General features: G+C 34.0%; 62 protein-coding genes and 5 pseudogenes (1 of these 67 cut by a window edge). 50 read left to right on the top strand and 17 right to left on the bottom strand.

The window, feature by feature from the left end; genetic code table 11:
• From AZF08_RS20185 to AZF08_RS20165, 5 genes are all read left to right on the top strand, one after another.
• Positions 1-50, top strand: partial view of an ABC transporter ATP-binding protein gene (locus AZF08_RS20185; protein WP_033673647.1) — the 3' end only. It extends 685 nt beyond the left edge of the window; only the last 50 of its 735 coding nucleotides appear in the window; its start codon lies off the left edge, out of view; its stop codon occupies positions 48-50.
• 57 nt (positions 51-107) lie between these two features.
• Complete coding sequence (locus AZF08_RS20180) at positions 108-923, top strand: ABC transporter permease (RefSeq protein ID WP_033673648.1); 816 nt, start codon at positions 108-110, stop codon at positions 921-923.
• Between the two features lie 336 nt (positions 924-1,259).
• Entirely contained in the window at positions 1,260-1,721 is a 462-nt protein-coding gene (locus AZF08_RS31455; RefSeq protein ID WP_235604072.1) for a hypothetical protein, read from the top strand.
• A 332-nt stretch (positions 1,722-2,053) separates the two neighbouring features.
• Positions 2,054-2,791, top strand: a complete 738-nt coding sequence (locus AZF08_RS20170; RefSeq protein WP_033673778.1) for a hypothetical protein — start codon at positions 2,054-2,056, stop codon at positions 2,789-2,791.
• A 62-nt stretch (positions 2,792-2,853) separates the two neighbouring features.
• Positions 2,854-4,047, top strand: a complete 1,194-nt coding sequence (locus AZF08_RS20165) for a hypothetical protein (protein ID WP_033673650.1) — start codon at positions 2,854-2,856, stop codon at positions 4,045-4,047.
• Between the two features lie 335 nt (positions 4,048-4,382).
• Here the strand turns inward: AZF08_RS20165 and AZF08_RS32400 are convergent.
• From AZF08_RS32400 to AZF08_RS20155, 3 genes and pseudogenes are all read right to left on the bottom strand, one after another.
• A pseudogene (locus AZF08_RS32400) lies at positions 4,383-4,466 on the bottom strand (IS6 family transposase); the annotation flags it as partial.
• Between the two features lie 176 nt (positions 4,467-4,642).
• Complete coding sequence (locus tag AZF08_RS20160; RefSeq protein ID WP_082246016.1) at positions 4,643-5,890, bottom strand: multidrug effflux MFS transporter; 1,248 nt, start codon at positions 5,888-5,890, stop codon at positions 4,643-4,645.
• A 15-nt stretch (positions 5,891-5,905) separates the two neighbouring features.
• Positions 5,906-7,435, bottom strand: a complete 1,530-nt coding sequence (locus AZF08_RS20155) for an FAD/NAD(P)-binding protein (RefSeq protein ID WP_033673651.1) — start codon at positions 7,433-7,435, stop codon at positions 5,906-5,908.
• Between the two features lie 191 nt (positions 7,436-7,626).
• On the opposite strand from AZF08_RS20155, the gene AZF08_RS20150 reads away from it, so the two are divergent.
• The 5 genes from AZF08_RS20150 (at position 7,627) to AZF08_RS20130 (ending at position 11,815) form a co-directional block, all read left to right on the top strand.
• On the top strand, positions 7,627-8,274 hold the full coding sequence (locus AZF08_RS20150) for an HXXEE domain-containing protein (protein WP_033673652.1): 648 nt from the start codon (positions 7,627-7,629) through the stop codon (positions 8,272-8,274).
• 159 nt (positions 8,275-8,433) lie between these two features.
• Entirely contained in the window at positions 8,434-9,081 is a 648-nt protein-coding gene (gene cbpA, locus AZF08_RS20145) for a cyclic di-AMP binding protein CbpA (protein ID WP_033673653.1), read from the top strand.
• 465 nt (positions 9,082-9,546) lie between these two features.
• Entirely contained in the window at positions 9,547-10,884 is a 1,338-nt protein-coding gene (gene brnQ4 / locus AZF08_RS20140; protein ID WP_407639495.1) for a branched-chain amino acid transport system II carrier protein BrnQ4, read from the top strand.
• A gap of 67 nt (positions 10,885-10,951) precedes the next feature.
• Complete coding sequence (gene csaA / locus AZF08_RS20135; protein WP_033673654.1) at positions 10,952-11,281, top strand: chaperone CsaA; 330 nt, start codon at positions 10,952-10,954, stop codon at positions 11,279-11,281.
• A gap of 66 nt (positions 11,282-11,347) precedes the next feature.
• Positions 11,348-11,815 carry a DUF1572 family protein gene (locus AZF08_RS20130; protein WP_407639494.1) on the top strand — a complete coding sequence of 156 codons (468 nt, stop codon included), beginning with the start codon at positions 11,348-11,350 and terminating at the stop codon, positions 11,813-11,815.
• On the opposite strand, the gene AZF08_RS20125 is transcribed toward AZF08_RS20130, so the two are convergent.
• Both AZF08_RS20125 and AZF08_RS20120 read right to left on the bottom strand, forming a co-directional pair.
• Positions 11,800-12,102, bottom strand: coding sequence for a hypothetical protein (locus tag AZF08_RS20125; RefSeq protein WP_033673656.1), 303 nt, complete (start codon positions 12,100-12,102; stop codon positions 11,800-11,802). The two genes, AZF08_RS20130 and AZF08_RS20125, sit on opposite strands and share 16 nt — an antisense overlap.
• A 26-nt stretch (positions 12,103-12,128) precedes the next feature.
• Positions 12,129-12,422: a hypothetical protein gene (locus AZF08_RS20120; protein WP_063177351.1), complete on the bottom strand. Its 294-nt coding sequence runs from the start codon at positions 12,420-12,422 to the stop codon at positions 12,129-12,131.
• Between the two features lie 89 nt (positions 12,423-12,511).
• Here AZF08_RS20120 and AZF08_RS20115 point away from each other — a divergent pair, with 89 nt between their 5' ends.
• The 5 genes and pseudogenes from AZF08_RS20115 to AZF08_RS20095 form a co-directional block, all read left to right on the top strand.
• Entirely contained in the window at positions 12,512-13,666 is a 1,155-nt protein-coding gene (locus AZF08_RS20115) for a stage II sporulation protein P (protein WP_033673657.1), read from the top strand.
• Between the two features lie 205 nt (positions 13,667-13,871).
• The gene (locus AZF08_RS20110; protein ID WP_033673658.1) at positions 13,872-14,369 is read left to right on the top strand and encodes a GNAT family N-acetyltransferase; all 498 of its coding nucleotides are present in this window, start codon (positions 13,872-13,874) and stop codon (positions 14,367-14,369) included.
• Positions 14,370-14,380: 11 nt separating this feature from the next.
• Positions 14,381-15,121 carry a M15 family metallopeptidase gene (locus AZF08_RS20105; protein WP_033673659.1) on the top strand — a complete coding sequence of 247 codons (741 nt, stop codon included), beginning with the start codon at positions 14,381-14,383 and terminating at the stop codon, positions 15,119-15,121.
• Between the two features lie 23 nt (positions 15,122-15,144).
• Positions 15,145-15,591 (top strand): NUDIX hydrolase, encoded by a 447-nt coding sequence (locus AZF08_RS20100; RefSeq protein ID WP_033673660.1) that lies wholly within the window; start codon positions 15,145-15,147, stop codon positions 15,589-15,591.
• Positions 15,592-15,682: 91 nt separating this feature from the next.
• Positions 15,683-16,721: pseudogene (locus tag AZF08_RS20095) on the top strand (amidase family protein); the annotation flags it as partial.
• A gap of 83 nt (positions 16,722-16,804) precedes the next feature.
• Here the strand turns inward: AZF08_RS20095 and AZF08_RS20090 are convergent.
• Positions 16,805-17,983 (bottom strand): MFS transporter, encoded by a 1,179-nt coding sequence (locus AZF08_RS20090; protein ID WP_063177355.1) that lies wholly within the window; start codon positions 17,981-17,983, stop codon positions 16,805-16,807.
• 312 nt (positions 17,984-18,295) lie between these two features.
• On the opposite strand from AZF08_RS20090, the gene AZF08_RS20085 reads away from it, so the two are divergent.
• The 18 genes and pseudogenes from AZF08_RS20085 (at position 18,296) to AZF08_RS20000 (ending at position 34,043) form a co-directional block, all read left to right on the top strand.
• Complete coding sequence (locus tag AZF08_RS20085) at positions 18,296-18,724, top strand: NfeD family protein (protein ID WP_033673662.1); 429 nt, start codon at positions 18,296-18,298, stop codon at positions 18,722-18,724.
• A gap of 2 nt (positions 18,725-18,726) precedes the next feature.
• Positions 18,727-19,695 (top strand): SPFH domain-containing protein, encoded by a 969-nt coding sequence (locus AZF08_RS20080; RefSeq protein WP_033673663.1) that lies wholly within the window; start codon positions 18,727-18,729, stop codon positions 19,693-19,695.
• A 56-nt stretch (positions 19,696-19,751) separates the two neighbouring features.
• Positions 19,752-20,003, top strand: coding sequence for a hypothetical protein (locus tag AZF08_RS20075; protein ID WP_033673664.1), 252 nt, complete (start codon positions 19,752-19,754; stop codon positions 20,001-20,003).
• Between the two features lie 15 nt (positions 20,004-20,018).
• Complete coding sequence (spoIIP, locus tag AZF08_RS20070; RefSeq protein WP_063177350.1) at positions 20,019-21,170, top strand: stage II sporulation protein P; 1,152 nt, start codon at positions 20,019-20,021, stop codon at positions 21,168-21,170.
• Between the two features lie 203 nt (positions 21,171-21,373).
• Positions 21,374-22,846 (top strand): 4-hydroxyphenylacetate 3-hydroxylase family protein, encoded by a 1,473-nt coding sequence (locus AZF08_RS20065; protein ID WP_033673781.1) that lies wholly within the window; start codon positions 21,374-21,376, stop codon positions 22,844-22,846.
• A gap of 153 nt (positions 22,847-22,999) precedes the next feature.
• Positions 23,000-23,746, top strand: a complete 747-nt coding sequence (locus AZF08_RS20060) for an IclR family transcriptional regulator (RefSeq protein WP_033673666.1) — start codon at positions 23,000-23,002, stop codon at positions 23,744-23,746.
• Positions 23,747-23,779: 33 nt separating this feature from the next.
• Entirely contained in the window at positions 23,780-24,319 is a 540-nt protein-coding gene (nbaC, locus tag AZF08_RS20055) for a 3-hydroxyanthranilate 3,4-dioxygenase (protein WP_033673667.1), read from the top strand.
• A complete protein-coding gene (locus AZF08_RS20050; RefSeq protein ID WP_033673668.1) occupies positions 24,304-25,347 on the top strand; it encodes an amidohydrolase family protein in 1,044 nt (347 codons plus the stop codon). The genes nbaC and AZF08_RS20050 overlap by 16 nt, the downstream gene beginning before the upstream one ends.
• Positions 25,319-25,777: a RidA family protein gene (locus tag AZF08_RS20045; protein WP_033673669.1), complete on the top strand. Its 459-nt coding sequence runs from the start codon at positions 25,319-25,321 to the stop codon at positions 25,775-25,777. The genes AZF08_RS20050 and AZF08_RS20045 overlap by 29 nt, the downstream gene beginning before the upstream one ends.
• Before the next feature lie 12 nt (positions 25,778-25,789).
• Complete coding sequence (locus AZF08_RS20040) at positions 25,790-27,259, top strand: aldehyde dehydrogenase (protein ID WP_033673670.1); 1,470 nt, start codon at positions 25,790-25,792, stop codon at positions 27,257-27,259.
• Positions 27,260-27,334: 75 nt separating this feature from the next.
• Entirely contained in the window at positions 27,335-28,114 is a 780-nt protein-coding gene (locus AZF08_RS20035) for a 2-keto-4-pentenoate hydratase (RefSeq protein ID WP_033673671.1), read from the top strand.
• A 32-nt stretch (positions 28,115-28,146) separates the two neighbouring features.
• A complete protein-coding gene (locus tag AZF08_RS20030) occupies positions 28,147-29,046 on the top strand; it encodes an acetaldehyde dehydrogenase (acetylating) (protein WP_033673672.1) in 900 nt (299 codons plus the stop codon).
• Positions 29,033-30,058, top strand: a complete 1,026-nt coding sequence (gene dmpG / locus AZF08_RS20025; protein ID WP_033673673.1) for a 4-hydroxy-2-oxovalerate aldolase — start codon at positions 29,033-29,035, stop codon at positions 30,056-30,058. The genes AZF08_RS20030 and dmpG overlap by 14 nt, the downstream gene beginning before the upstream one ends.
• Positions 30,059-30,061: 3 nt before the next feature.
• The gene (locus tag AZF08_RS20020) at positions 30,062-30,850 is read left to right on the top strand and encodes a 2-keto-4-pentenoate hydratase (RefSeq protein WP_033673674.1); all 789 of its coding nucleotides are present in this window, start codon (positions 30,062-30,064) and stop codon (positions 30,848-30,850) included.
• A gap of 15 nt (positions 30,851-30,865) precedes the next feature.
• Positions 30,866-31,066, top strand: a complete 201-nt coding sequence (locus AZF08_RS20015) for a 4-oxalocrotonate tautomerase (protein ID WP_265182895.1) — start codon at positions 30,866-30,868, stop codon at positions 31,064-31,066.
• A gap of 117 nt (positions 31,067-31,183) precedes the next feature.
• Positions 31,184-31,774, top strand: a complete 591-nt coding sequence (locus tag AZF08_RS20010; RefSeq protein WP_033673675.1) for a histidine phosphatase family protein — start codon at positions 31,184-31,186, stop codon at positions 31,772-31,774.
• A 257-nt stretch (positions 31,775-32,031) separates the two neighbouring features.
• Entirely contained in the window at positions 32,032-32,577 is a 546-nt protein-coding gene (locus tag AZF08_RS20005) for a MarR family winged helix-turn-helix transcriptional regulator (RefSeq protein ID WP_033673676.1), read from the top strand.
• 266 nt (positions 32,578-32,843) lie between these two features.
• Positions 32,844-34,043 (top strand): annotated as a pseudogene (locus AZF08_RS20000) (MFS transporter).
• A 283-nt stretch (positions 34,044-34,326) separates the two neighbouring features.
• On the opposite strand, the gene AZF08_RS19995 reads toward AZF08_RS20000, so the two are convergent.
• Both AZF08_RS19995 and AZF08_RS19990 read right to left on the bottom strand, forming a co-directional pair.
• The gene (locus AZF08_RS19995) at positions 34,327-34,926 is read right to left on the bottom strand and encodes a hypothetical protein (protein ID WP_033673783.1); all 600 of its coding nucleotides are present in this window, start codon (positions 34,924-34,926) and stop codon (positions 34,327-34,329) included.
• Between the two features lie 276 nt (positions 34,927-35,202).
• Positions 35,203-35,664, bottom strand: a complete 462-nt coding sequence (locus tag AZF08_RS19990; protein ID WP_033673677.1) for a DinB family protein — start codon at positions 35,662-35,664, stop codon at positions 35,203-35,205.
• A gap of 172 nt (positions 35,665-35,836) precedes the next feature.
• Here AZF08_RS19990 and alr point away from each other — a divergent pair, with 172 nt between their 5' ends.
• The gene (gene alr / locus AZF08_RS19985; protein WP_033673678.1) at positions 35,837-37,012 is read left to right on the top strand and encodes an alanine racemase; all 1,176 of its coding nucleotides are present in this window, start codon (positions 35,837-35,839) and stop codon (positions 37,010-37,012) included.
• 51 nt (positions 37,013-37,063) lie between these two features.
• Here alr and AZF08_RS19980 read toward each other — a convergent pair whose 3' ends face one another.
• On the bottom strand, positions 37,064-37,933 hold the full coding sequence (locus tag AZF08_RS19980) for a GNAT family N-acetyltransferase (RefSeq protein ID WP_033673679.1): 870 nt from the start codon (positions 37,931-37,933) through the stop codon (positions 37,064-37,066).
• A 23-nt stretch (positions 37,934-37,956) separates the two neighbouring features.
• Positions 37,957-38,832 carry a phosphotransferase gene (locus AZF08_RS19975; protein ID WP_033673680.1) on the bottom strand — a complete coding sequence of 292 codons (876 nt, stop codon included), beginning with the start codon at positions 38,830-38,832 and terminating at the stop codon, positions 37,957-37,959.
• Between the two features lie 411 nt (positions 38,833-39,243).
• Here AZF08_RS19975 and AZF08_RS19970 point away from each other — a divergent pair, with 411 nt between their 5' ends.
• The 4 genes from AZF08_RS19970 (at position 39,244) to AZF08_RS19955 (ending at position 43,952) form a co-directional block, all read left to right on the top strand.
• Positions 39,244-40,050 carry an NPP1 family protein gene (locus tag AZF08_RS19970; RefSeq protein WP_033673681.1) on the top strand — a complete coding sequence of 269 codons (807 nt, stop codon included), beginning with the start codon at positions 39,244-39,246 and terminating at the stop codon, positions 40,048-40,050.
• 212 nt (positions 40,051-40,262) lie between these two features.
• A complete protein-coding gene (locus AZF08_RS19965; RefSeq protein WP_033673682.1) occupies positions 40,263-41,465 on the top strand; it encodes a macrolide family glycosyltransferase in 1,203 nt (400 codons plus the stop codon).
• Positions 41,466-41,542: 77 nt separating this feature from the next.
• A complete protein-coding gene (locus AZF08_RS19960; protein WP_033673683.1) occupies positions 41,543-42,757 on the top strand; it encodes a macrolide family glycosyltransferase in 1,215 nt (404 codons plus the stop codon).
• Positions 42,758-43,094: 337 nt separating this feature from the next.
• Entirely contained in the window at positions 43,095-43,952 is an 858-nt protein-coding gene (locus AZF08_RS19955) for a YitT family protein (protein WP_033673684.1), read from the top strand.
• Between the two features lie 49 nt (positions 43,953-44,001).
• Here AZF08_RS19955 and pdxR read toward each other — a convergent pair whose 3' ends face one another.
• The gene (pdxR, locus tag AZF08_RS19950; protein WP_033673685.1) at positions 44,002-45,402 is read right to left on the bottom strand and encodes a MocR-like pyridoxine biosynthesis transcription factor PdxR; all 1,401 of its coding nucleotides are present in this window, start codon (positions 45,400-45,402) and stop codon (positions 44,002-44,004) included.
• 131 nt (positions 45,403-45,533) lie between these two features.
• On the opposite strand from pdxR, the gene AZF08_RS19945 reads away from it, so the two are divergent.
• The gene (locus AZF08_RS19945) at positions 45,534-45,959 is read left to right on the top strand and encodes a GNAT family N-acetyltransferase (protein WP_033673686.1); all 426 of its coding nucleotides are present in this window, start codon (positions 45,534-45,536) and stop codon (positions 45,957-45,959) included.
• Positions 45,960-45,979: 20 nt separating this feature from the next.
• On the opposite strand, the gene AZF08_RS19940 is transcribed toward AZF08_RS19945, so the two are convergent.
• The 3 genes from AZF08_RS19940 to AZF08_RS19930 form a co-directional block, all read right to left on the bottom strand.
• The gene (locus tag AZF08_RS19940) at positions 45,980-46,237 is read right to left on the bottom strand and encodes a MazG nucleotide pyrophosphohydrolase domain-containing protein (RefSeq protein ID WP_235190026.1); all 258 of its coding nucleotides are present in this window, start codon (positions 46,235-46,237) and stop codon (positions 45,980-45,982) included.
• Between the two features lie 187 nt (positions 46,238-46,424).
• Positions 46,425-47,465, bottom strand: a complete 1,041-nt coding sequence (locus AZF08_RS19935) for an ABC transporter permease subunit (RefSeq protein ID WP_033673687.1) — start codon at positions 47,463-47,465, stop codon at positions 46,425-46,427.
• Entirely contained in the window at positions 47,462-48,364 is a 903-nt protein-coding gene (locus AZF08_RS19930; protein WP_033673688.1) for an ABC transporter permease subunit, read from the bottom strand. The genes AZF08_RS19935 and AZF08_RS19930 overlap by 4 nt, the downstream gene beginning before the upstream one ends.
• A gap of 130 nt (positions 48,365-48,494) precedes the next feature.
• Between AZF08_RS19930 and AZF08_RS19925 the strand changes: the two genes are divergently transcribed.
• The 4 genes from AZF08_RS19925 to AZF08_RS19910 are packed head-to-tail and all read left to right on the top strand — an operon-like array spanning position 48,495 to position 50,389.
• The gene (locus AZF08_RS19925) at positions 48,495-49,061 is read left to right on the top strand and encodes a GNAT family N-acetyltransferase (protein WP_033673689.1); all 567 of its coding nucleotides are present in this window, start codon (positions 48,495-48,497) and stop codon (positions 49,059-49,061) included.
• A gap of 6 nt (positions 49,062-49,067) precedes the next feature.
• A complete protein-coding gene (locus AZF08_RS19920) occupies positions 49,068-49,553 on the top strand; it encodes a GNAT family N-acetyltransferase (protein WP_033673690.1) in 486 nt (161 codons plus the stop codon).
• Between the two features lie 25 nt (positions 49,554-49,578).
• Positions 49,579-49,953, top strand: coding sequence for a cupin (locus AZF08_RS19915; RefSeq protein ID WP_033673691.1), 375 nt, complete (start codon positions 49,579-49,581; stop codon positions 49,951-49,953).
• 4 nt (positions 49,954-49,957) lie between these two features.
• On the top strand, positions 49,958-50,389 hold the full coding sequence (locus AZF08_RS19910) for a GNAT family N-acetyltransferase (RefSeq protein ID WP_033673692.1): 432 nt from the start codon (positions 49,958-49,960) through the stop codon (positions 50,387-50,389).
• Between the two features lie 448 nt (positions 50,390-50,837).
• Here the strand turns inward: AZF08_RS19910 and AZF08_RS19905 are convergent.
• Positions 50,838-51,014: pseudogene (locus AZF08_RS19905) on the bottom strand (acetylglutamate kinase); the annotation flags it as partial.
• A gap of 263 nt (positions 51,015-51,277) precedes the next feature.
• Here AZF08_RS19905 and AZF08_RS19900 point away from each other — a divergent pair.
• Complete coding sequence (locus tag AZF08_RS19900) at positions 51,278-51,634, top strand: pyridoxal-phosphate dependent enzyme (RefSeq protein WP_051725664.1); 357 nt, start codon at positions 51,278-51,280, stop codon at positions 51,632-51,634.
• Positions 51,635-53,088: 1,454 nt separating this feature from the next.
• Positions 53,089-53,892 carry a DMT family transporter gene (locus AZF08_RS19895; RefSeq protein ID WP_235190027.1) on the top strand — a complete coding sequence of 268 codons (804 nt, stop codon included), beginning with the start codon at positions 53,089-53,091 and terminating at the stop codon, positions 53,890-53,892.
• A 202-nt stretch (positions 53,893-54,094) separates the two neighbouring features.
• Here the strand turns inward: AZF08_RS19895 and AZF08_RS30860 are convergent.
• Positions 54,095-54,280 (bottom strand): annotated as a pseudogene (locus AZF08_RS30860) (IS3 family transposase); the annotation flags it as partial.
• A gap of 72 nt (positions 54,281-54,352) precedes the next feature.
• Positions 54,353-54,562, bottom strand: coding sequence for a 2-dehydropantoate 2-reductase N-terminal domain-containing protein (locus tag AZF08_RS31450; RefSeq protein ID WP_033673694.1), 210 nt, complete (start codon positions 54,560-54,562; stop codon positions 54,353-54,355).
• A 461-nt stretch (positions 54,563-55,023) separates the two neighbouring features.
• Here AZF08_RS31450 and AZF08_RS31445 point away from each other — a divergent pair, with 461 nt between their 5' ends.
• The 5 genes from AZF08_RS31445 to AZF08_RS32245 all read left to right on the top strand — a co-directional run.
• Positions 55,024-55,386, top strand: a complete 363-nt coding sequence (locus AZF08_RS31445; RefSeq protein ID WP_167332916.1) for a GHMP family kinase ATP-binding protein — start codon at positions 55,024-55,026, stop codon at positions 55,384-55,386.
• Positions 55,387-55,423: 37 nt separating this feature from the next.
• The gene (locus tag AZF08_RS31440; RefSeq protein ID WP_167332917.1) at positions 55,424-55,786 is read left to right on the top strand and encodes a hypothetical protein; all 363 of its coding nucleotides are present in this window, start codon (positions 55,424-55,426) and stop codon (positions 55,784-55,786) included.
• A gap of 62 nt (positions 55,787-55,848) precedes the next feature.
• Positions 55,849-56,535, top strand: a complete 687-nt coding sequence (locus AZF08_RS19875) for an alanyl-tRNA editing protein (protein WP_033673695.1) — start codon at positions 55,849-55,851, stop codon at positions 56,533-56,535.
• Positions 56,536-56,846: 311 nt separating this feature from the next.
• Entirely contained in the window at positions 56,847-57,020 is a 174-nt protein-coding gene (locus tag AZF08_RS32250) for an EamA family transporter (RefSeq protein WP_161486799.1), read from the top strand.
• A 221-nt stretch (positions 57,021-57,241) separates the two neighbouring features.
• Positions 57,242-57,671, top strand: a 430-nt coding sequence (locus AZF08_RS32245; RefSeq protein WP_407639490.1) for an aminotransferase class I/II-fold pyridoxal phosphate-dependent enzyme, incomplete at its 3' end; no start/stop codon positions are given.

Raw genomic sequence — 57,671 nt, 5'->3', positions numbered from 1 at the left:
TGGGAAATGGGAAGAGCTTAGAAACTGTATTTATGGACTTGATGGCATAAAGCAAATTGCATTTATTATTACATAAGCTTAATTTTCTAAATGAATAGGAGGATTTCATGTTTAAATCTCTTTTACTATATGAATTTGAAAAATTTTGGTCGAAGAAAATGAATATAGTCTGTTTTATAGCAATACCATTAATCGTTTTGTTATCACTAAAATTTACTTTGGAATCAAATCAGTTAACAAAAGTAATGAGTCCAGCATTCAGTTCTAATTTAAACTTCCATATCACGAGTTTACAAGAAATGCTGCTCTCTGCATTTAATGCTATTGTTATCATTTTTTGTGCGTTAAGCTTTCATGAAGAGTATCGAAAAGGGAATTTAAGAAGTGTTTTTGTAAGAGGGATTTCTATTGGCGGATTGTACGTAGCAAAGTCTGTAGTTGTTGCAGTAAATATATTTTTGGTGTTGTTATTACAGCTTAATGTCTTTATCTTGGCTGGATTAGTTGTATTGCCAAAAGTACAAGAAGCCGCCTTGTTTTTTAAGGATGGACTGTATGGTATGAATGAAATTAGTTTGTACTCTGTTAAATTTTATTTATTAGCTTACATGAGCTTATTAGCTTTCTCGAGTATTGTTGAGTTTATCTCATTGAAGTGTAAATCTATTACAAGTGTAATTGCGTTAAGTCTAGGTTTTTTAGTTGCTAGCATGCTATATGTAATTGTGTTAGGGGTTTATTTTGGAAAGGGTTCTAGTATATTGGTTTTTCAAGCCTTATCGATACCTTATGTACAGTTTAAAGGAAGTGCTTCATTTGCTGCGGGAATTACCAATATGTTTATTTACAGCTCTGCTATTCTTTTTATGTTTTTTAAATTGTTATCATATAGAACATTTACAAGTAAGGATTATCTTGATTAAAAAGGGGTTTATCAAATGAAAAGGTTGATTTTATGTGAAATGGAAAGGATTTTCGCTAGAAGAAGTACGAAAATAATATTTGGGATTGCGATCATATTTCCTATCTTATTTTATTATTTAGTGCAAATAAGATGGGGGTTTGATACATATGTTGTACATGGAATAAAAATGCCCTTGAATAGTTTGAACTACTCAGTAACACAGATAACTGAGTACAATTTTCTTTTTGTCTTTATTCTGTTGCCTTTATATTATTCTGATTCTCTAAGTTCTGAAATTGATTCAGGTGCATACAAATTCGTCGTAATAAGGCCTTTTAAGAAATGGAAACTTATTATGAGTAAGTGGTTTGCTCTTATAATTATTCATGGACAGATCCTTTTTTGTACATTTACCATGTATACTTTAATTGGGTATGTCTTTATGCCGAGAGTGGAGAGTACAAGTTATTTTCATATAGATGAACCGATAGGAATGTTAGATTCATTTATATATAATATAGAGTTTTATTTCATTGTTCTATTTGTTCATATCGCATGGCTTTCAGTAATCTCACTTTTTAGTGTGATTGTGAAAAAGCCGCTTTTGGTTTCACTTGGAACTGTTGCATTATTAGTAAGTTGTATATATGTATTTAAACCCATACAAAAGATAATTTTTAATACAGATGTTATTGCTTTTTCAATTTTAGGAGGAGTATATGATCTAAATCAAGGATTACTATTCTTACTAATGATATTAGTATTTTTTAGTATGTCTCTTTGGATTTGGAATAAAAGAATAGGAGATATAGTATAAACCGAAACTTTAATCATTAAGGACTTCACCCCGTCGCTATCAAGCTAAGGTTATAGAATGACTGTTTCAGAAGAAATTTTTTCGCTTTTTCTATAAAGGGCTAGTATAAACTATTTAAAAATTCGCACTTAAAAACTTTAAGTTTCTAGTATCACCCATACGTCTATTTTCCTAGAAAAATTCATATTTATTTCTGAATAATAAAAAAATAACAAAAATATATTTACATATACAATATTTGTAAGTTACGATAAGGACGACGTACCAATTATATGGAAAAGGAGGGGAATTCAATTTTTTTGTAGATGATTTCAAAAAGTGGGGGATATAATTTGAAAAAATTACATGCATTCGTATTAACAATGGGTTTAATGACTTCAGCTGTGGTTGTACCTACTGCTACTTTTGCAGGAAGTGATGATTTACCTTATTTGAATGAAATTAAGAAAATGCAACCTGATTTGAGTACATCGGAATTAATTTCAAGTATTAATGAATTGGCAAAAAATACAGGAGATACGAAAGATGCAATTGCTCAACAGATTTATAAAGAACTCAAAGCAGATGAAGCTCAAGGTAAAAAAGAGGCAAGTAAAAAAGTAAATACATTAGGAGCTGGTGGTGGTACAGTTTCTGTAGGTAATAGCAATATGGGTGATTTCTTTTATACTAGTTCATATACTGCATATTTAAATCATGGACATGTTGGTATGTACTATAATTCAAATACAATAGTAGAATCCGTTCCAGGTGATGGAGTACGTACACTTAGTACAACAGCTCGTAAAGTGGATAAAGGTGACGCTGTTGTAAAATCTGTAAACACCTCTTGGCAAAATAAAAATGATGCTGTATGGTGGGCGAAAGATCGTGTAGGTAAAGATTCATATTCTTATAATTTTGCCACTAATAGATCTACTAGTCATTATGGCGATAAAAATTGTTCAAAACTTATCTGGTCAGCTTATCAACTTAATGGTGGTTTAGATTTAGACAAAGATGGTGGCCTTGGCGTATATCCACGAGATGTTCGTGATGCGAAAGAGACTTCAGTAATTCGTAATATTTAATAGAAAGAAGTGCAACGAAACAATTTGTTGCACTTCTTCTTGTAAGAAAGGAATATATCATAATGAAAAAACTATTATTTGTTATTTTAGGTATAATCTTGATTACAGCTTTAGTCTATTTTTTCTTTTTCAGTAACTCAAATGTGGATTTAATATCTGAGGAGGATATTCAAAAAAAAGATTTTTTGAAGGATAAACAAGCTGTGGTATACCTTTCTTCTACTGCTGATCAAGATATGGACGGTCAGGGTATTAGTTTTGCGGTGTTTATCGATGAGAACGGGAAAGCAAGAGGTTATAAAATGAATGGTTTAGAACTTGGTGGTATAGGTGTATCTGAGAATAAAAAAGAACTTTTATTAGAGAGTAAGAATAGGCTTAAGATTGTAGGAGAGAACTTTAGAGATTTTAAGGTGAAATATCAACATACAGGTGATCAGAGGGTCTATTTAAAGAAAAATGACTTGTTTGTAAACATTTATAATTCTGGAAATAATATTGAAACTGGAGGATATAACTCAAACGTTGTATATGGTAATAAAAAAGGTATTCATAAAGGGAATATTCCACATTATCTTATGAGTTCAGGGGTGGATGAAGAGACTGTTTTGATCATAACTGAAGATATAGATAAAAAAGAATACAGTTTAAAAAAGCTCACATTCAATGATTTAAAGATGAAGATTGAAGATGTTAGAGCAATTGATTTAGATAAAAATATGTCATATTCTAGTTATTCTTCTGTGTTAAGTGATTCAAAGTTTTATTATAATGTTTTAGTTGAAAATGATAGTACGGTTAAAGGAAAAGTCTATTTGTTACGTATTGATAAAACAACATTAAAACAAGAATTAATTTTGATGTCTTCCGAAGAAGACTCTACAGCTTCAATACCTTTTACAAAAAATAATTCCGCATATCTATATAACAATGAACTATATTTTATAAATGGCCTAGGTGAAGTTACTACGTTTAATACACAGACAAATTCAGTGAATATTAAATTTAAGATTGACTATCATGTAACTGATGGTGTTAGATACAATGAACAAACATTTTTCAAAGGTGATCAATTATATGTATTACGCTACGATGCAAATCGAAAAAACAAATATTATATGGAAAATTATTCTTTAAAAAACGGTAAGAAAATTAAAGAAACTGAAGTTACAGGGATGGAGGAAATTGTTAATTCTGTCCGGGGAGGAAAGTCAATTTATGCTTATGACTTTAAAGTGTTAGGTTCAAAAAATTAAACAAGTAATCTAATACAAACTCCTTTTCGCTACGTTACATTCAAAATCCCTTAATATAAATCTAAAACTCTCTTATGTGTTAAGCTGGCTAAAGAGGTGCATTTACTTTGCATTCAAAACAGCACTTGACGAAAATAAAATACATTCTATGACCTATTTTTACATGTATCTGGGATGAAAGAATAAAACAATATGGGGTACCGCCCCACATCCATCAACTTAAGGATTTAGACTATGCTCTTATGTTAATGAGAATAGTAACGTGCTTTTATGGTTCTGGTGCAAATAATATGTGGACTAGAAATAGCGGTGTAGATTCCTAACGAAATCTACTACTATGCGGTAAGGCAGAAGAGCTGAGCGATTAACTGTATTTGTTTTTGGACAGACTTCTCCCCTTGGAAAGTCTGTCCTTTTAGAATAATAGTATCAGTATGAAAAAGTTTAAAAGACTCTTTGCAAGAGTTTTCGCTTTTTTGCACCAGAACCCTATTTATTGCATGTTCAACTAGTTTTACTGATTCATAATAATGAATACTTAGTTTAGTTTTGCAACACCCTCAATAAACTAAGGTGTTTTTTTATTTGAATAAATCTAGTTTTTTTCTTTATATTGGCTGTATTCAGTATATTTTTCCGCATTATAAATTGGACTATGTTTAGAATCCTTCCAAACAAGTGAATAAAAAACTAAAACTAATAAACTACAAGAAAAAGTAATCGTAACTACCATTGGTGCTTGAGAATGAACATGAAAACTACCAAGAATTAATCCGCAAATTGCACCAAAAATCATTTGGATAAAGAAAAACAATCCAGATGCAGTTCCAGCAATATGAACAAAAGGCTGCATAACCGCTGCTTGACATGCAGGAAAAATACCACCAACTCCTATCATAAGTATAGCCATAGGCAGTAAAATACCTATCAATGCACTGTTATTAACATACATAACAAATAACATTACTATTGCTGCACCTAGTGCAAGTAAGCTTTCATACATAATTACATTATTGATTCCAATCTTATTAGAATACCTTCTAGTAAATGTAGTACCCAAAATATAACCTAAAATTACTATTGCATACATACCACCATATACAATAGGTGTTACTTTAAAAATATCTTGAAATACAAAAGAAGATGATTGTATAAAAGAATAATAAGCACACCATGCGAGACCAATAGATATGCTATAGGTCAAAAACAGCCTATGAGTTAAAAGATGCTTATAATTTTTTGCTATTGTGAAAAAATTTGTAGCACTTAAATCCTTATGTTCATTTGTTTCTTTCAATCCGAACATACAAAGCAACAAAGCCATGAAAGAGATGAAGCTTAAAATTAAGAAACCAGATTTCCATGTGAAGTAAAATTCTAAATAGCCACCAAGAATTGGAGCAATTGCTGGGGTAATAGCAATTGCAGTCGATAAATAAGTTAATATTCGAATTTGATCTTTATTTTCAAAAGTATCTTTTGCGATTACCCGAGCTAGCACAGTTCCACAACATCCACCAAGAGCCTGCAAAAAGCGCCCAATAATTAACACATATACACTACTTGCTGTTAAACAAAGTAACGTAGCAATTAAATATATACTCAAACCAGCTAGTAACACAGGTTTTCTTCCATACCTATCTGAAAGAATGCCACATACTAACGTTGAAAAAGCATAACCAATCATATATATACTTAACGTAAATTGTAACTCATTACTATTTGTATGTAGTGCCTTAACCATATGCGGTAAAGAAGGAATATACAATCCAATAGATGCTTGCGGGATGCATACAAGTGTGATCAAAATAAAAATAAGCAAAGAGTGATTTTTTTGTTTCATTTTTATAACTCCTGTTTAATTTAAATTTACAGCCTTCTTATCTTCTTGTAGAGATTTATTAACTAGCTTAGAAATATCTTCTGCTATCGCTTTAGCGTGTTTTGCAATCATTTCCATCGAGCTTGTGTAATAATAAGTTCCACAAGTTATATGACCTAAAGCTCTTAATCTTTTATCCAATTCACCATTTTGTCCAATTAAAGCACCTGAGCTAAATTCAGTTTTTAAGCCACCATAAGTATCAGTTACTGCATAACCATTTCTGATCAATGACTCAACTAACTTGCTTCCACATAATTTGTTCAGATTTTTAGTCGGTCCAGTTGCATTAATAATCCAGTCATAATTTACATACTCTCCATTATTGAATTGAGCACAAAACGTGTGATCTTTTTGACAATTAATATGTGTAATCCCTTTCCTTATTAATAGTTGCCCGTCATTCATAAATTTTAGTATTTTAATTGCATTAGTTAAAGGCATTGGATTTCTTCTACTCTGAAAAATACTATCATATTTATCAAGGTAGAGTTTTTTATCTTTCTCATTTAAAAAATGCCAGTATTCTTCAATTATTTCATTCATCGATAACAATATAGACTGCCACGATCCCTGCATTTTACTATTTCTTATCTCTGTTTCTAATCTTTTTTTTATATTTGTATCTTTATAACTAGGTGAAAATATATATTTCCACTCTAAATGTAGTACGTTAAACTCTTCTTTTATGAGTCTAGCAATATCTTTTAATGTAATTTTCCCATTTCCACTCAAAAGTAGCTGAATTAGTGAATCACGAGTTAAATACTTAAGCTTATATGGTTTAATTTCTCCTCTAACAGAAGGAAGCTCTCCCCTTCTAGATAACATATCCAGTTTTCCCACATATTCATTCTCTTTAAGAGCTAAACAGATATCTATAGCTGTTAAACTAGATCCTAAAATAGCAATTTTGGAATTCTTCGGTATGATTGACATAGTTTCTTTAAAAGGATAAGGGTTATAGATAAATTGTGATTTCCCATTCAGATTGTAAAAATCATTTAATCTTGTGCTTCCTATACATAGTAAGACTTGATCAAACTCTTTCGTTTCCTCATCACTTGTCGTAATAATATATTTTTTATCCGTTTTTAATACACTTGCTACCTCATTATATTTAATACTAACTCTAACATTTTTCCTTAAAGCTCTTTGAATACTTTTTTCAAAAACATTCTTTAAGTATTCTCCAAATAAACTTCTAGGCAGAAATTCTTCTTGTTCAAAAACCATTCTGTATTTACTTTTATACCACTCCCAAAAATGATTAGGTTTCTCCACCATAACAGACATCTGCTTAGAATCCCTATTTAGCAATAACGAACTACAATCATCTCGATAAGCGATACCTGGACCAATAGAAGCCTCTCTTTCATATATAGTAATACTTATTGGGGGCTTTGATTCATTACTTTTATTGAGATTTACTGTGAGATAATGTAATAATGAAACACCTGCTGCACCACTACCGATAATAGCTATAGACCTATTAGATTGACTCATAATAACCTCCTAATTTAGCTGAATCCCATTTTGTTTCCTCAGGTAAACTTTTTTGTATGAAACAAATTATATAACCTTAGGGCAAAGTTGTAAATGACTTTCTACTCGTAAAAACTTTCTCAATATAGAAGATTTACAAATAAAATAGTTTTAATGAGGGTGTTGCAAATTTATGAAATTTGAGATGGTGGGTGATAGAAATGATGAATTTTTTTAGAAAGCATTGGTATGATATAGGAGCAGTAGTGGCCGTTGGTGTATGTCTCTACTTATTTGTGAGTTGGGGAGAAGTATCTAAAATACAAGTGTTTTTATTGCTAAGTTTTGTAGCAATTTTGTTGCATCAATTTGAAGAATATCGTTGGCCGGGATATTTTGCCGGTCTTTTCAATGTTGTTATATTTAAGAGTGATATGCCAGATCGCTATCCATTAAATACGCAGTCTGCTATGATTGTAAATATTTTGATTGCGTATTTGTTTTATCTTCTTCCCATCTTTTTTCAAAATGTGATATGGCTGGGTATGGCACCTGTTTTTATGGGTTTTTTTCAATTTATTTGGCACGGTGTTTTTGCTAATAGGAAAGCTAAAACAATATATAATCCTGGTTTAGGAGCAGTTGTATTATTGCATATTCCTGTGGGAGGTGCATATATGAATTATATTATTTCTAATGATTTGGTTACGGTACTGGATTGGATTTTAGGGACAATTTATTTTGTTATTGCTACGTACCTCTTTATCGTTAGAGGGAATATGATGATGAAAAATAAAAAATCTATTTATAACTTTTCTAGTAAGCAATTAGGTCCTTATGATAATACGTTTAAGCAATGAAATAGAAAGTTGTTTCATATCATAAAAGTGAATCATTCATGAATAAATTATGACAAGAATATAGATAATTTTCAGAAAAATAAAATAAATCATTTATTTTTTTCAGAAAATATAATATAGTTATGGCACAGAAAGTATTTTAACATAAGGAGGCTTTTTATGAGGATAAAAGGAAACTATGTGCCAAAAAGAGAAGTATTATTTTGTTCAGCTTCATTTACAATAGGTGAAGCATTGGATCATTTAAATAAAACAGGTTATCGTTGTGTCCCGGTTTTAGATGAAAAGCAGGAGGAATTTTTAGGAAATGTATACAAAGTAGATATTTTAGAATATAAAGGATCATTAGAAGATAATTTATTACAATTGTTAAATGATAAAGAGGGTTATGTGAGAGAAGATTCTTCTTTCTTTAAAGTGTTCTTTACGATTAAGAAGTTACCATATTTGTCTGTAGTCGATGAAAAGGGAATATTCCTTGGGATTTTAACTCATAAAAAGGTGTTTGAGCTATTAGAAGATGCGTGGGGTGTTCATTCTAGTGTTTACTCCGTCATGGTTGGAACGCAAGACTATAATGGGGCCATTCAAAAATTATCTACAGTTTTGAAAAAATATAGTGGTATTCAAAGCTTGATGACATTTGATAATAATGCGTTGTTAGTACGTAGAATTATGTTTACGTTAGGTGAAGAATTTAAATCAGAAGAATTAGATTTCTTGCTAAAAGATTTAGAAGATCATGGATTTCGTGTTGTATATGTAGAAAAAATGAATAATCCGCGAGAAGTGGAAATAATAGAATAAAGTGAAAAGGCCATCTATATAATTTAGATGGTCTTTTTAGCGTATACAAACAAAAGAAGAGTTATCTTAGGATAACAAGTTAGACGTGTAGAAGTTTTCTTTAGAGATACTTTCCTAAAAGAATAAAAATGAACAAAATAAGTATATACTATTTTGTTTTTCAAAAAATTCCATATAAAAAATATGTTTCTATTTTTCAACTAAATGTGTTACTATATGTGTGACAAAAGTAAAGAGGTCTGACAAGTTAACTCCATGGTATAACACTCTAATGATTTAAATATTCAAAAAAATCAAAAATAAAAAATTATTAATTAAAGTAAGAAAAAGGGGAAATGGAGAAATTACAGAGAAAGACATTGCTTTTTGAGGGGTATACATTATCATCATGAGCAGAGAGGAGGATGCATAGCATATTGTGAAAAAGAGATAAACAATAAAGAACGTGCTATGCAAAATAAAGATATGAAGGGACGATTAAGGCCAGGAGATACGGTAGCAATCGGTTTGATGCTATTTGCGCTATTTTTAGGAGCAGGAAATTTAATTTTCCCACCGGTTTTAGGTCAACAAGCAGGAGAGAATGTTTGGATTGCCACAATTGGATTCCTTGTAACAGGAGTCGGACTCCCCCTATTAGCTGTAACTGCTGTAGCTTTTGTAGAAGGGGACCTGAAAGCGTTATCCTCTAGAGTACACCCTATATTTGCATTTGTTTTCCCACTAATTAGTTATTTAGCAATTGGACCATTCTTTGCGATTCCACGTACAGGAGCAGTTTCATTTGAAATGGGAATGAAGCCGTTTTTATCGGAAGCGATGGTTTCAGAGTGGTACATGCTGTTTCTTTACACAGCGGTTTTCTTTGGTATAACTTGGTACTTATCATTAAATCCATCAAAACTAGTTGATTGGTTTGGAAAGTTTCTTACTCCGTTATTAGTATTAATTGTTGCTGTAATTGTTGGAAAAGCAATTATTGATCCAATTGGAGCACCAGCTACGCCGTTAGATGCATATAAAGATAATGCATTCTTCGGTGGGTTTATCCAAGGTTATTTAACAATGGATGCCATTAGTGCACTTGTATTTGGAATAGTTGTTGTACAAGTCATTCGTTCAAAAGGCATAAAAGAGAGCGGGCAAATTGCAAAAACAACAATTGTATCAGGAATTATTGCTGTGTTAGGTTTAACGTTAATTTATTTATCACTTGCGTATCTTGGTTCGACAAGTACATCACTTGGTGTTTCTGATAATGGAGGTCTTATTTTAACGAAAGTTGTAAATGAGTTATATGGAACGAGCGGTAAAGTCTTATTAGGTCTTGTTATTACACTTGCTTGTTTAACAACTTCAGTTGGACTAACTTCTGCATGTGCAGGATTCTTTACAAACCTGGTTCCAAAACTTTCACATAAAACAATTGTAACAATGGTATGTGTGTTTAGTTTAATTGTATCAAATTTAGGTTTAACACAGCTTATTGCGGTAACATTACCCGTGTTAATGATTATTTATCCAGTTGCAATTGTTCTAATTGTACTGTCATATTTCCATAAGTGGATTGGACAACGTAACACAGTGTATATTGGTGCAATTTTAGGTGCATTATTAGTTAGTCTATTTAATGGCTTAGAAAGTGCAAATATAAAGATTGATGTAATCTCAAATGTATTAGAAATGCTTCCATTATATAAAGAAGGAATTGGTTGGTTATTACCATCATGTATTGGTGGAATTCTCGGTTTCTTCTTCTATAAATCAAATGAATCAAGTGAGTTACAAAAGAAAGGTGCTTAAGCATCTTTCTTTTTTTAAAAGGAAATTTGTATGTTTTGTCTAAATGATAGTTGGGAGGCATGATAAAATGGCTAATTTTGAAGATTTTTTACAACTGGATTTACGAATTGGGACGATAAGAAAAGCGGAGGAATTTAAAGAAGCGCGTGTACCAGCGATTAAGCTAGAAGTTGATTTTGGGGAACTTGGTATAAAACAATCAAGTGCTCAAATTACTAAGCGATATACACCAGAGGAGTTAATTGGTAAACAAGTTGTTGCTGTTGTGAACTTCCCGCCAAAGCGTGTTGCAGGGTTTAAATCAGAGGTACTTGTGTTAGGGGGAGTCCCGGAGCAGGGGGATGTAATTTTGCTGCAACCTGATATTGAGGTACCGAATGGAACGCCAATTAGTTAACATGTAGGGGGGGGAAGTGTGGATATTGGAAACGAATATTTACAATGCGTAATTTCAAACTTTAAGATGATTCAGAAGCAAGGAGAGCGGACGCTTTCGCAATTGTCATATGAACAAATATGTTGGGCACCTCATGAAGAGTCGAACAGTATTGCAATTATAATCAAACATTTACACGGTAATATGCGTTCAAGATGGACAGATTTTTTAACGACAGATGGTGAAAAGTTGGACCGGAACCGTGATACCGAGTTTGAAGGAAGATATACTTCAAAAGAAGAAGTGTTAGTAGTATGGCAGGAAGGCTGGGGATATGTTTTTCAAACACTAGCTACCTTGACCTCACAACATCTTTTACAGAAAGTATACATTCGAGGGGAAGCACATAGTGTTATACAAGCAATTGAAAGACAGATTGCTCACTATGCTTTACATATTGGACAAATCATTTATATTGGCAAAATGTTAAAAGAAAAAGATTGGGAATGTTTGAGTATTCCAAAAGGACAGTCTAATCGTTATCTCTCTAAATGACGTTCAATCATATAGTAAGAAATAAAACGATATAGAGATGGGGCTAAAAAGACAATCCAAATAATTGATTGCTCCGTTACAATTAAAATAATTCCTGTAGCGAGAGTGTACCAAATGAAATATACTCCAAATAGCGTATTAATCGGAATAAAGCGAGAAGGAAAGAAGAGCCTACTAAAACAAGATGTGTGAAATAAGTAAATGCGAATGTAAAGTATGGCTGTAATAAGATTTTGCTTTCTTGCAATTCTTTTTTTGCATATATGACATATAAAAGGCGGCTTCATCTCTACACCTCATTTCATAATAATCATCAGGTTCTTCTTATATTTGCTACTAGTTTATATAAAAGAAAGTATAAGGCATATATACCTACATAAGCGCCAGTGATGAGAAACAGTGGGTTTAATAAAATACCATGTATGGTTGTCATATATACTAAACCATGTACCAACACATCATATATGTTTAATGCGATTACAGTACCAAGTATATACAAAGAGCAGTATGCACAAATGTCTAAAAAGACACGGAATTTAGGGTGTGTTGCAAATACTAGAAAAACACATGATAGAACGATGGGAAGTAAACCTATGATAAGCTTCAATTCATTTCACCTCTATGACAATATAGCCGAAAAGTAGGCGGTCTATTCTCTATAGCTTGTACATAAGTTGGAACAGAGAGGGTGATGTTATGAATCGAGGCTTCTTTTATGTGAAACTAACAAGTGTACGTAAGTTGATTTTGTTTATTATTATTACGATGTTAGCGACTTTTTTTCTTATTAGTATGATGGTAACTTCAATGAAAGAAACAAAGTCTGCGTATTTATATAATTGGTTAAATGAGTTATCAATGAATGGATATATGTACGTGATTGGAAAGGAAAATCATTATTTTACACAAGAATATCGGAATTTAAACCAAGACTTTTCGATTTCATCATTTCTATTTTCACTGGCAACGAATATCCGTTTTGATGATGTACGCAGTTTTGTTGGGAAAGAGCTTCCGGGTTTTGGAAAGTATGATACAGAAATCGTCATTGCTGGTGAAGGGACTGACTATTCTAATTTGCCAATAGAATCGAGTGTTCCGCTTGAAGAAGTGGTAAAAGAACGGACAGGAGAAACAGGACAAGTTCCGAAAAATGATACAAATAAAGACACGAAACAACCAGCTAAAACAACAGGAACAAGACAAGTTGCCTTTATTTATCATTCACATAGCTGGGAATCGTATTTGCCACTATTAAATTTAACAAATGATCCAGATCCGAATAAAGCAACAAGTTCTGTAACGAATATTTCTATACTTGGAGAACGTTTCCGTGAACAGTTAGCAAGTGAAGGTATAGGGGCAGTAAATGATAAAACAGATGTCGGGAAAAAGCTAATTAGTAAGGGCTTAAATAGTAATAGTTCTTATAAAATGTCTCGAGAAATTGTGCAGGAAGCAATGGCTAGTGATAAAGAATTACAATATTTTTTTGATTTGCACCGCGATAGTGCTCGTAAAAACATTACAACAAAAACCATTGGAGATAAATCCTATGCAAAGCTTGCCTTTGTAATTGGAAAGGGAAATAAAAATTATGCAAAAAACTTACAATTAGCAACTGCGTTACATGAAACGATTAATAAAAAATATCCTGGAGTAAGCCGAGGGGTTATTCAAAAAGGGTTTCAAACAGGGAATGGTGTTTATAATCAAGATTTATCAGGACAAGCGATTTTAATTGAAGTTGGAGGTGTAGATAATACATCTGAAGAATTAAATCTTTCAATTGATGCACTCGCCAAGGCATTTGGCGAATATTTTTGGCAAGCTGAGAAGGTGAATGGATGAACGTAAGTGAGACACTTACGTTTTTTTTATTTAAAAAAAGAAAAAATGGGAGCCGGCTTTCTATTGCTACAATTTTTCTTCATTATATTAATATCGAAATTTGTCTATTTCTCCTAGGAGAAATAGACAGGGATTTTATAAAAGGATAGAGAAAATCTCTTTATAAAGAAAATTTTTATATTAAGAAATTGATAGGGTGATAGGGATGATTCGAGAAATTCAAGCAGAGGATGCAGCAGCATTTTTGCAATTAGGAAAACAATTAGATGAAGAAACGACTTTTATGCTATTAGAACCAGGTGAAAGAGATACAACGGTAGAGCAACAAGCGAAAATGATTCAACGCTTTATAGAAAATAATAACTCTATCATATTTGTAGCTAGTGATGGAGCAGAATTAGTAGGATTTATTTTAGCTAATGGTGGTAATGTGCAAAGAAATAAGCATACAGCAGCAATTGTGATTGGCATTTTGCAAGAATATAGTGGCAAAGGGATTGGAACGGCGCTGTTTAAAGAAATAGAAAAGTGGGCAAGATTACATGATGTATGGCATTTGGAATTAACTGTAATGGCCCATAATACAAGAGCACAGGCACTATATAAAAAGGAAGGGTTTGCACAAGAAGGTGTCAAAAAAGCTTCTCTTATTTTCGATGGAAAGGATGTCGATGAGTATTATATGGCCAAATTATTAAAATAAGAGGTCGTTTTATGAAAAAAAGATGGGCACTACTGAGTGTCGTAGCATTTGCAATTATTGTTGGAGTAGCAGGGATAAATTATAAACTGTATAAAGATAAGAAGGCGCAAGAAGTAAATGTCAGTGTAGCATTTCCAAAAGAGCAAGAAACCATTGCTAAAACAGAAGGAGATATTGCGGTTGTGAATAATCCTGATTCTATACTTGTACTTGTAAATAAAAGTAGACGGTTACCGGATCGTTATAAGCCACAAGATTTAGTCATTCCGAAAGTGCGTTATTCAAGTGAAGGCGATCAGGAGAAGAAGAAGATGCGGAAAGAAGCAGCACAGGCGCTTGAGAAAATGTTTCAGCAAGGAGATCAGGAGCGTATTTTTCTCTTTGCAGTCTCTGGATTCAGGTCTTTTGATCGACAAAAAGCGTTAAATACAATGTATAAAATCCAAGATGGAGAAGCGAAAACAGCGATGTCTAGTGCGGTTCCAGGAACGAGTGAGCATCAAACAGGACTCGCAATGGATATTACATCGCAATCTGCTAAATTTCAATTAGAGTCTGTTTTTGGAGATACAAAGCAAGGGAAATGGCTTGCTCAAAATGCACATAAGTTTGGTTTTGTTATTCGGTACACAGAAGAGAAAGAGGCCATTACCGGTTATCGGTATGAGCCGTGGCACGTACGATATGTAGGAAATCCGCAAGCGACATATCTATATGAAAATCAACTTACCTTAGAGGAAGCAATGAAGTAATGAATTGAGGGGAGACGGTCCAGATGACGATGTTATATAAGAAAAAGGTATATGCATATATTACAAGGGAAAAAGAGGGAGTTATGCAATTGCTTGTTTTTACACATCGTGATATGCCAGAAGCTGGTATACAAGTTCCGGGCGGCACAGTTGATGAAGGAGAAAAATTAGAAATGGCAGTACTGCGTGAAGTGCTGGAAGAGTCAGGACTGCGTCATTTGTGCATAGAACGTTTCATTGATGACTATATCATCTATGTGAAAGAAAAACAGGAATATCAAAAACGCCACTTCTTCCATATTTCTTTACTAACAGACGTTAAGGATACATGGGAACATACAGTAAGTGCGGGACAGGAAGATCAAGGTTTGGCATTTTGTTATGAATGGATTGATATAGCAAAGTGTCCTGCATTAGCAGGAAAACAGGATGAATTTGTACATTTGCTAGAAGAAATGTATGTGAAATAAAAGCGAGTTTGAAAATATGAAAAATACATGTAATTTCTAAAACGTTTTAGACGGAATCTTATTCGTTTAAGGCGTTTTTTATTTCACTTGAAATGGAAGGTTTTTTGAAATGTGGGCTGGATATAGCTCAAGAGGTGGACAAGTCATTAATCCATACGGCTCAGGTGATGATGATCTCTTTGTTGGGGGCTCGAGTACAGGATCGACAGTAGCAGTTGCTGCAAACTTTACTGTTGTATCTGTTGGCACAGAAACAGATGCACCTATTTTAAGTCCGGCATAAGCCTACTGTTGGTTTAATTAGTCGAAGAGGGATTCTGCCTTTCACATATTCCCAAGATACAGCGGGGCCATTTGCAAGAACAGTAACTGACGCAGCAATTCTATTGGGAAATTTAACTGGGGTAGATCAGCTTGATCCTGCGACTTATAAAAGCGAAGGAAGAGTTCAACAAGATTATACGATGTATTTAGAATCTAATGGCTTAAGAGGTGCAAAGATTGGAGTGTTCAACAAAGCACCTGAAGATTATTACGAATCTGGAGAGTATGATGAAGAATTATTTCAGAATGTTATACAAACACTTCGTAATGAAGGAGTGACAGTAGTAGAAGAGATAGACATCCCATCTTTTCATAGAGAGTGGACCTGGAGAGTCTCGTCGTATGAATTAAAACATAGCTTAGATAATTATCTTTCTAAGTTACCTTCAAATATTCCAGTGCATTCTATCTCTGAATTAATTGCATTTAATAAAAGCATAGAAGAAAAAGCATTAAAATATGGACAAAGCAGGTTGGAATTTGGAAAAGATTTTCCTAATACGTTAAGAAACCCTGAGTATTTGAATGCAAGATTAGAAGATTTATATTTTTCACAGGAGCAAGGAATTGATTTTGCCTTGAAAAAATATGATCTTGACGCCATTTTTTTTCCTTCCTATATAGGATCGACAATCTGTGCGAAAGCTGGATATCCTTCAATAGCGGTACCGGCTGGATATATGAAAAGCGGAAGACCGTTTGGAACCACTTTGGCAAGTAATGCATTTAGCGAAGGGACTTTAATCAAGCTTGCATATGCTTTTGAGCAAGCTACAAAGTATAGAAGAATCCCGAATTTATCGTGAAAATAGTATGAAAAAGATAGAAGGGACTCTATCTTTTTTGTATGTTGTAAAGTTTCATATTCATATGCTTAAAAACAGCAGAATCAAAGAGAAATATCTTTTTCTTGCTGCTTCGTATGTTTTAGTAAAATAAAAGATAAACAAGCAGAACATAAAATAAGAAAAGCAGCGATGATATAAATAGTGCGAACATCGAACGTATCGGCGATGATCCCGACACCTAACATAGAAAGTCCTGAAACTGTTGAAGTAAGTGTACCGTGAGCTGTATACATTTTGGATAATAGAGATGGTGGTACGCTTGATTGTAAAACAGTTGTTTGGGAAATATCCCGGATTTGATAAGCAGGACCCATTAAAACGCAAAGAAACAATGCAATAAATCCGTTGCTTGTTATGCCATATAAGAAAGTGAACACGCTAAATAGGAGAGAGCCTAAAGCCATTGAACGTATTAAGTTATTTTGAATATATGTACTCATTCGCCATGCTAACAAACCGCCAAGTAATGTTCCGATATAATAACTTGTATTAATATAACCCCACCATTCTTCTCCTTTATGGAGAGCGGTTGTTACGTATGCCATCGTAATGCCGCCAATCCATATCGTTCCAGCAAATGTTTCAATTAAGTCCATATATGTAACTGCGCGTAAGGAGGGATGTTGGAATAACAGTTTCCAACCTTCTAGTAATGCAGCTGATTTCTCTGCTGATTTCTCTGCTGCTTGTTCAGTTTGTATAGAACGCAAAGAAACATATAGTGTAATACATCCAAAAATCATTAATATGTTGTTGATCATAAGTGTAGAAGTAGCGCCAATAAGCAGAACAACTATACTTGTAAATGAATAAGCAGCTGCTTGAACAATTTGTGTTGAAAAGGAAAAAACACTATTTACTTTTACTAATTTTTCTTGTGGTGTTAGACGTGGAAGAACAGCGTATAATAAAGGCGAACTCCAGCCCCCACATAATGAAATAAGAATAATGAAAGTTAAAAGGGCTGTAACGCTTGATGATAGAAAAGGAAATAGTACGGTCAAAAGAATGAATAGGAAAGCTTTAACCCACTGTAGTGTGACAAGTAATGAATAAGACGGAAAGCGGTTCATTAGAAGTGGGGCTGATGCACTTGCAATGAGATTTGCAATAACTTGTAATAAAGGAAAAAGGGCAGTAATGGTAGCTGATTTTGTTGTCACATAAATATGAGTAGTAAGGATCATCACGTAAACAACATTGGCGAGAGTAATACACATTTTTGAAAACCAATAAAAGGGCAACGAGTGTTGGCTCAATATGGAGACCTCCTTTCAATAATGATTTTCTCTTTAAAATTATTATAGTTTGAAAGTTTTATTTTTTAAAGATTTTTATTTTTTGTCACTTTTATAAAGGGATTTTCATGTATAATAAAGAATATACAAATATACTATTTTAATAATACTCATTATAACAGTGAATATGTATAGTAGCTTCTGTTGAACCGCCTCGTATTAATCAAGAGGACGTGATAAACAATTCTTTTTTTCATATACATATAGAAAATAAAAAGAAAGTGAGGGTTGCATATGGCTGGATGGGTAATTTGGTTTATCATAGCTGGTATTCTATTTATTGCAGAAATGTTATCAATTACTTTTTACATGTTGTGGCTTGGAATTGGAGCTGTTGTCGGAGGTCTTATTGCACTATTCGCTCCAGAAGCGCTATTTTTACAAGTTGCTGTAGGAGCAATTGTGAGTTTGACATTAACTTTTTTCACGAAAAGAATCTCCAAAAATTTTCGTGAGGCAAAAGGATTTACTGATACTGTAGATAAATTAGTTGGTAAAAAAGGGATCGTCATGCAAGCGATTACATCTGAAGAGAATGGAATTGTGAAAGTGGATGGAGATACTTGGACTGCTAGTTCAGATGTTCCTATTTCAGTTGGAGAAAAGGTCATTGTTATAAAGAGAAGTAGCACTGTTTTACATGTGAAAAGGGAGAGTGAATAAAAATGGTAGCATTGACATTAACGATTATTTTCGCATTAATTGTTGTTGTATTTGTAGCGTTAACAATTAAAATTGTTTCACAACAAAAGGTAGGGGTTGTTGAGAGGTTTGGTAAATTCCAGCGTATCATGCATCCGGGATTGAATATTTTAATCCCAATTGTAGACCGCATTCGTGTATACCATGATTTACGTATTCAACAAACAAATGTACCACCACAAAAAGTAATTACGAAAGATAATGTACAAGTAGAAATTGATACAATTATTTTCTACCAAATTGTTGAACCAGAACTAGCGACATATGGTATTTCTAACTATGAATATGGTGTACGTAATATTACATCTGCAACAATGCGTCAAATTATCGGTAAGATGGAACTGGATGAAACATTATCAGGGCGTGAAAAAATCTCAACAGAAATTCGTTTAGCGCTTGATGAAGCAACAGAAAAATGGGGCGTTCGTATTGAACGTGTTGAAGTTGTTGATATTAATCCGCCAAAAGATGTGCAAGCATCGATGGAAAAACAAATGAAGGCAGAACGTAACAAACGTGCCATCATTCTAGAAGCAGAAGCTGCAAAACAAGATAAAGTCCTTCGTGCTGAAGGGGAAAAACAAAGTAAAATTTTGATGGCTGAAGGGGATAAAGAAGCGCGTATTCGCGAAGCGGAAGGTATACGTGAGGCGAAAGAACTAGAAGCGCAAGGGGAAGCAAGAGCGATTGAAGAAATTGCAAAAGCGGAACAAAATCGAATTGAATTATTACGTGCAGCGGACTTAGATGAACGCGTTCTTGCTTATAAATCATTCGAGTCATTAGCTGAAGTAGCAAAAGGACCAGCAAATAAAGTCTTCATTCCATCTAATGCAATCGAAACACTTGGTACACTTGGTGCAATTGGTGAAATTTTCAAAGAAAAACAAGCGAAGAAATTGCCTTCTTCTGATACACCAAAAGAACAATAACAACGAGAAAGAGAAATGGGCTGCCATTTCTCTTTTTGTGGTTTAGGGGGGATTATATGAAGCAGGCTTTAAAAATAATGAAAATTTGTATGGCGGTAGTATTTGTTTTGATTTGGTACTGGATGATGAAAGATATCATTTTCAATACATATTTAAATTATTCTGTTTGGTTACATTGGTTATATATCATTTGTTTTTCGCTAAGCTCTATCCATGCATATAAATCAAATAAAAAAGTATTTGCACTACTATTTTGTTTAGCTGTTGTATTAAATGGAACAAGCTTATTAAAAATGTATATTGCATAGAGCCTGTACATACCCATGTATAAAGAGGGTGATACATTGAAAAAGTATGCAACTCGTATATATGGAAAGAAATTGCTGTTTTTAATCTTCTCCTATGCATTTGTAATAGTAGTAACGGCGTCTATTGTGACCTCGCTTTTACATACAATGAAATCTTATTATGCGAATCAGTGGTTTGGGAAAGTTTCGATGCAAGGTTTTGTTCAAATGTTGGAGAGTGAAAATCGCTACTTTGCATCTGATTACTTTAAAACAAATAAAAGAGAATCAGTTGGGAATTTATTGTTTTCTATCGCCACGGATCTTAAAATACAAGATTTAAGAACGTTTGTTGGAAAAGAAGTACCGGGAATGTCAAAGTACTATTCTAATATTATCGTAGCTGGAGAAGGTACTGATTACACGAATATTCCGAACGAATCAAGTGTACCAATTGAAGAGGTAACGAAAGAACGGGAAGTAGCGAAGGATAAAGTCACAGAAGCTGAGAAAAAGAATCCAGTACAAAAGAATAACGGAAATGTAAAAGGTGAAAGTGCGGTATATATTTATCACACACATAGCTGGGAATCTTTCTATCCGTTGTTACCTGGAGCGGAAAATCCATCAAGTCCTGATGTAAATGTCTCGCTGTTAGGGGAGCGTTTAAAAGAGCAATTGGAAGGTCAGGGAATACCAGTTCTACATGACAAAACAAATATGGGGGATTTATTAGCGAATAAGAAATGGAAATGGTATCAAGCTTATACAGCATCTCATGGGTATGTGAAAGAAGCGTTATCACAAAATAAAAACGTTATGTTTCCGATCGATATTCACAGAGATGATCAGCCGAAGAATGTGACGACAAAAGTGATTAATGGTAAATCTTATGCTCGGCTATACTTTATAATAGGGATGGAAAATGCAGGGCGTTCTAATAATGAGAAGATTGCAAGAGCGATAAATTCCTATTTAGATGAAAACTATTATGGATTAAGTAGAGGGATTTTCCCGAAATATAAAAAGGATGGAAATGGAGTTTATAATCAAGATTTATCAAAAAATGCAATGCTCATTGAGGTTGGTGGTGTTGATAATACGTTGGAGGAGTTATATAACACAATTGATGTGTTGACGGAGGCTTTTAGTAAATATTATTGGGATGCAGAGAAAGTAAATGGGTGATGCGAAAGGGACAGGGAACTGTTCCTTTTTTACGTCCCTTAAAAAATTACCTAGGATTTCATAATGTGAAATAAGTACATTATGAAATCCTAGTAAATGCTTTATACTGATTTAAAATTCAGTTAATTGTAAAGGGGGATAACAAGAGTTTTTAAACTTATATGTATAGTAATATTAAAAACGTGTATATTGGAGGGGGAAAAATGGCAATTCGAACAGGGGCTCAGTATATTGAAGGGTTAAAAGAAAGAAATCCTGAAATTTGGATTGGCGGGAGAAGAGTAACGGATGTTGTAAATGAAGATGTTTTTCGGGAACCGATTTTACAAATTGCAAAATTATATGATATGCAGCACGACCCTAAGTATCAGGACAAGATTACCCACATATGTGAAGAGACAGGGGAACGTGTTTCGAATGCATTTTTAGTGCCGAAAAATTATGAGGATTTAAAAGCGCGCCGTGAATTGTTTGAAATATGGGCAAAAGCTACATTTGGTTTAATGGGGAGAACACCAGACTTTTTAAATGTTACAGTCACTTCAATGGCGAGCAATGCTTGGTTTTTTGAAAAGTTTGATTCCTCATGGGGAACGAATATAAAAAATTATTATAAACATATACGTGATCAAGATTTATTTTTAACACATGCAATTATTAATCCGCAAAATGACCGAAGTAAAGCCTCCCATCAGCAAGAAGATGAAACAATGCATTTAGGCGTGGTGAACGAAACAGAAGAAGGAATGTATGTGAGCGGGGCGAAGATGCTAGCGACACTTGCACCAATTACAGATGAGGTAATCATTTATTCTTATCCGAGCTTTAAACCAGGTGATGAGCGTCATGCAATCTCATTTGCAGTTCCAATTGATGCGCCAGGATTAAGAATTCTTTGTCGTGAGCCAATGCAAGATGGAAAACGCTCCTTGTTTGATCATCCACTTGCATCAAGGTTTGAAGAAATGGATGCATTACTTGTTTTTCATAATGTGTTCATCCCATGGAATAAAGTGTTTATTTATCAAAGTGTAGAGGCAGGGAATCAGCTATATCCTAAAACAGGAATTGGTCATCAGCCAGCACATCAATCTGGAGTAAGAGGACTAGTGAAACTTTCTTTTGCAGCTGAAGTGGCTATAAAGTTAGCAGATTCAATTGGAGTAGATGGCTTTTTAAATGTACAAAATCAGTTAGCAGAATTAATGCAAGATGTAGAAACGATTCGTGCACTCTTGCAAGTAGCTGAATATGAACATGAAATGAATGCATATGGTGAAGCTGTACCAGCAAGATTACCGCTTGATACAATACGTAGCTTATTACCTAAAATGTATCCACGAGCTATTGAAATTATTCAAACAATTGGTGCTGGTGGACTTCTTATGTCACCGACAGGTGCTGATTTTATGAATCCGGAGATTCAAGATGATATGCATAAATATTATATTGGTCGTGAAGGAGTATCTTCTGAAGAGCGTGTTCGCTTGTTTAAATTAGCCTGGGATTTATGTGGTGAAGCATTTGGACAACGTTTATTACAATATGAGCGCTATTACTCTGGAGATCCAGTTCGGAAAATGGGGATGTTTTATAATGCGTATAAAAAGCAACAATCTCTATCGCTTGTGAACAATGCTTTACGAACAAGTTCGTCTGAAAGTGCATTAAGTTAACAACGAAAATGGTTGCGCTTACATTTTTGTTAGAAGAGGAAGGAGAGGTAAATAGATAACAAGAATTTTACTGTTAGGATGTAAATCTTCTTATATGTTTTAGCTATATATGAATCTGAAAATATGTAACTGGAATAGGGGAGGTAAGTTATTTTGATCGCATCTATCAGTAAGATTTGTAAAATTCTAAATTGTTTTACGAGTGGTGAGCCGGTCCTAGGAAATTCTGAAATTGCAGCAAAATTAAATATGAATCCGAGTACAGTTCACCATCTTGTTCGTACATTATGTGAAGAAGGAATGTTAATTCGTGATGAACAGAGAAAATATCGTCTAGGTTGGAAATTGCTAGAGTGGGGCAATCAAGTGATGTTTCAACAAGAGATTTATAGCGGAGCGATTCCGATCGTTGAAGAACTGGTAAGAAAATTTAATGGGACAGTGCACATTGGTATGTTTGATCGTGGAGACGTTGTATTTATTTTGAAAATTTCATCAAAAGATTCAGTGCAAATTTCAACTCATGTTGGATCAAGAAAGCCAGCATATTGTACAAGTACAGGGAAAGTCCTTCTTTCGTTTAACCCTTCTTCTTTAGAATATACTTCAGAAAATCGGCTTTTGCCCAGGGCACCAAATACGATTACCTGTATGAAACGATTTCAGAAAGAATTACAGACAATTCGTAAGCAAGGTTATTCTATCAGTGATAACGAAAATGAGCATGGATTATATGGAATTGCGGCTCCTATTCGCTCTTATACTGGGAGAACGATTGCTGCTCTTAATATTGTTGGTCCGATATCGTATATGCAAGGAAGCAATCGTCAAGTGATGATTCGAAGTGTGATGAATACGGCAAATTTAATTTCAAAGGAATTTGGCTATTTAGATATTTGATTACGATGGAATGAAATATGAGGAGGAAAAAACATGTCAAAAACATTACAATCTTTTAATTTACTAAAATGGATTGATGAAAATAAAGAGTTATTAAAACCACCAGTGAATAATAAGGTGATTTGGCAAGATTCAGAGTTTATTGCAATGATTTTAGGAGGTCCAAATAGAAGACGTGATTTTCATGTGGATCCTTCAGATGAATTCTTTTATCAAATAAAAGGCGAATGTTATGTGGAATGTATCACGGAAGAAGGAAAACGTGAAGTCGTTACAGTGAAAGAAGGCGATGTGTTTATGTTACCAGCTATGGTGCCACATTCACCCCATCGCGTTGCAAACACATATGGATTAGTAATTGAAAGGAAGCGTAACCAAGGAGAACTTGAGGATTTTGTTTGGTTCTGCGATGAGTGTAATCATGAAATGCATCGCGTACGGGTCCAATTAAACGATATTGAAAAACAAGTGAAGGAAGCAATTCATAGTTTTAATTCAAATAAGGAAATTCGTGCGTGTAAAAACTGCGGACATATTATGCCGGAAGAAGTGGAGGAATGGAAGTGCGAATAGATTTTCATACACATATTATTCCTGAAACATTTCCGGATTTTGAAGAGAAGTTTGGTGGGGGACGTTGGCCAATATTAAATCGAACTTGTACATGTGGCGCTGCTATTATGGTTGGAGGGAAAAACTTTCGCGATGTGACAGATCAAGTATGGTGTCCAGAGAAAAGAATTGAAGATATGGATCGAGAAGGTGTTGATATACAGGTATTATCACCAATTCCTGTTACATTTTCCTATTGGGCAAAACCAGAAGAAGCGGAAAGTATGGCACGTATTCAAAATGATTTTATTGCGGAAACAGTCCTGGCATATCCAGATCGTTTTGTTGGATTAGGAACAGTACCGATGCAAGATGGAGAAACTGCAGTTCGTGAGATGGAGCGATGCATAACTGAATTAAAGCTACATGGAATTGAAATTGGAACGAATGTAAATGGAAAAAATTTAGATGATCCTTCATTTATTGAATTTTTCCGAATGGCTGAAAAGTGGCAAGTTCCGATCTTTATTCATCCGTGGGAAACACTAGGGCGTGATAGAATGCAGCATCATAATTTGATGTACACTGTCGGAATGCCGAGTGAAACGGCTCTTGCAGCAGCTACACTCATATGGAGTGGAATGATGGAAAAGTTCCAGGGGCTAAAGATTTGTTTTGCGCATGGTGGTGGTTCTTTCCCATATATTTTGCCGCGATTAGATCAAGGATGGCAAGTATGGCCACATCTGAGACTGACTACATATCCTCCTAGTTATTATGCAAAGAAATTTTATTTTGATTCTTTAAACTATGATCCAATCAATCTTAAATATATGATAGAGCGTTTTGGTTATGAAAAGATTTTCATGGGATCGGATTATCCATTTTTACTACGGGAAATTCATCCAGGTAAAGTGATTGACGAGACACTTGAGTTATCAGAGGAACAAAAGGAAGCTATGCTCGGTGAAAATGCGGCCAATTTTTTAAATATTGATATGAAAAAAAGAGGTGTAGTATATGCAGAAAGTACAAACACCGGAGAGTAAATTAAACGAAATGGGATTCATGCTACCAGAAATTCGCCCGGCGGTTGGTAATTATGTTGGGTGCGTAAGAGTGGGGAATTTATTGTTTACTGCTGGACAAGGTGTTGATGAGTACCACGGAAAATTAGGTAAGGATGTATCAATAGAAAATGGATATAAGGCAGCGAGACAATCTATGTTGAACTTATTAAGTGTTGTAAAGCAGGAACTTGGTGATTTAAATAAGGTGAAACGAGTTGTGAAGTTGCTTGGCTTTGTAAATAGTACGGAGGATTTTATAGATCAGCCAAAAGTGATGAACGGTGCATCTGACTTATTAGTAGATGTTTTTGGTGAAAAGGGAAAACATGCTCGTTCTGCCGTTGGAATGGCTCAACTACCGAATAACACAACAATTGAAATTGAGATGATTTTAGAAATTGAAGAGTAGGAGGCAAAGAGTATGAATAAAGAACTATTAGCTGAAAAAATGAAAGTGAAAGACGCAAAGTTATTTATTGATGGTCAATATGTTGATGCGATGTCCAGCGAAACGTTTGATACGTTCAATCCATCGACAAATAGGAAACTCGCCTCTGTTGCACAAGCAAATGAAGAGGATGTTAAGAGAGCAATAGACGTGGCACAAAGAACGTTTACAAGCGGCATCTGGAGTAAAATGCCTGTGGAAGAACGCTCAGAAATTTTATGTAAAATGTCCGATTTGATTATGGAAAAAGTGAATGAGTTAGCATATATTGAAACACTTGATGTTGGGAAGCCGATAAAAGAGAGCCAGGGCTTTGATATTCCGCGTTCCGCACATAATTTTCGTTTCTTTGCTGAGATGGCAAAGTATATGGTGCATGAACATTATGATAAGCATAACTTTATGTCGTATGTAAAATATGCACCGGCGGGTGTAACAAGTTTAATTATTCCTTGGAATTTACCATTTATGCAGATGACATGGAAGGCATCGGCTGCACTTGCTGCTGGAAATACAGTGGTTGTGAAACCTGCTTCTTATACACCGCTCAGCGCTGTTATGCTCGGTGAAATTGCGAATGAAGCTGGATTACCTCCAGGTGTACTGAATATTATTACAGGACCAGGAAGTACGGTGGGAACGAAAATGACAACACATCCTTCTGTAAGGCGTATTTCATTTGTAGGGGAAAGCAATACAGGGAAAACAATTATGCGAAATGCTTCTGAAAACTTAATACCAGTTTCGTTAGAATTAGGCGGGAAATCCGCGAATATTGTATTTGAAGATGCCGATTTAGATGAAGCGGTACAAGGATCGATTGAAGCGATTTATCGGAATCAAGGAGAAATTTGTTTAGCGGGTTCAAGATTACTCATACAAGAAAGCGTATATGACCAGTTTTTAGAGAAATTCGTTACAGTTGTGAAAAAGATAAAAGTGGGAAATCCTCTTGATGAAGAGACAGATATGGGGGCACTTGTGTCAGCATCGCATTTAGAAATAGTTGATAATTATGTGAAAATAGGTCTTTCCGAGGGGGCGAAATTAGCTCACGGTGGAAAAAGAATCGAGAGCTTAGCACAAGGGAATTTCTATGAACCGACTGTATTATATGATGTTGATAACCGTATGCGCGTAGCTCAAGAAGAGATTTTCGGTCCAGTTTTAGTTGTTATTCCATTTAAAACAGAAGAAGATGCAATTCGTATTGCAAATGATTCTATTTATGGTTTAGCGGGAGTTGTTTGGACAAATGATCTTAGAAGAGCACAACGAGTAGTTTCGCAAATTGATTCAGGATTATTATGGATTAATTGTTGGTATGTTCGGGATTTACGTACCCCGTTCGGTGGTTCTAAGGCAAGTGGTATTGGCAGGGAAGGTGGACGCCATAGTTTTGAATTTTATACGGAAGCTAAGACAGTTACGATGAAATTATAAATTGAATTTCCATCAGTAGAATGGTATTTCCACTGATGGGTTATAAATATAGATTTTAAAAATGAGGTGAGATAAATGCAAGTGTTAATAAAAGAATTAGCCGACGAACTATTGCAGGCTGAACAATCGTGTAAAGCGATTTCTCCTTTTACGGAAAGGTATCCAAATTTATCTGTTTCAGATTCATATAACATTCAGCTCGAAGTAGTAGGGCGGAAGCTAAAACAAGGACGTAAAGTGATTGGGAAAAAAGTTGGGCTTACGAGCACTGCAATGCAACAAATGCTTGGAGTAGATGAACCTGATTACGGACATTTACTAGATGATATGAAAGTAGAAAGTGGAAGTACAATTTCGGTAGATTCATTTGTATCTCCAAAAGTAGAAGCAGAAATCGGATTTGTTTTAGCAGAGGATTTAAGTGGTCCTAATATTACATATGTAGACGTGTTAATGGCAACGAAATATATTGTACCAACACTTGAAATTATTGATAGTCGTATTGCGGATTGGAAGATTAAGCTTGCTGATACAGTGGCAGATAACGGTTCATCTGCGAAAGTAGTCGTTGGCAATACGTTTTCTAACGTCAATGAAGTAGATTTACGTACGGCAGGAATGACGCTTTATAAAAATAATCGTTTACTTGCTACTGGAGCGGGAGCGGCGGCATTAGGACATCCTGCACAAGCTGTTGCTTGGTTAGCAAATAAACTTAGTGAATTTCATATTTCGTTGAAGGCTGGGGAGTTAATTTTACCGGGTGCGTTATCTGGCGCTGTTTCAGTTCAAGGCAATGATATAATTCGAGCTGATTTCGGTTCCCTTGGTTCGGTTTCTATTAAATTTGTATAGTCCTATGATCGTGTGAAAAGGAGGGGATATATGTGGGGAAAGTGAAAGCCGCTATTATCGGTTCTGGAAATATTGGTACGGATTTAATGTATAAATTAAGAAAAAGTGAAGTAATTGAAATGACAGCCATGATTGGAATAGATTCTGAATCAGATGGATTAAAGCGGGCTAAGAGCGAAGGATATGAGACTTTTGATAACGGTATACAAGCAATCATTGAGAATCCTAACATAGCAGATGTTGTATTTGATGCAACGTCTGCCAAAGCTCATATTCGTCATGCAGAAGTCTTAAGAGGGCTAGGGAAACTAGTAATTGACTTGACACCAGCAGCATGTGGTCCGTTTGTTTGCCCAGCAGTACAAGATGATAATCATGTAGAAGCGCGGAATGTCAATATGATTACATGCGGTGGGCAAGCAACAATTCCAATTGTCCATGCTATTAATGAAGTAGCGGATGTTGCGTATGCAGAAATAGTTGCTACAATTTCTAGTTTAAGTGCAGGTCCAGGTACACGGGCAAATATTGATGAATTTACGATTACAACAAGGCGTGGGATTGAAGAAGTTGGAGGAGCAGATTGTGGAAAAGCGCTTATTATATTAAATCCTGCCGATCCTCCTATCCTAATGAGAGATACAGTATATTGCGAAGTCAAACATATGGATGAATTATCTATTAGGCAAGCGATTTATAAGATGGTTGAAGTAGTTAGGTCATACGTTCCAGGATATGCTTTAAAACAAGAGCCAATGTTTGATGAGAACCGTGTCACTGTATTTTTAGAGGTAGAAGGAGCGGGAGATTACTTTCCTCCTTACGCTGGTAATTTAGATATTATGACAGCAGCGGCATTAAAAGTTGGTGAAGGATATGCGTGCCGAATAATTGTAGATCAGAAGCGAGGTGTGATGAATGAAACGAAATAGTGATATGCCGATTAAAATAACTGAAGTTTGTTTACGTGATGGAAGTCATGTGATGAGGCATCAATTTACAGAGGAGCAAGTTCGTTCCGTAACTAGGTCGCTGGATGAGGCGGGTATGCATTATATTGAAGTTAGTCATGGGGATGGATTAGGCGGTTCTACTTTACAATATGGAAAATCGTTAGTAGATGAAATGAAGCTCATTGAAGCGGCAGTAGAAGAATGTAGACAGGCAAAGGTAGCTGTTTTACTTATTCCCGGCATTGGCACTGTCCATGAATTAAAACAAGCAGAAAGCATTGGAGCAAGACTTGTTCGTGTAGCAACTCATGTAACGGAAGCAGATGTTTCTGCACAACATATTCATTTGGCGCGGGAGTTAGGTATGGAAGTGTGCGGGTTTTTAATGATGGCACATTCGGCACCGGTTGAGAAATTAGTAGAACAAGCAAAGCTTATGGAAAACTATGGAGCGCAAGCTGTTTATGTAACAGATTCAGCTGGGGCTTTATTACCACATGAAGTACGGGAGCGAATTCAGGCATTACGTCAATCTTTAAATATTGAAATTGGCTTTCATGGCCATAATAATCTTTCTGTTGCAGTAGCAAATACAGTTGCGGCAATTGAAGGAGGTGCAACTCGTATTGATGGAAGTGTTCGTTGCCTTGGAGCCGGAGCTGGGAATGCGCAAACTGAGGTATTGTTAGCTGTATTAGATCGCATGGGATATAAGGTAGATATAGATTTGTATAAAATGATGGACTTAGCAGAAGATATTGTCGCTCCTCTATTACCAGGACCACAAGAAATTCAAAAAGGTAGTCTTGTAATGGGTTACGCCGGTGTATATTCAAGCTTTTTACTACATGCTGAGAGAGCAGCTCATAGATTTGGCGTAGATGCTCGTGATATTTTAATTGAACTTGGTAAACGAAAAATAGTTGGCGGACAAGAAGATATGATTTTAGATGTCGCAGTTGAATTAGCGAAGATAAAAACGGGGGTGTAAAATATGGCTTTAGTTAAAGGTGCAGATTCAGAGATTATTGAATATTTACTTCAAGCAGAGAGAGAAAGAAAAGAAGTGGTGAAAGTAACGGATCAGCATCCGGATCTAACAGTGGAAGATGCTTACATATTGCAAAAACAATTAGTAGAACAAAAGATGAAGGAAGGATCCAAACGAGTTGGTGTAAAGCTTGGGTTAACGAGTAAAGCGAAGCAACAAATGATGGGGATTGATGAAGCGATTTACGGTTATTTATTATGTGATATGTTAGCGTTTGAATGGGAACCCGTGCAGTATGAAACGTTAATCCATCCAAAAGTAGAACCAGAGATTGCTTTTTTAATGGGAGAGGATTTACAAGGTACTAGCGTTACAGCGGATGAGGTATTAAAAGCAACGAAATATATTACGCCAGCTTTGGAGATTATTGATAGTCGTTATTTAAATTTTAAATTTACACTGCCTGATGTAATCTCGGATAATTGTTCATCTTCAAAGTTTGTATTAGGAAGTAAATGGATTCATACTGAGGAAATGGATTTAGCGAATGTCGGGATGGTTATGTCGAAAAATGGTAAAGTGGCTACAACTGGAACAGGAGCAGCTGTACTTGGACATCCAGCAACTGCAATTGCCTGGGCAGTAAATAAGCTTGGATTACAAAATGAAGGGTTGAAAAAAGGTGATATTGTATTAAGTGGTGCACTATCTGAAGCGATTGCGTTCAAAGCAGGTGACGCTATTATTGCACAGTTTGAAGGTTTGGGTAGTGTATCAATGTTTTGTGAATAAAGAGTAAAGCGAGAGATGGATATGCCGATTGTACAAATTCAAGTAATTGAGGGTAGAAAACAGGAGCAAATTCAAAATCTCATTTCGAATGTTACAGATGCGGTTGCAAAAAGTTTGGATGTGGATGCTGAACGTGTACGCGTACTAGTAAATGAGATTCCAGGTTCGCATTGGGGTGTTGGGGGAAAGGTGAAGGGTAGTGTGGAAGGGAAATAGGTTTTCTGAAGTAAAAGCAATTCTTATTAAAACTAAGAATTGCTTTTTTATTTGAAAATATCAGGAAATTATGATAATATATCTTTCTGATTTAAAAGATATAAGGGGGAGAAAGGTATGCAAATACTATTAATTCGGCACGGAGAGTCAGAAGCAGATATTTTAAACGTACATGAAGGAAGAGCGGATTTTGAATTAACGGAAATGGGCAGAAGGCAAGTGGGAAGTTTAGTGCAAAAAGTGAAAAACGACTTTCCGCCAGATTTTATATGGGCAAGTACATTAAAAAGGGCGCGAGAAACTGCTGAAATATTAGCGAAAACCGTTGGGTGCTCAGTGAAATTGGAAGAAGAATTAATGGAATTTAATAATGGTGTACAGGCTGGATTGTCCTTTGAAGAAGCAAAAAAGTATCCAGAGCCAAAATTTCTTCATGATCGTTTTGAAAATGGGGAATCATTCATAGAATTTCGAATGAGGATTGAAACGATATTTTCCAAGATTGTGACAGAAAATAAGTATGAACGAATTGCGATTGTTGCTCATGGTGGGGTAATTAATAGTTTATTACGCGCTTTTTTTCAAATGCCAATCAACATGGATTATTATTTTAAAATGGGAGATACGGGAATTAGCTTAATTGAACTTACGGATAAAGGAAAGGTAATTCACTTTATCAACGATACGAGTCATTTAGAAAATATATAGGGGAAATCCTGTTATACAAAATAGGATTTTTTTGTTTGTAGAGTTGTACTTATCTAGAGTAAGAGAATAGTTTAGATGAAAATGTATTACATCTAAACTGGATAAATGTTCTAAAAAATCGAATATTTTTATTGAAATGCTCTTGCAATAAAATAGAGAAAATGAGTATAATGAAAAAATAATTAGTTAAGCTAATTACTTTGAAGAGAGATATGGAATCAAAGAGAAAAACAATAGGAAAGGAGGAACTAGGATCGATGAGTTCAAAAAATGATTCGCTTCCCTTAGGGATAGAGCCCTATGCAAAGTTGATAAAAAAGACAGCATTAGAGGACACCGATCCGATAGCGGCAAAACTTGGTTTATTGATGTTATGGACATCTGATAATGTTTTAGATGCAGTTGATATGGATTTAGCGCCACTTGGAATTTCTGAAAGTAAATTAGATTTTCTATTGCTATTTATTTTACGCGAAATTGAAATGAATGAGGAAGAAGGTAGTATGAGTCCTTCATCTATTGCAAATCGCCTAGGAATTACGCGCGCTTCGGTCACTGGATTATTAGATTGGATGGAAAAACGAGCATTCGTTGAAAGATACCATCATTCTGAAGATCGCAGAAGGTTAAAGGTGAAAATTACTCCAAAAGGAAGAGAGTTTACTTTTCTTTCTTTACCGGTTTTTTGGTCTTCGTGTGCATCACTAGTTGATGAATTTAATCAAGAAGAACGTCAAATATTAGAAAAATTATTAAATAAAATGCAAAAAAGTATGCAATCAAAACTAGGAGAAGGTAGATAAATGAGTTGATTATAATAGTCAACTTATTTTATTTAACTATATAATTAGGTTGGCTTATTATATGTATAACTAACGAAATGTGAGGCGGTGATGAAATAAGCAAACAAACATTTTGTTTCTAAAAAGAGAGTTGAAAAGTACTAAGTTAAGTGGTGAACGTAAAAAGCGATAAATTTTTATGATTTCATCTTAGGAATTTTTGAGGGGTGGAGTGTAAAAAAATTATTAATCTAAATGACAATCTTATTAAAGAGAGGGATTTTATAATGCAAATATCAAAAGAACTGAATGTTGTAAGGAATTATGCGTTGATGACAGCTGTTCTATGCTGGTCGGGTATGGCAGTTATGTCAAGTCTTTATGTTACAATCCCTTTGATTCAGTTATTTACAGAATTTTACAATGTTTCATTAACGCAATCTGCAGTTACTGGTAGTATATTTTCGCTTGGTTTTGCTATCGGCTGTTTGCTATTTGGTGCGATATCTGATAAATATGGTCGAAAGAAAGTCATTCTAATTGGGCTAATTGGATTAGCGAGTATTTCCTTTTTATTGGGGTTAGTCAATAGTCTATCTTGGCTTATTGTCCTTCGCGGATTACAAGGTATAGCGGCAGCTACTTTTTCTCCAGTAGCGCTACCTTACATTGTAGAATCGTTTCCAGTAGAAAAGAAGGTTACAAGCATAGGATTTGTTAGTACTGGCTTTCTAGTAGCTGGAATTGTAGGTCAAGTTATGAGTACTGTAATTAGTCAATATTTTGGATGACATATGGTGTTCTTTCTTCTTAGTAGCGTATATATAGTTACTGCCTTAGGGATTCATTATTCTCTTCCGAAAGGAGAGTCTTCTCAATCATACACGGATATATTAGGACCACTGAAACAAATGGGGAAGGTCTTTACGCATAAAAATTTAGTATTAAACTATGTGATCGCATTTGTCTTATTAATGGCGTTTGTAAATATGTATACTGTTTTAGGAAACTATTTAAGCTCTTCTAACTTTCATTTAAATACAGAACAAATTCTTTACATTCGCTTAGCGGGATTATTTGGAATGTTGTTTTCACCAATTGCAGGACGTTTAACAAAGCGATTCGGAGTTCAGCAGGTTCTTCGAGGAGGATTATTAATCGCCATACTTAGTCTAGGGTCATTAGGGTTTATTTCTAGTCTTCCTATTCTTATCATTATGAGTGTATGTTTTGTTATTGGGATTGCCTTATCTGTTCCAGCTTTGGTTACTCTTGTTGGTCAATTAGGTGGAAAATCAAGAGGAATAGCAGTTTCTATTTATACTTTCATTTTATTTTTAGGAACAAGCATAGGGCCTGTCATCTCTATTTACCTTATGAAAGTAGGCGGATATTCTTAAACTTTTGTGTTATTAGGATTAATACTCTGTGTCGGTTTGCTTTCTTCTTTTTTCATTAACGAAGAATCTACGTTTGATGGGGTTTAAAATCAATTCATATAGAAATGAGTTAGATGTTGATGTTAAGTGACAATAAAGTTATTTAATCTTAATGCTCTAAACACATATAACATTGTCCGAAAATGGAATGCTGTTCAAGAAATAGTCGTATAGTTTTCTTCATTCAGTATTCATTTTGCTCAAAATCAACAACAATAAAGTCATTTCTGTAATGCTTAAAGAAAAGAATGCACTATTCTCCCATTTCTTCTAAATCGATGAGAGAATAGTGAATTTGAAACTTCTTCACCTGGTCGATTGAAATCTCCTATTACTTCTTAATTTCAATTGCTGAAGCTTTATCGTTCCAATCTGCAGCCATATTAGCAGTTTTACCATACCAATCGGAGTGTCTAAATAAGACTCCTTTGCCATATCCTTGAGTTGAAGTATGTTCCCACAGCGTCGTCGAATAACTTGCAGAAGGAGACGCTGTACTTACGGAAGAAATTCTGTCATTCCAGCTAGAAGGCAAGTTTTTAAACCCACTGCTCCAATAAATATACTGTCCACCTTTATTTTTATGCTCATAGAAATCGGTACTACCAGCTCCGCTACCTAGGGGCTTTACTGGGCTTTGAAGTCTTTGTTTATCTTTTTCAATAAAAGCCTCCAAGGTTTCTCTGCTCGTAAAACCATACGCCAACCAATCTCCATTTGTATTTTGTTTAGGCAGAACCATAGTTATTTTTACGTCTTCGTTGGATTTGTTATTCAATTTGGCAAACGAATCCACATTCTTTCCATCTACAGTTAAATAGTCGAATGATTTAATCGTATAATCTTTTTCTGCATTTGCTGATACTGTTCCAAGCCCTCCAGTTAATGCAAAACCAGCCGCTAATGCTCCTACTACTAACTTCTTAAACATACAAACATCCCCTTTTTGCTTAGATTTTTTCGTAAAACCAGAATGTAAGTTAGTTTCGTGATTTTGTGAATCTTCAGAAAATTTATAAATAAAAAGCGGAATATTCGTTGTTTTTTGGTTAATTTTTAGAAAAAAATACATTACTGACTTTTTTAATAAAAGATATTAGTGCAGTGTTCTTGAGGAGTTATAAAGCTGGTTGTTAATAAGTGGTGTACTCAAAAAGAATCTAATATAATAGGAATTCATTTTGAATAATGAATGAGTAATAAAAACTTATTCGAATAAAGAAATACAAGGGTCCTTAATATGTTCAACTAATAAAATATGAATTTGTCCACGATGGTGATAGAAGTGTGCAACAATTTCAAGTAACCACTCAAAACGAGAATAGGAAACACCCCAATACACAGTCATAATTTCAGCTAGTTCATCATTTGAATAGGATAGAAATGTTTTAGAAAGAAGTTCATATCCTTGGAGCATCGTTTTCTGCATTTGAGCAATTGTTTTTGGAGCATGTTCTAGATGAAAGGTATGTAATTCTTCTTGTGTAGCACCATTTAGAATGAGTAAATCTGCATGACAAATGAGTGAAAGATGAGTACATATTTCAAATAACGATCGTTTAGTTTGAATTGGTTTACTTTGCAAATCTAATTCGGTGAGTTGATTAAGCATTTTTATATAGGTATCAATAGCAACTTCAAGTTGGTGTAATGCAGCTTGAACAAACATTGTAATTCTCCCCATCTCCGTATATAATAGTGTCTTAAGAGAATTATATCATATTAAAAATTCCGAAAATTCTAGTAGTTTGACTAGAAAAATGAAAAGTATTATATTGTAAAAGGTCATATTAAACGAGAAATAGAATGGCAAGCAATTATTGAGTTAGGAGTTTAGACCGATGAGTTCGAGATATGGAAGAGATACAATTGTTGAAGTGAATTTAGATACTGTAAAACATAACGTGAGAGAATTTAAAAAACGTGTAAACGATGAAAATATTATAATGATGGCAGCTGTAAAAGCCAATGGGTATGGCCATGGATCAGTTGAAGTTGCAAAAGCAGCAATTGAAGCTGGAATTAATCAACTTGCTGTTGCATTTGTGGATGAAGGTATCGAACTGCGCGAGGCAGGAGTTACAGTGCCAATTTTAGTTTTAGGCTATACACCAGTGGAAGCAGCTGAAGATGCTATTAGGTATGATATTATGATGACGGTATATAGAATAGAAGATTTAAAAGGTATCAATGAAATCGCTAAGCGATTTGAAAAGAAAGCACGTATTCAAGTGAAAATCGATACAGGAATGAGCCGTATTGGTTTACAAGAAGAGGAAGTCGTGCCGTTTTTAGAAGAACTAAAAAACATGAAGTGTATAGAAGTAGAAGGTATGTTTACCCATTACTCTACAGCTGATGAAATTGATAAAACATATACAAATATGCAAACGAGTTTATTTGAGAAAGCTGTAAATACAGCGAAAGACATGGGAGTTCATCTTCCGTACATCCATAGTTCAAATAGTGCTGGATCAATGGAACTTAGCAATACATTTCAAAATATGGTTCGTGTTGGGATTGGGATTTACGGCATGTACCCTTCAAGAGAAGTAGATCATACAGTTGTATCTTTGCAGCCAATATTGTCATTAAAGTCGAAAGTGGCTCATATTAAGCACTCGAAACAAGATCGTGGTGTAAGTTATGGAAATACGTATGTAACAACTGGTGAGGAATGGATTGCGACTGTTCCGATTGGCTATGCAGATGGTTATAATCGTCAATTATCTAATAAAGGGCATGCGTTAGTGAATGGAATTCGTGTACCAGTTCTTGGCCGCGTTTGTATGGATCAATTAATGTTAGATGTTACGAAAGCGATGCCTGTACATGTAGGAGATGAAGTAGTTTTCTACGGTAAACAAGGTGAGGAAGAAATTCCTGTAGAGGAAATTGCAGATTTACTTGGTACAATTAACTATGAAGTGACTTGTATGCTAGATCGAAGAATTCCGCGCGTTTATAAAGAAAATGGTGAAACGACTGCTGTTGTAAATATATTAAGAAAAAAGTAAATGAAAAAAGGGCTGAATCATGATGTGATGATTCAGCCCTTTTTGTTTTACTTATTTTAATAAATTATAATAATCATATTTTGTAGTAACTTCAAATCCGCATTGTGTATAAAGCTTAAGAGCATTAGTGTTTTTTGTTTCAACTTCTAATTCAATCTTCTTATGTCCTTCAGCTAATAACTGATGTACGATGGATTGTAACATGCTTTTTCCATACCCTTTTCCTTGATGAGAAGGATGTACAGCAAATCCGGATAAGGAAGTAAATTCTTTTTGCTTGTTCACTGTAATGGTCCCTACTGGCTGTTTATTAATGAGAGAAATATAGACTAAGCGAGTAGGTGATGAAATCATTTTTTGTAACCATGCGGATGTGTTTGTGAATGAGTCTCCAAAAGCTTTACTAGAGATTTCTAATAAAGTAGGGAATGTTTCTGTAGATGCAGGAATAAGCTCAAGCGTATTTTTTTGTCCTGTCGTTTGTTCTGTATCTAACTGAAATTCCATACTGTACTCACTATACAAGTATGGTAATTTGGCTTTTTCAGCAAATTCTCTTCCTGATGTTGATGACCCGTTTATGATAAGTAAGACTTCATCAACATCTCGTTTTTGAATTTCTTCCATCGCTGTCTGTAAAAGAGTACTTCCTACTTTTTGTTTTCTGAAATGAGGGTGTACGAAGCCTGTTAACTCAAGTTTCGTTGGTCTTTCAAATTCATACATACTTAACAAGCCGATTAATTGTTCATTGTTATAAAAAAGAAAATCGTTTAGCTGATTTTTTTTCCGGTGTGTAAGAATATTGACATGTAAATCTGTTGGATAGTCGATGCCATCACTTAACTTACAAACATCGGCTAAATCTATGATCTGCTGGATTTCAGCCGTTGTTAATGTTTTCTTCTTTTGAATCAGCATATTGTAATCTCCTTAAGAGTATTTTAAAAGTAAATTGGGTGTTGTAACCATTCCTCTAAATCAACACTTCCTTGAACGGATAGTAATCGATATAAATAGCGGTAAGGCGCTCTACATTGCTGTAAATTTGGAATAGGTATAATGGTTTCGTAACCTTTTCGGAAAGCATGGGCTTCTTTCTTTGTAAATACGTATTCTAGGCCGATGAAATCAAGTTCTCTTGGTGCAATGGCATAGGCTTCTGTATCAACTAGTCCAGTAATTACTAGGCCATCTGTTAGAAATTGAGTTGGATCCATATCAATTAAAACGAGTGTTGTTTCCTGCGGTGTAGGTAGTGATTGGATCTGTGCTTGGAACACTTCAAATGCTGTGCGTATTTTTGAATTATTAAAATGAAACTTCTCTACAAGTTGTCTACTTACTTCGGTTATATGGTGCTGAAATTGATGAAGGGGAACTTGAGTAGTTTTAGCTGGATTTCCTACAAAATTTGCTTTAAAAGTATGAATTTGTGCTAACCCTTTCCCAAAGCTATGTAAAACAGAATCCGGTTGTCCGATAAATGATTTGAGTACTTGGCCCTTTAACTTCTCAACGACAACATATTCGCGGTCTAGTATATGTTTCTGTAAGATAGTTGGGATAGGAAGTGCTGTATGTTCTTGCAATAGTTTGTGTATTGTTTCTAAATTATGCACATTTCTTGGATCAATCCCAAATAGTTGTTTACATCCCCACCAAAAATCATTGTTAGGTTCTTCTTTCATCTTAGAAGATCGAACGACGACTTCTTCATTTTCTATTTTTACGAGCCAGACGTCACTTGCATGATCTTCGTAACCTGGATGTAAGGTGTCTATAGATAGAATAGGAGAGGTGAATAGTTGTTGGAACATGAAGATTCTCCTTTTTCTGTGAATTTAATAAATTCATTATATAACATAGTAAGAAATAAATAGCGAATAATTTCTAAATTAGATAAATATGGATATTGTAATGAGGGGGATCAATAATATAAAAATTGCTAAAAGTTGAGTGTTTATTTGAAAAAAGTGAGGAAACAACTGGGGGTTGGGACTATATAAAAATTGGATTTCTCTATTTTTATAAGAATAATCCAAAAAGTTTTTTTCAATCTTTTTAATAGATTATTAAATCTGATTCAGTAGGAACTTAGCTAGAGATCTTGAATTTGTTTTTATGAAGAAAAATATGATTTTAGTAAAAAGGATGCGAAAACTGAAACTATATAATGAAAATAAGAGGAGGAAAGACCTACTTTCATGCATCTAAAGTAGTAATAGATTATGCTCAAAAAACTAGAGACATGTATTTGCTTAAGTGCTATTTGTTGCTTTCTATTCGTAGCTCCCGCAGAAGCGAGTCACCAACCAGCAGATTATTTAGCGACGCTGCAATTTGATGGGATAGACTGGTTTGATTCAGGAGAACAGAATTTTCCACAAGCCTTTGAATTTCAATCTTACGATAAGGACATTGAACATAATAAAGAAAACCTTATTCGGTTTAAAATTGGAAACTCGATATCAGGAACAGGATCAACAGGTTGGGTTAATAGAGGACCCAATGATCAAAGACCTGCTGTTTATTTTCATATGATTAAAAAGGGAGAATATGATGTATATCAGTATTGGCTATATTATGCTGATAATGATTGGATAAATAATCATGAACATGATTGGGAGAAATATTTTGTATACTTGAAAAATGATAAACCAACACATGTATTAATTTCTAATCATAACGGCTATAAAATAAAGACTTGGTCAGAGATACCTAAAGATAATGGACATCTACTGATTGGAGTAGATGGAGGGTCCCACGCCATGAAATGGCAATCAGAAGATGGTGTACAAATTTGTTATAATGGGGAAATATCGAAAAATAATGGTAGACTAGATGCAGGAGAGGACTCTGTACAAAAATGGGTTATTTATAATAATGATAGTTTGAATGGAGTACAGCCGTATTCTACTATACCGGATATTTTTTACTATGGGGACCCTGCATATGGTTTGAATTCTAATGAATACGTTGACTCGCGTGATGCACCTTGGAAAAGACAGGAATGGAATAACCCTCCACTTCCGTAATAACTTTTATAATTAAAATCCTACTTGTATACAAGTAGGATTTTAATTATAAAAGTATAGGGATGAGGGAATGAAGAAAAATATTTCTCAATAATAAAATTAAGCTGAATATATAAAAAGTTAATAGATTTTCATATATAATGAATGTCAAATCATTAATAAAATTAATTATTAAGTTAACTATGTTAATGGTTAGGAAAGGAGAGATTATTATGGCGAAAGTTCTTGTAATTCATTTTCCTGGAGAAGGGCATATCAATCCAACATTAGCAGTTATAAGTGAATTAATACAAAGAGGAGAAAAAGTTGTTTCGTATTGTATTGAGGATTATAGAAATAAAATTGAAGCAGCGGGTGCTGAATTTCGGGTATATGAAAACTTTCTTCCACAAATAAATATAATGAGTCGAATCAACCAAGGAAACAGTCCTTTGGAGATGTTGTCAAAAATGATTGAAGCTACAGATCGTATTGTGAGTGATATTCTAGAGGAAATAAAAAAAGAACAATATGATTATATGATTTATGATAATCATTTTGCGGTAGGATACATTCTTGCTAATGTCTTACAGTTACCGAAAATCTCTTCGTGTACGACTTTTGCTTTTAATAATGATATATCTTTTCATGATAACACCGAGCCTAGAAAAATAGATGAAAGTTCCCCATTGTATCAGTCTTGTGTAGTAGGAATGAAAAAATGGGAAGAGAAATATGGAATTAGATGTAATAGTTTATTTGATATTATGAATCATCCAGGAGATATTACCATTGTATATACATCAAAACAATACCAACCTTATTCACATATATTTGATGAATCTTTTAAATTTGTTGGTCCTTCAATTGCGACGCGTAACGATGTAGGAAGTTTTCCAATGGAAGATCTAAAAAAGAAGCAAGTTATTCTCATTTCAATGGGGACAATCTTTAATCAACAACCAGAACTATATGAAAAATGTTTTGAAGCATTTCAAGATATAGATGCAACAGTCGTGTTAGTAGTTGGTAAAAAAATAAATATAAGTCAATTTGAAGAAACTCCAGCGAATTTTAAGATATATAATTATGTACCACAATTAGAAATACTCCAACATACAGACGTATTTATTACACACGGGGGAATGAATAGTTCTAGTGAAGCGTTATATTATGGGGTCCCCTTAGTTGTAATTCCAGTTACGGGGGATCAGCCATTCGTAGCAAAACGAGTCGAGGAATTAAGGGCAGGGATTCAGTTGAATCGTACAAAGTTGACTGCTGAAATGTTGCGTGAAGCAGTAGAAAAAGTACTGGAGGATAAGAGCTTTAAGGAAAGTAGTCGTGAAATAGGGGAATCTTTACAAGCGGCGGGTGGATATAAAAGAGCAGTTGATGAAATTGTAACATTCACTTCAACTTTCACACATAAATAGTACTTTCAATTAGAAAATATAAAGTGACAACTAGAAATCTACTCTAATGAAAATATATAGAAAATGGAGTGATTTTTATGTCAAAAGCACTTGTAATTAATTTTCCAGCAGAGGGTCATATTAATCCTACAGTGGGTCTTGTGAAAGAATTAGTTAATAGAGGAGAAGAAGTTATTTACTATTGTGAAGAAGAATATCGTTCAAAGTTACTAAATACAGGTGTTCGATTTCGAAACTATAGGAATCATTTGAACGAGATTCGTTTAAATAGCAGAATGAAGGATATGTTTGATCCGTTACAAATGATATATAGATTTCTAAATGCAACTGAAAAGGCACTTCCCTTTCTTTTAGAAGAAATTAACCGTGAAAAGTTTGATTATATCATTTATGATCAACATTTTTTGTTAGGAAGATTTTTAACTGAAATATTACAATTACCAACAATAGCTTCTTGTACAACATTTGCAATGAATAAGGGGATATGGGAAAGTTTACCCGTGCAAAAAAGAAATTTGGATACCACTTCACCTGTATATAAGAAATGTCTGGGGGTTTTATGTAGAATATGTGATCGCCATGAATTAGATATGGATTCTCTTGAACAGCTTTTTCATTATGAAAGTGACATGACATTAGTTTTTACTTCGAAATATTTTCAGCCATATGCAGATCAGTTTAACCACAATTTTAAATTTGTAGGTCCCTCCATCATTACACGTCAGGAGGCAATAGATTTTCCATTTCATAAGTTAGAAGGAAAAGATGTTATTTATCTTTCAATGGGAACAGAGTTGAATCAACAACCAGAACTATATAACACATGTTTTCATGCGCTAGAAGAATTTGATGGGGTTGTTGTAATTTCTGTTGGTAAGGAAACAAATGTAAGGAAACTTACGAATATTCCATCTAATTTTATTGTTCGTCCCTATGTTCCTCAACTAGAAGTTTTAAAATATACGAATTTGTTTATAACACATGGTGGCATGAATAGCGTAAGTGAAGGACTTTATTATGATACACCTCTTATTGTGTTACCAATTACAAATGATCAACCTTTTGTAGCAAAACGTGTCCAAGAATTAAATGCTGGTGTGATTTTAGATTATGAAAATGTCACATCGAATGTATTGCGAGAAACAGTAAGCCATATACTTAATAATCAAGTTTATAAAGAGGGAAGTAAAACAATTGGTCTGAGTCTACGTAAAGCGGGAGGTTATAAGAAAGCAGTAGATGAAATATTTAATTTTAAAAGAGAAGTTTTATCTAGTGCTCTTCAAAAATAAAGTGAAACTTCCATCAGTGGGGGCTTCAGCTCTTACTGATGGAAAGTCCTCACGAATCGGGCTTTTACGGGCAGTACCCCCACATATTTTCCTCACTTCTCTCTGAGTCTTGAGGTGAAAGGAATTACTGTCCATTAATGTGGGATAAATAGAAAATGAATACAACAAAAACACACTTCAACAAAAAGTGTGTTTTTGTTGTATTAAAATTTAGAAAGGTTACATAAAAATTCCTAAAATAATGTCTAATTTGTGTAAATAAAGTAAGTTCTTTGCAAAAATAAAGAATTTTCGGTATGATAATACTAAGAAAATATATCTGTTTTGGGGGTAATCAATGAAAAGGATATTTGAATATGTTTTACTAACAATTGGATCAATTATTGTAGCTGGTTCACTGGAGCTTATTTTAGCACCAAACGGACTAGTAGACGGTGGAGTTACAGCCATTGCAATCATGGCGAATAAAGTCGCTGGATTGCCGCTTTATGGTGTGTTCTTAGGGATTAATATTCCCATACTATTGTTCACAGCAAAAGTCATGGGGAAAAAGTTCTTTATCCGTACGTCATATGCAAATATTGTAACAACGCTCGGTTTAATTTACTTAAAGCCATTTCCAGCTATTACAACGTCTGAATTACTAATTGTGCTGTATGGCGGAGTATTATTCGGAGTTGGTGTTGGAATTGTTGTAAAAATGGGCGGTGCAATTGATGGATCGGAAATGTTAGCGGTCTGGATGAACAAACATTTTAAAGTACCGATTAGTACATTTTTACTTGCTGTAAATGCGGTTATTTTCATATTTGTCGCTATTTTGTTTTCAATCGAGCAAGCGATGTTCTCGTTAGCAATTTTCTATATTGTTACGAAGATGATTGACTTTATTCTAGATGGCATTAATCAAGGAAAGAGTGTCATGATTATTTCTGGTAAGAATAAAGAAATTGGTGAACTTCTTATGAAGGAATTGCAACTTTCAGTTACGTATCTACATGGAGAAGGTGGTTTTTTGGGAGAGCATCAGAGAATCATATATTGTATTACAAACCGATTTATTTATCCGAAGATGAAAGATCTCGTTCTCTCTGTAGATTCAAGTGCCATAATTGAAGCTTCATACTCAACGGAAACAACTGGTGTGAAACGTCCAGGAATCTCATCACGTTCAGGGCAAACATCAAACGAATAGGCATGTAAATAAAACTGCTCCCTGTAAATAGATTTACGGGGAGCAGTTTTCATTTAGAAAACCAAGCTTCTTTTAATAAATATACAACCGTTTCGATTGAGTCTTCTGGTATCCCTCCGAATCCTAATAGTATATAAGATTCTTTTTGTAAGTCATTTACTGAATCGTAAATGGATAGGGGATAAAGCTTTACATGTTTATTGGCAGCTGATTGAATGAGTTCTTGTTCGTTCATGCCGTTATGAACATGTAATACAATGTGAAGTCCAGATTGATCTCCGAGTATATCAACTTTGGCCCCCATTTGACTTAAAAGTGATTTCACTAATTTGTAATGCTTTTTCTTATATAATGTACGAACACGGTTTAAGTGTCGATCCCAATCTCCTTTTTGAATAAAGTTAGCAAAGGCTAGCTGTTGCATTTTGGAAACGGTTTGTTTAAAAATGCCGCCAAGTTCTGTATAAGTATCTAAAAGGTGATTAGGAAGAACGATATAACCCATTCTTAACGAGGGTAAAAATGATTTTGAAAAAGTCCCCATGTAAATAACACGTTCATTTGTATCAAGCCCCTGTAAGGAGGGAATAGGTTTTCCGACGTAGCGAAATTCCCCGTCGTAATCATCTTCAATAATATAGCTAGAGCGATCATTTGCCCATTTTAATAATTCTAGCCTACGTGATAATGGCATAATCATACCGTATGGAAATTGATGCGAAGGCGTAACATATGCAACGCTGGCATCGCTATTGTATAGAGCTGAAATGTTAATTCCTTTTTCATCTAATGGAATAGGTTGAATAGGACGCCCAGAGCTTTGAATAATAGCTTTTATACGATGAAATCCAGGGTTCTCTATTGCATATGACTTTTGCTGTCCAAGTAATTGAAGTAGTAACCAAAGAAGCGGCTGTGTACCAGCGCCGATAATGATTTGATCAGGCGAAGAGTGGACGCCGCGAGCATGATACAAATATTTCGCAATGTGAGTGCGAAGTACATATTCTCCTTGAGGATCTTCTTTTGTAAATAAATCATTTTCATATTGTAGTAAACATTCTTGTAAGGATCTTTTCCAATTTGAGAGCGGAAAGACTGCTTGATCGATGTTTCCTTGACTACAATCAAAATGAATTAGTTCTTTTTGTGTTTTATCAAATGGATAAGATAGTGCTTGTTGTTTGCTTGGTATAACATCTATATCTACTTCAGTAACAAATATACCGCGTTTTGGTTTACTCTCCACATATCCTTCGGCAGATAATTGTTGATAAGCCGATTCGACTGTAATGCGACTAACTCCAAGTTGTAATGCTAAATTTCGGTGAGAAGGAAGACGTGTCTTAGCAGGAAGAGTTCCCTTTAAGATTTCTTGTTTCATGTGGTCATAAATTTGTATATAAATAGGTGTTTGACTTTCTAATTGTAACGGAATAATGAAATCCATTCGCTATGCTCTCCTTAAAAACTGGCCTTATAAAAAAGAGGTGAACTGTCACTTAAGGAAAGGGCAGTTTGTTTTTATACTAATGATATAACATTTAGAAAATTATATAAATAGTCAAGGAGAGATTAGTGATGGATGTTAGAGAAATAAAAACAGAAGAGGAATTAAATGCAGTATTACCCGTTTTACAAGAATTACGCACTGCACTTACAAAAGGAGAAACACAATCTTTATTTCATCAAATGAAAGAAGAGAGTTACCAACTGTTTTCATTATTTAATAATGAAGGTGAAGCTGTTAGTCTTGCTGGTGTAACAGTGTGTACGAATTTTTATAATAAGAAACACGTTTTTGTATATGACCTTGTAACAGCAGAAGCTCATCGATCAAAGGGATATGGTGAAGCGTTATTATCATATATAGAAAGATGGGGAGAAGAACAAGGTTGTACGTGTATCGCTCTGACATCAGCTTTTCCGCGTGTAGATGCTCATCGTTTTTATGAAAGAGAAGGATATGATAAAGTGAGTTATTCATTTTATAAGAAACTGAAATAAAGAAGAGGGAGACCTCTTCTTTATTTTTGGTTTCGAGTTTGTACTTCCTCTAATTTTTTACTAAGTTCATCCTCTAAGTTAAATTCGAAAAAATTTGCTAGTTTACACAAATAAGCTAAGCAATCTGCAAGTTCTTTCCCAAGGTTTTCACGGATTGCTGTTTTCGCTTGAACATATGCTTCCTGTTCGGGAACACCTTCTTTTTTTAGTTGCTCTGTTTTGTAAAAGAGTGTCCGGAACTCCTCAGCAACTTCTGCAATCTCGGTTGTCAGTAACATGTGAGTGTATAAGAGAAATTCTTTGCTTATTTGAAATTCGTCTCTCTGATCGTTATGATTTCAGCCCATGTCCTCTTGAAACCGTTGATATACTTCTTGAACTTTTTTTAAATAAATTCCTCCCAGAATGATATAAAAAGCATAGAATAGTAGATTGTTTTCATTTTGTATAAGTACAATGACATGTTTACAAATGTAGCGAAGGAGGTTTTCTTTCTTCTGAAGAAGCAAATGAAAAAGAATCTTTATTTTTTACAAATGTTTTTTGATCCTGAACTGGTCGCACTGCTAGAGATTGCGAACTTCTTGTTTTGAGTGCACCCTGAATCCCAGTTGTCATGAGTTTGATGAAAAGAATAGTAACAAAGAATGCGACGAGTGTATAAAAAATAATCCACAATGAAAGATTCATTTCATAACGGTTTAGCCCAATAAGGCCTGCCCAATCATTCGAAAGCGAAACAGGTTTGTATTCATCAGCATCCATTTCTTTCAGCTGTATCCCGCCAATAACAATGTGAAGTAATGACAAGTGGATCATAAGTATAAGAGTCTGAACAACATGCTCCATAAATAAAACAAATAATCGGTCGAGTAATAAGACACGTAAGTGTTTCTGTATAATATGAAAACGGCTTGCACCCATTAATTGTGAGCTCAATATATAATCCCTATGCATAAATTGGTCAATTTCGGAGGAAATATATAAAGAAATTGTAGGTAGGGCAACAAAAATGAGTATGATTGCTTGGTAAAGTGCGAATGGAGTATTTGGACTTAGCCTGTCAGCATTTGATGTGATTGCAACATTAACCGGTATTATGAGTATGAATGCGATAAATACAGTTGGGATATAATAAAATATTTCTGAGCATGCTTGGAAATATTTTTTGAACTTTGCAGCATATAAACTTAATAGGATACCTATACATGTTCCGCATAAAATACGAAATAAACTAATTGTAACAGCAAATAAAATTGTGAATTTCGCACCTTCTAAAATTTGTAAGGAAATAGATTCTCCAAAACGATCGGAACCAAATGGAGGCATTAGAGATGGCGAAAATGGTGCTTTTCCAATCAGTTCATTATTGTCATTGTAAAGTAACAGAGGGGCTTTTGGAATATCATCTTTAAAGAACCAACTATAAATAAAACTGGCTGAAACAAGTACTGTAAGATAAATGAATCCAATTAAAAAGCGTTTTGATTTCCAAATCGATTTCATAGAGCTTCTCCTTTTATTTGTTTTTGCCATTTATTCATCATAAGAGAGGTCATTTGGAAGATGATATAAAACGGCAATACAATCATGATAAGTAAGATAAATGTACCGGAAGTAGAAAATTTTCCTATCCAAAATAAAAATTGAATAATCCCCTGCATATTAAAAACAAATTCCAAAACGAATAAATTAGAAAGTAGGAAAACAAAAATTGTTTTTAAATGGTGGAAGAAATGAATAGATATATTTTTAAATAAATGAATACACAGTATGTAACTTGATGAAAGTCCTTTGCCATAAGCAACTTCTACATAATGTTTTTCATGTTCTTCTTTTATGTATAAAACCATCATCCTAAACATTTGTAATGTAGGTAAAACAGCTAAAGACAAAATAGGGAGTAAATAAGCACGATTCTCATTAAAAGACATAATTTTGACAGGAGATTCTCCGAAGTGATTAAGGATCCAAATGAACAGTATTTGTAAACAAATCATTATCATCATATCAGGGATAGCTTCTAATATGAAAACGAATCTAGCAATCCATTTTTTTATAGAATTCTTTGCTAAAAAATAGAAAAATGCCATGCTGGATGAGGCAAAGAGAGCAAGACAAAAAGCAGCAAATAAAATAGTAAAAGAATATATATAAGGATCAAAAACTGTTGGGAATAAAGGCGTTTTTTTAAAGCTTCCGAAACCTGATCCCGGTGTAAGAATCATAAGAGATTGAAGCGAGAAAACTTCTTTTAGCATGGTAAAAACCTGTTTGAAAAATTGAATAGGTTGAAAGGTAAATCCCCCTTGACTAACAAATAAATAAGGTAGATTCAATAATAGTAAGAGTGATAGAACGATAGATGAAAGTTTTATCACAAATTGAGATATTTTGTTTAACATTAAACCCCTCCGTTATCTTTTTACATTATTATACAATAAAACGCGGGGTGTTGTTTGATTTTTCAGAAAAGCATATAATGTTTGAAGTGTATAAAATTCTAATATTCGATTTAATAGTATAGGAGGAAGTATGGAACATATATATTTACAAGGCAAAAAAGTGATAGTAAGAGAGATAGAAGAGAAAGATATAAATTCTTTATATTCACAAATATATAAAGAGGAAAATCCTGAATGGAAAAAGTGGGATGCACCATATTTTCCATTTTCTATTCAAGAATATCCGGTGTATAAGGAGAGTTTACAATATAAGTTAGGAGAGGAACCCTTATCTCAACTTATTATTGAAACGGACGGCGAAATAATTGGAACGGTTGGTTTCTATTGGGAATATAAGGCGTCACGTTGGCTAGAAATAGGGGTTACGATTTATGACCCGACATATTGGAATGGTGGTTACGGAACAGAAGCTTTGCGATTATATAAAGATTTATTATTTGAAAAACTAGAGATTGGTAGAGTTGGATTAACGACGTGGTCCGGAAATGAAAGAATGATAAAAGTCGCTGAAAAAATTGGTATGCAGTTAGAAGGTAGAATGCGAAAATGTCGGTACTATAATGGGACATATTATGATTCTATCCGAATGGGAATGACTCGTGAAGAATGGGAAGCACTAAGAGAATTCAAGGAGTGAAGTGAGATGACATATATAATTAGAGAAATGAAAGAAGCAGACATTAACGATGTACAAGAAGTGGCGAAAGTAGCTTGGCATGATACATATGAGGGGATCATCCCAAAAACAATACAGGATAAATTTTTGGAGCAAGCGTATTCAGGTGTAAAGATGAAGTATCGACTAGAAAATTCGCATTTATTTGTAGCAGAAATAGATGAGAAAATAATTGGTTTTGCAAATTTTTCACCTGTAAAGCATCAAAATGAAGCAGAATTAGGAGCAATTTACTTATTGCCAGAGCATCAAGAAAAAGGGATAGGTACAGCTTTATTACAAAGAGGTATTACTCTCTTAGAAGATGTTCAAAAAATCTATATTTACGTAGAGGCAGAAAATGAAAAAGGAAAACGATTTTATGAAGCGAAAGGTTTTGCAGCTTTAGAGCAATTTGAAGAGGACTTTGAAGGACATAAGTTGCAAACAATAAGAATGGTTTTACATATATAAAGCAAATGAACGAGGAGGACAAAAGATAAAGATATTTGATTTTAGTGAAAAGGTAGGGAATTACATATCAGCGTTCCAATCCAGTTTTACAATGTCTAAAATAGTAAAACATCAAGGGAATATACATATTGGATGTATGCATTTACAGCCAAAAGGAATGATTGGATATCATGAAGCTGTTGTTCCACAGTTGCTTCTTATTGTAGAGGGAGAAGGATATGTTTGCGGTGCGGATAAGAAGAAAGTGAAAGTACAATCGGGACATGCTGTGTTTTGGGATAAAGGGGAATTTCATGAGACAAGTACGGAAACAGGACTTATGGTGATTGTAATTGAATCAGAGAACCTAGAAAGTAATATTCGAATGCCGATTGTGGAAATAGAAGGAATAGGAGGATAATGGGATGATTCAAAAAGCAAATAAAGGCGAAGTACAACAAATATTGTCATTTACAGCACAGTCACTCTTTGAAGGAACGAGAGAAACGTGTCAATTAAGCCAAGAAAAAGCTATTGAAATTACACAGCCTTTATTAGAAAAAGGAGCATACTACTTAGTTGTAAAACAAGAAAATGACATAGCGGGATGGATTCTACTTGGAGAGAATACAGACTATTTTTCCGGGGAAGAAATAGGATTTATTTATGAGTTATATATTTTTCCTGAGCATCGAGGAAAAGGATTATCACGAAAACTAATGAAAGCAGGGATTGATAAATTGCAAGAAAAGTATAAAGAAATACGTTTAAACGTATTTGCTGGAAATTTCGCAAAAGAGATGTATAGAGAATTTGGGTTTGTTGAGAGGCAAGTAGTTATGACCTTAAAGCAATAAAAGTAGCTTGAAGGAGGAGAGGAAAGATGAAGAGGGGAAATGATTATGTTGTTTATTTACAAGAAGTATATCTTGAGTTACAAGTGCAATCGGCTTATTATTTGGTGTTCTAAATCGTGATAAACGAGCTTTTGAACAAGGGATTAAAGAATATGTGTAGGGAAGGGAAGTGTAATTGAGAGGGAATTTAACTTTTCCTTGACTTCTTTTTGATATTTGGTATTTGTTATTTTCACCATATTATAAGATATAACTGCTAACTCGGAATACGCTTTAGCAAGCAAAGTATTGGTGAGTATACGGTGACGAAAGCTAAACCGATTCTTTGATAGAATCGGTTCTTTTTTATCCCTGATATTCGTGGACAATAAGAATCTTATCTCAAAATGTAGAGAAAGAAAAAAGTTAGGTGAGGGAAGAAGCAATTCCTACTGATTAAACCTTTACTTTATTGAAATAGTTGAGGAAATTGCTTTATTATTCCTTCAGTAAGTGTATCCGCCATTTCTAAAGCTTCCTTCTCAATTTTGTCATACAATTGAACACCTGCTTGATAATCTTTACTTAGAATGGCTACTGCTTCAGATTTAGTCAATGCTAGGTGTTCATAAAACATTTTCCTAAACACCGAGTTTGAACCTCAGGGGAAAGAACCTACCTCTTAAGGATAAAGGGTTTGTCTTTGTTTATGAAGATAATGATTCAAATTATATTAAAATATTTTAAATTTTATCAAGTTTTCATACATTGAAAAAAATGTAATTATATATATAATTCAAGAAGGATTTGTAATTTTTGAAATTAAATTCATATTTTTTATAGGATGGTGATTATTTAATGCTGACATGTGGCTACTTATAAAGCTAGATAATATTTATGGAGAAGAGTATGGAGCAATATATGCTAAATTGGAAGAATTTAATATGTTTAGATCAATTTTCTAATCCATCAAATCCTAAAGCGCATTATATAAGAACTAGGAGAAAGATTTTTAATCAATTGCAGGGGAATGTTGATATATTTGTAGCGTCAATCGGCAGCGGCGGAACAATTATGGGATGCGGAAAACTTTTAAAAGAACTAAATCGTAACACGAAGAGTATTTGGATCCAGCCAGAGGAGGATGATATATTAAATGAAAAATTTGTCCTACATAAGATTCAAGCTAATGCAGTAGGGAGAATATCAGATTTTTTCGATAAAAAGATTATTGATTCAATGATAAGTATTACGAATAAGCAATGATCTTTAAAGATTATCTAGCAAGTAGACAAGGAATATTTGTTGGTATTTCTTCTTGCGATAACATCTAAGTTTTGTTGGAATATCTAAAAATTCAGATATTGATAAAAGTATAGTTACTAGTGCACCGGACAGTGGACGGTGTTATTTAAAGTACTACCAAAAGTAACTAATAATTATTAAAAAGGAAGTTTATGTTGATAAATTATATCAAAAAAGGAGATTAAGTTAAATGAAAGAATAACGGATGTATTAGCTAAGTTTAAAATTAATATGAGAGCAGAGGATGAGTTAATAGTTGTTATAAAGTGTATGGAGATTTAATTACATTTTCTCAAAAAGATCTCCTAGCTCCTATAGTAATACTTATGTATATAATGGAATCTTATTTCTCCTATCAAACTGTAATGATGTATTGATTATCAAATATTCTTGTCAAAAATTATGACATACTTTTGGCTAAAAAATATTGGGAATAACTAAATCGAATACAGGAATTGAAATTCATCCATCAGCAGATATTGGTAACACCTTTGTTCCTAGATCATGGTATTGGTACTGTGATTGGAGAAACAGTATCGATAGCAGATAATTACTATTTCCTGCAAAATATAATAATAGGCTCGAGAAATATAGCTAATAATAAAAATGGAACAAGGTATCCCCGAATTGGGAATAAAGTGGGGATTGGTAGGTTTGTTAGAATTTATGGGGATGTAATGCAGAGAGAGTAATAGTAACATTCACCTTAGAAGAACTACCTTTTGATATGTATTATGAGTGAACTACCTACGACTTATATCTCGCCTAAAGGTGAGAGCTTCTCAGTTCTATCACGAAAGTAATCTTTCATCCTGCAGAGCGTTACTTCGGAAAGTTCCTTTCTTAGATGTCCAACGAATGGAAGCTTTTTTGTTACCTTAGTTACTTTATGAGCGGAAGGATAAGCTTGGTTTTCGCATTTTGGTTTGTCCATTCAACCCTATATAACCACTGATTAAAGTAATCTTTCATAAGTAGATTATAGGATAAAAGTGCATGCTTTACTATACAAAAAGCCAATTCATCTCCACTTTTCATTGGGCTACGTCCTGCACATTTAGAAGATGGAGATTTCTTGAATAAAAATGCTAAAAAATAACTTAATAGAAAATAGGCGTAACCCCTTAATAACTTTGAACACTTTTTGTTAATCAATAATGGAAATCTTATTGTAAGTAAGTTCAAGCATTTTGTTACCTAACTTAAAAATTTAAAGAGCGAGATTATGATCCATGAAGCTAGATGTACTGTGGAATCTTGCTTAGTTAAAGTTGGCTATTATGCTTGCCACTCCCCAAAATGCACTTTCTATTGGAAAAAGTGCTCATTTTTATTTAGCGGTTACAGTAGGAGAAAAAAATGATAAGAAATAATGAAACGAAATATATATTATTAGTATTTGTATCAGTTTGTTTTTGGCTACAGGTGGTATTTTTGTTAAAATAAGTGAATTACCACCGATTAATACAGGTTTTTATCGCGTATTGATTTCTATCCCTCTTTTATTACCGTTTGTATGGAAGGAAATTAGAAAAGTTTCAAAAAAAGATATCTCATTAATGCTTTTAGCAGGTGTGTTTTTAGCAGGTGATTTAATTTTATGGAATATATCTTTTTATTATACTAGTGTTGCAAATGCTAATTTATTAGCTAATTTAGTACCCTTAGTAATTATTCCATTTTCATTTTTTATTTTTAAAGAAAAAATAACACTTAAATTTTTTATAGGAGCGATAATTACATTATCTGGGGTATTTATTTTAGTTAGCGGTAAAGCAGTAATAACAATGGACAATTTATTTGGAGACATGTTAGCTTTTTTAACTTCTTTTTTCTATGCATTATTTTTATTGACAGTATATAAAGTGCGAGAAAGAGTAACCGCTAGTACTATTATGTTTGTGAGTGCTTTTGGAAGTTCAATAACAATTTTTATTTCTATGATTTTTACTGAAGGAATTTATTTCCCAAGCAGTTCTTCAGAATGGCTACCTTTAATAGGTTTAGCTATTTTTTCGCAAATTTTAGGACAAGGGTTACTTAGTTTTTGTTTGGGTAAAGTTAATGTTGTACTATCCTCAATATTAGTTTTACTACAACCAATCGTAGCTGCAATATATGCATGGTTTATTTTCGCTCAGAAGCTTACAATAGTGGAGGGAATAGGAATGCTAATTTCTCTAATTGGAGTTTATGTAGTGAAAATGCAAAAGAAATAATATATTTATCAGGTTAAATAAAATTCATAATTTTGAACCTTTTGGTCTCAAGGTTTTTAAAGATTAAAAAAGGAGTATCTCAGTTCTTATTCTGATACTAGCATAAATAAGCAAATTAAAAAAATAGAACACTAAATTGATAAGAAAGAACCATTTTGATCAATCTATTTTGAAGTGACCCTAAAAAGTTAGACAGGTCATTTCATAAGGCAACTTCTTGGGCATGGGCTTGGTATTGTACCGAACGCATGCCTTTTAGTTTTGTCTTAATTCTTTTATGATTATAGTATTCTATATATTTTTCTAGTTCTTGCTTAAAATGTTCCGTACTTTCAAATTCTTTTCGATACAGAAATTCGGATACCATGATACCGAAAAAATTTTCAATATTGTATATACCCTTCTCTAGCAAGTTATGAAAGTGCTTTTTTTGTTTTTGTAAGTCGTTAAGTTGTTTTTCTTACTTTTCTAGAGCTTTCTGTTGAAGCAGAATGTTATTTTTTATTTTCTTTTTGTGTACCATGTTCTCTTGTATTTCAAAACTTTCAATGGTTTGTTTTAATCTACCAAGTATACGCTGTTCAACAAGTACTAAAGAAACTCCTTTTTGAATTAGACGTCCGCCAAAGTATCCACCAATTACTCCTGCTCCTACTATTAAAAATCGCATATTAATACCTTCTTTTTATTTTTCAAAAAGTATATTGTAAAAAAAGTCAAGTTTTTATTTTGTCATATAATTAGTTATTTATATATTTATTCTGAATATAAAGCATAGAAGTTATATTGTATACAACACAAATATTATTTAAACGGTTAGATCCATTAGTATTATAATTCTATATAATCTAAGAGGTGGTGTTTATAGGAGGTGGAATATTCTGAAATATATATCGATTTTTATTATTGGTAAATAATTGACATAAAACTAATCGTAAATATAAAATTATAATACGAAAATGAATAAATTTCCAATAAATCTGACTCAAAAAATGAGAGGAGGAGATATAAATGATTATAAGTAGGGAAAAGAATTTGACTGTAAATAAAAATAACTTTGCAACAGGTATCGGAAGCGCTTTCGGAACGTGTGGAGAGCTTGTTTAAGGTTGCGTTAATAACCAAAATTTTATGATTACATTTCCTATACCTCTATACGCTCACGCTGAAGCGAAATTTGTAAGTGGGGGAAAGATAATTATAACCCCTAGTTATAAAACTAAAGCTGCAAAAGCTGCAGAAATACTATTAAACTCATTGAAAGTTTTGGGAATAATTGATAAGAATTTAGGAATTACAATTAAAGTTGAATCAGAATTAATTGAAGGGAAAGGGATGGCTAGTAGTACAGCTGACATTGTAGCAGTTTGTCGAGCTATTTCAAATTTGTGTAACTATCCTATTGCATGTTGGGAAATATCAAATATTTGTACCGCTATTGAACCATCTGATGGTGTAATGTATCAATCATCGGTAGTATATGATTTTTTTTAAAGGTAGGTTGCTTGAAGATATAGGACCTTTGATGTCGATGCGTTTGATCATTATTGATAATGGTGATGCTGTAGATACAGTTAGTTTTAAGAGGGTACCTTATACGTCTAATGAGATGAAACAAATTTTGGAAGCTTATGATTTAGCAACTCGTGGAATTAAAAGCCAAGATATTGAACTATTGGGGCGTGCTACTACAATAAGTGCTCAGGTAAATCAACGTAGGCATTATAAAAGAGAGTTGAATGATATTATTGATATTTTACCTGAATTGGGTGCTTATGGAATATCGGTAGCCCATAGTGGTTCAATTCTTTCTTTATTATTTGATGCCGATGGTTGTTTGAAAATTGAAAATACAAAAACGTATCAAGATGTTGTTTCCAGAAGCAACTCTTAAAGAAGTTAATATCTTGAAAGAAGAATTTGAGAAAAATATATAAGCAAAATGAGGTGTATAACATGGTTCGAAAATTGTATCTAGAAGATCCTTACCTTCAAGAATGTAATGCTACAATAACAAGAATAGATGGAAATAAAATTTTTTTAGATCAAACTGTTTTTTACCCAGAAGGTGGAGGACAGCTTGGCGATCAAGGGTGGATTGCAGGGAATGAAGTAATTGATACACAAAAGACTGGAGGAAACCTGTTTTATCATTCTGATTTCCCAATAATTAAGGTTGGTTCAGAAGTAGCACATATCTTAAAAGATCCGGTAAAAGAGTTACATGTTGGAATGAAAGTTCAAGCGAAAATTAACTGGGAAAGGCGACACATATTGATGAGAATGCACTCTGCTGCACATCTTGTTTACTATTATACATTTAAAGTGTTTGGAGAGATGTATGTTAAAGGGTGTCATATTGCAGAAGACAGAGCTCGATTTGACTTCTATAGTCCTGATAAACGTCTTGATCGTGAAGGACTAGATGAAGTAGAGAAGCTTGCAAATTTAATAATTAAAAGGAATCTTCCAATCCCAAACATCCCTCTAGATGAGGAACCAGAGGCAATAAATTGGATTTGTGGCGATATGCATATCCCTTGTGGTGGTACGCATGTAAGACAAACCGGGGATATTGGAGAAATCTCTGTAATAAGGAACTCGAGAGGGAAAAGTTTGGAGCGTATATATTTAAAAATTTGAGAGAGAGATTAATTTGAATAATCTAGGGAAAGCTTCAGCATTGCCTTTTAGGAAGATAGTGAAAGGGATAGGTACGATGAGTGTCGCCCTCTCGGCAATTATTAGGGGTTCATTGGTTTATTCGTACAAAGTATCGCTTTACCATCTATAACAATTACTTTTTGTCGAGTTTTCTTTGCAGCTTTATCTATATTAGTACTATTACTGTTTACTTCTTCGATTAGGAATTTAAAACTTAACTCAGTAAAACAATATGCTCTTGTTGGCCTTATGTCTCTGTTTTATATCATAAATTGGGTGATTTTTTTGAAGTGTTGAAATTAACTACTGTTACAAATGTAATTTTGGCATATTATACAGCTCCAGCTTTTATGGTGATATTAGGCTTTTTCTTTTTAAAGGAAGGTTTGAATTTACGAACTATACATTTTATTGTGCTAGTCTTCCTAGGGCTGTATTTACTATTTTCTTCAGATTCTGCCTGAACGACCTAAAAAAGTTCCTTATGGAACGACAGTTACTTCTTGGTCTTATGCTAGTTTACAAGAGAATAAGGTATCTAATTTAGAATTACTCAAAAGCTAGATGACTTGAAAGGAAAAATTTTATGAAACTTGATTTTGACCAATAAATCAATAGATTTTATACAGCATCATATAAATGGGATCAGTCTAAAAGTCTTTTTGGAACGGAAGATATTTTACCGATGTGGGTAGCTGATATGGATTTTATGTCACCACCGGCAGTGATTACTGCACTTGTCAATAGAGCAGCATCTGGAGTTTACGGATATACAATAATACCAGATTCTTATTATATGGCCATAATCGATTGGTTGAAAAAGAGACATAAATGGGTAGTAAAAAAAGAATGGATAACATATTCTCCAGGAATAGTAACAGCGTTAAGTATTCTGATTTCTTGCTTAACTAAACCAGGGGATAAAGTAATTATTCAATCCCCTGTATATCACCCGTTCTATGATGTAGTGATTCAACAAAATAGAAAATTAGTAACGAATAATCTCATTTTAGAAAATGGCATTACCACAAGCATGTCCCGTAAAGGAAACTGCCATGATAATGCCGTAATAGAATCTTTTCATTCCTCATTGAAATCTGAATTATTTTATTCAC

It is taken from the genome of Bacillus gaemokensis, from assembly GCF_001590835.1.
Lineage (GTDB): Bacteria > Bacillota > Bacilli > Bacillales > Bacillaceae_G > Bacillus_A > Bacillus_A gaemokensis.
The sequence above is the reverse complement of the archived record's forward strand: the minus strand, read 5'-3'. Positions and strand labels throughout refer to the sequence as shown.

Coding starts and splice junctions, on each gene's coding strand:
- AZF08_RS20155 (WP_033673651.1), bottom strand. CDS start 7,435: ATGAGTCAATCTAATAGGTCTATAGCTATTATCGGTAGTGGTGCAGCA.
- AZF08_RS31440 (WP_167332917.1), top strand. CDS start 55,424: ATGCGTTTGATCATTATTGATAATGGTGATGCTGTAGATACAGTTAGT.
- AZF08_RS19900 (WP_051725664.1), top strand. CDS start 51,278: ATGGAGCAATATATGCTAAATTGGAAGAATTTAATATGTTTAGATCAA.
- AZF08_RS20045 (WP_033673669.1), top strand. CDS start 25,319: ATGCAGAAAGTACAAACACCGGAGAGTAAATTAAACGAAATGGGATTC.
- AZF08_RS20080 (WP_033673663.1), top strand. CDS start 18,727: ATGGTAGCATTGACATTAACGATTATTTTCGCATTAATTGTTGTTGTA.
- AZF08_RS19970 (WP_033673681.1), top strand. CDS start 39,244: ATGCTCAAAAAACTAGAGACATGTATTTGCTTAAGTGCTATTTGTTGC.
- AZF08_RS31455 (WP_235604072.1), top strand. CDS start 1,260: ATGAGTAAGTGGTTTGCTCTTATAATTATTCATGGACAGATCCTTTTT.
- AZF08_RS19945 (WP_033673686.1), top strand. CDS start 45,534: ATGGATGTTAGAGAAATAAAAACAGAAGAGGAATTAAATGCAGTATTA.
- AZF08_RS20065 (WP_033673781.1), top strand. CDS start 21,374: ATGGCAATTCGAACAGGGGCTCAGTATATTGAAGGGTTAAAAGAAAGA.
- AZF08_RS20085 (WP_033673662.1), top strand. CDS start 18,296: ATGGCTGGATGGGTAATTTGGTTTATCATAGCTGGTATTCTATTTATT.
- AZF08_RS20050 (WP_033673668.1), top strand. CDS start 24,304: ATGGAAGTGCGAATAGATTTTCATACACATATTATTCCTGAAACATTT.
- AZF08_RS20075 (WP_033673664.1), top strand. CDS start 19,752: ATGAAGCAGGCTTTAAAAATAATGAAAATTTGTATGGCGGTAGTATTT.
- AZF08_RS19975 (WP_033673680.1), bottom strand. CDS start 38,832: ATGTTCCAACAACTATTCACCTCTCCTATTCTATCTATAGACACCTTA.
- AZF08_RS20180 (WP_033673648.1), top strand. CDS start 108: ATGTTTAAATCTCTTTTACTATATGAATTTGAAAAATTTTGGTCGAAG.
- cbpA (WP_033673653.1), top strand. CDS start 8,434: ATGAGGATAAAAGGAAACTATGTGCCAAAAAGAGAAGTATTATTTTGT.
- AZF08_RS19935 (WP_033673687.1), bottom strand. CDS start 47,465: ATGAAATCGATTTGGAAATCAAAACGCTTTTTAATTGGATTCATTTAT.
- nbaC (WP_033673667.1), top strand. CDS start 23,780: ATGTCAAAAACATTACAATCTTTTAATTTACTAAAATGGATTGATGAA.
- AZF08_RS19980 (WP_033673679.1), bottom strand. CDS start 37,933: ATGCTGATTCAAAAGAAGAAAACATTAACAACGGCTGAAATCCAGCAG.
- AZF08_RS20015 (WP_265182895.1), top strand. CDS start 30,866: ATGGATATGCCGATTGTACAAATTCAAGTAATTGAGGGTAGAAAACAG.
- pdxR (WP_033673685.1), bottom strand. CDS start 45,402: ATGGATTTCATTATTCCGTTACAATTAGAAAGTCAAACACCTATTTAT.
- AZF08_RS19965 (WP_033673682.1), top strand. CDS start 40,263: ATGGCGAAAGTTCTTGTAATTCATTTTCCTGGAGAAGGGCATATCAAT.
- AZF08_RS20010 (WP_033673675.1), top strand. CDS start 31,184: ATGCAAATACTATTAATTCGGCACGGAGAGTCAGAAGCAGATATTTTA.
- AZF08_RS20115 (WP_033673657.1), top strand. CDS start 12,512: ATGAATCGAGGCTTCTTTTATGTGAAACTAACAAGTGTACGTAAGTTG.
- AZF08_RS31445 (WP_167332916.1), top strand. CDS start 55,024: ATGATTACATTTCCTATACCTCTATACGCTCACGCTGAAGCGAAATTT.
- AZF08_RS20005 (WP_033673676.1), top strand. CDS start 32,032: ATGAGTTCAAAAAATGATTCGCTTCCCTTAGGGATAGAGCCCTATGCA.
- AZF08_RS20130 (WP_407639494.1), top strand. CDS start 11,348: ATGATTCAGAAGCAAGGAGAGCGGACGCTTTCGCAATTGTCATATGAA.
- AZF08_RS20165 (WP_033673650.1), top strand. CDS start 2,854: ATGAAAAAACTATTATTTGTTATTTTAGGTATAATCTTGATTACAGCT.
- AZF08_RS19920 (WP_033673690.1), top strand. CDS start 49,068: ATGACATATATAATTAGAGAAATGAAAGAAGCAGACATTAACGATGTA.
- AZF08_RS19955 (WP_033673684.1), top strand. CDS start 43,095: ATGAAAAGGATATTTGAATATGTTTTACTAACAATTGGATCAATTATT.
- csaA (WP_033673654.1), top strand. CDS start 10,952: ATGGCTAATTTTGAAGATTTTTTACAACTGGATTTACGAATTGGGACG.
- AZF08_RS19910 (WP_033673692.1), top strand. CDS start 49,958: ATGATTCAAAAAGCAAATAAAGGCGAAGTACAACAAATATTGTCATTT.
- AZF08_RS20035 (WP_033673671.1), top strand. CDS start 27,335: ATGCAAGTGTTAATAAAAGAATTAGCCGACGAACTATTGCAGGCTGAA.
- spoIIP (WP_063177350.1), top strand. CDS start 20,019: ATGTATAAAGAGGGTGATACATTGAAAAAGTATGCAACTCGTATATAT.
- AZF08_RS19925 (WP_033673689.1), top strand. CDS start 48,495: ATGGAACATATATATTTACAAGGCAAAAAAGTGATAGTAAGAGAGATA.
- AZF08_RS20125 (WP_033673656.1), bottom strand. CDS start 12,102: ATGAAGCCGCCTTTTATATGTCATATATGCAAAAAAAGAATTGCAAGA.
- alr (WP_033673678.1), top strand. CDS start 35,837: ATGAGTTCGAGATATGGAAGAGATACAATTGTTGAAGTGAATTTAGAT.
- AZF08_RS20110 (WP_033673658.1), top strand. CDS start 13,872: ATGATTCGAGAAATTCAAGCAGAGGATGCAGCAGCATTTTTGCAATTA.
- AZF08_RS19990 (WP_033673677.1), bottom strand. CDS start 35,664: ATGTTTGTTCAAGCTGCATTACACCAACTTGAAGTTGCTATTGATACC.
- AZF08_RS20105 (WP_033673659.1), top strand. CDS start 14,381: ATGAAAAAAAGATGGGCACTACTGAGTGTCGTAGCATTTGCAATTATT.
- AZF08_RS20020 (WP_033673674.1), top strand. CDS start 30,062: ATGGCTTTAGTTAAAGGTGCAGATTCAGAGATTATTGAATATTTACTT.
- AZF08_RS20090 (WP_063177355.1), bottom strand. CDS start 17,983: ATGTGTATTACTCTCGCCAATGTTGTTTACGTGATGATCCTTACTACT.
- dmpG (WP_033673673.1), top strand. CDS start 29,033: ATGAAACGAAATAGTGATATGCCGATTAAAATAACTGAAGTTTGTTTA.
- AZF08_RS20160 (WP_082246016.1), bottom strand. CDS start 5,890: ATGAAACAAAAAAATCACTCTTTGCTTATTTTTATTTTGATCACACTT.
- AZF08_RS20100 (WP_033673660.1), top strand. CDS start 15,145: ATGACGATGTTATATAAGAAAAAGGTATATGCATATATTACAAGGGAA.
- AZF08_RS19940 (WP_235190026.1), bottom strand. CDS start 46,237: ATGTTACTGACAACCGAGATTGCAGAAGTTGCTGAGGAGTTCCGGACA.
- AZF08_RS20040 (WP_033673670.1), top strand. CDS start 25,790: ATGAATAAAGAACTATTAGCTGAAAAAATGAAAGTGAAAGACGCAAAG.
- AZF08_RS19930 (WP_033673688.1), bottom strand. CDS start 48,364: ATGTTAAACAAAATATCTCAATTTGTGATAAAACTTTCATCTATCGTT.
- AZF08_RS31450 (WP_033673694.1), bottom strand. CDS start 54,562: ATGCGATTTTTAATAGTAGGAGCAGGAGTAATTGGTGGATACTTTGGC.
- AZF08_RS19960 (WP_033673683.1), top strand. CDS start 41,543: ATGTCAAAAGCACTTGTAATTAATTTTCCAGCAGAGGGTCATATTAAT.
- AZF08_RS19995 (WP_033673783.1), bottom strand. CDS start 34,926: ATGTTTAAGAAGTTAGTAGTAGGAGCATTAGCGGCTGGTTTTGCATTA.
- AZF08_RS19875 (WP_033673695.1), top strand. CDS start 55,849: ATGGTTCGAAAATTGTATCTAGAAGATCCTTACCTTCAAGAATGTAAT.
- brnQ4 (WP_407639495.1), top strand. CDS start 9,547: ATGAAGGGACGATTAAGGCCAGGAGATACGGTAGCAATCGGTTTGATG.